This window comes from Streptomyces gardneri (assembly GCF_006539185.1).
Taxonomy (GTDB): Bacteria; Actinomycetota; Actinomycetes; order Streptomycetales; family Streptomycetaceae; genus Streptomyces; species Streptomyces gardneri.
Genome location: NZ_BJMN01000010.1, coordinates 223175 through 280845, shown reverse-complemented (window position 1 = coordinate 280845; position 57671 = coordinate 223175). Strand labels below are relative to the sequence as shown.

The following is a 57671-nucleotide window of genomic DNA, read 5'->3' as shown; positions in this document are numbered from 1 at the left end:
CGCCGCTCCCAGTCGTCGGTGTTGTTGCCCACGACCTCGTTGCCCTCGACCACCAGGCCCTTGATGGAGTCGCCGGTCTTGTAGGCGTTCATGCCGTACTGCCCGTTGCCGCGCAGGCAGCTGGCGCGGACCTGCTGGCGTGCACCGGCCATCAGCCCGGCGCCGGAGTTGTACTGGATCCTCGCGTGCTCGACCACCCACCCGTCGGCCATGTCGTGGTTGACCACGCCCTCGTTGTTCGGCGCGACGAAGCGCTCCACGGTCAGATGGCGGATGGTGACGTCGCGGGCCGTGCCGCCGAACGCGTACTGGTTGGTCTTCCGTCCGTCGAGCACCGCGCCCGGCGCGCCGAGATAGCGGTTCCCCTCCTTGGGCACGACCTGGGCGTAGGCGTCCGGCTCCAGCCTGTGGGTGCCCGGCCGAAGCCAGAACGTGGTGCGCGGGGGGCTGCTCTCGGTCTTCGCGGCCAGATCGCCGACCACCGAGGGGTCCACCGTCACCGCGCCCGCCGGCGCCTTCGCCGGCCCGGCCGGGGGCTCGGCGCAGACCCGGGCCAGGCCGGAGGGGGGCGCCCCGATGGCGGAGGGCGCCCCGGAGGCGGAGGGCGCCCCGGACGCCGAGGACGTACGGGACGGCTTCGCCGGGGCGTCCGACGTGCTCGTGCAGCCGGTCGCCACCAGCAGGAGCAGCACCAGAGGCGCCGTCGGCGCCGCCCGGCGCCGCCGCTTGATCACCACGAGCCCCCCCTAGCCGCGGAACCTGAGCACGGTGGTGAACTCTCCCGCCGACGCGGTGCCGTCGGCGAAGCCGCTGCCGACCAGCGTGGTGGAGGGTTCCTTGCGCCCGAAACCGGGGGAGTACCAGCCCAGCGGCGGCTCGCTCTCGCCGCGATGCGCCCGCCAGGACAGCTGCTCGGGCAGGTCGAGCGCGGCGGAGCGGTCCTCGCCGTCCCGGGTCCAGGTGAGGACGGCCCGGTTCCCCACCAGCTCCGCGGCGATCGCCGGGCCGAGGTGGAACGCCAGACGCACGGCTCCGCTGTCGCCGCGCACCTCGTCGACCACCCGTAACTCCCGGCTCGCGGCCGTCAGCTCCACCCGGCGGCGGTGCGTGACGCGCTCGTAGCCGTCGTGCTCGGCGCACCAGCGGGCCACGCCCTCGGAGGCGGTGTCCGCGACCAGGACACGGCTCCGGGCATGCCGGGTCCACAGGAACGGGCCGCCGGAGACCGACTGGTCACCGCCTTCCCACTGCAGGGTGTTGTGGCCGAGCGTCGACCGGAAGTACTGCCGCCACTCGGGCTGCCCGTGGTAGCAGAACGTCCCCGGGTCGGCGAGGACGTCGACCCCGTCGTGCCGGACCTCCACCGACAGCGCGTCCGCGTGGGCGTGCGCGGCGATGGACAGAAAACCGTGCGGACCTCCGTCGCAGCGGCACCAGATCCCCTCCGGACCACGCAGGATCGTCATGCCCGCGTCGGCGAAGTGGGCCGGTCGGCTCGCCGGCCGGGACACGGCCGGTACGGTGCCCGCCTTCGCGTACGGCCGGACGAGCGCGGCCAGCAGCGGCGTACGCACATCCGTACCGGTCACCTCCGGCCACCAGTCGAGCCGCCCGAACACGGCGTCCCCCGTGGCCAGCAGCGAGCCCCAGCGGTCGGTGCCCGCGCCGTCGACGATCAGACCGTGGCCGTCGTCGGAGTCGCCCTGGCGCGGCGGCCGTAAGCGGTCGTCCACGACGGCGGCGAGCGCGTCGGTCATCCGCAGCAGCACCAGCCGGACCGTCGAGGGGACCGGTACGCCGGCCGCGTCCGCCTCCGCCACGGCGGCCAGGCCCAGCTCCAGGACCAGCCCGTGGTACTCGGTGGCCAGCTCGCGGTTGAGGCCGGAGCCGAAGGTGTTCGCCCGCAGCTGCCGCTCCAGCGACCGCAGGGCGTCGGCCCGCCAGCGCGCCGAGGAGGGGAACCAGCCGAACGCGCAGGCCGCGGCCAACTGCCCGGCGGCCTCGGCGATGACGTGGTTGTTCGCCGACGACCCCCGGCTGGGGAAGGCGGCCAGCCAACGCTGGTGGTGCCAGATCTGGCGCAGCGCCACCGGGTTGCCCTCGAACAGGCCCGCCGCGCCCGGCCAGCCGTCGAGCAGCCGCCGGACCCACACCCAGGAGAGCAGCCGGATCCCCAGCTCGATGCCGCTGGTCCAGTGCACCCCGCGCAGCGGCGCGTTGGCCGCCCACCACGACCGCAGGTGCTCGGCCACCCGCTCGGCGTACCGCTCGTCCCCGGTGATCGCGTAGGCGGCGGCGAGCACGGTGAGGTACTGGTGCCGGGACAGCTCCCAGATCTGCTTGATGTCGCCGACCGCCTCCTCGTCGCGGTACGGCACGTCGAAGGCGTAGCCCCACGGCGCCCGGCGCCCGGTCTTCGGGTCGTGCCACCAGTCCGGGTCCACCAGGTCGTCGCGGTCCACGCCGAAGTACTCCGCGTGCCCGTCCATCAGCCGGTCCGCCTCGGCGACGAGACGCTTCGCGGCGTCCGGCGGCACCGCACCGATCGTCCCCGCGGGCAGCACCGCGGTGAACCGGGCGCCGGTCACGGCCGGGCCGTCCGGCCGCACCGACCGCCACCGCCGCCTGCGCAGGGTGTCGCCCACCCGGCCGCCGACCTCCCGCGGTCCCATCCGGGACAGCCGCCGCAGGTACCAGCCCGTGCTCAGGGTCATCGAGCCCCCGCCAGGGTCACCGGCACACCGGCGGCCAGGCCCGCCGGCACGGCGAGGGTGGCCGCCGTGGTGGCGACGAGCGACTCCAGCGGCACCGGCATCGGCCCGCCGGTCCGCACGGCCTTGACGAACGCGGCCAGCTCCGCGTTCTGGCCCTTGTCCCGGGCCTTCGGCAGCCGCGAACTGACCCAGCGCTTGCCGCCGTGGACCGAGGCACGGACGAAGTCGTCGAGCCGCAGCACCTTCCCGTCGGCGACGAGGTCCAGCGTCTCCTTGGGGAAGCCGGGCGCACCGGTCGTGACGTAGCTGATGGTGGCGGTGGACCCGTCCGGGTAGCGCAGCACGACCTGCAGGTCGTCGGCGCCGGCCGTGGCGACCGCGTACACCGAGACCGGGTCGGCCCCCAGGAGCCAGCTCGCCGTGTCGATGAAGTGGCCGCCCTCGCCGGCGAAGCGCGAGCCCTCGGTGCCCTGCTGGAGGTACCAGCTGCCGTGCTGGAGCCGGCCCGCGTTGACCAGGTAGCGGAGGCTCGCCGGACCGGTCCGGGCGCCGAACCGCTGCCTGGCCTCCTGCAACAGGGGCGCGAACCGACGGTTGAAACCGACCTGCAGCCGGTCGTTGCCGGACTTCTCCACCGCCGCGAGCACGCCGGCCAGCTCGTCCTCGGTGAGCGCCAGCGGCTTCTCCACGAACACCGCCTTGCCCGCGAGCAGCGCCCGCTGGGTCAGCTCGGCGTGCGAGCTGTGGCGGGTGACCACGAACACCGCGTCGATGGACCGGTCGTCGAGCACCGCGTCGAGATCGGTGGTCGCCTCGGTGAAGCCGAACTTCCGCTGCGCGTTGGCCGCGGACAGCGCCGTCGTGGTGACGACGGTCGACAGCTCGACGCCTTCGCGCCCCGCCAGGTGCGGCAGGAGCATCGACGTCGCGTAGTTGCCGGCGCCGACGAACGCCAGCCGCACCGGCTTCCCGGCGGCCCGGGCCTGGGTGGACGTGGCGCCGCCTGTCCGCTTCACCGTGGGCACGGCCACCGCCGGAGCCACCGCTTCCCCCGCGTCCCCTCCGGGGTAACGGAAGAGCACGGCCACGGCCTTCAGGTCGCCGTCCTTCAGACGCCGGTAGGTCTCGACGGCGTCGTCGAAGTCGGCGATGTGGGAGATCAGCGGCTCCACGTCGACGCTGCCGCGCGAGAGGAGATCGAGGAAGCACGCCAGATTGCGGCGCTCGGTCCAGCGCACGTACCCGATCGGGTAGTCCCGCCCTTCGAGTTCGTACGCCGGGTCGTAGCGCCCGGGGCCGTACGAGCGCGAGAACCGGACGTCGAGCTCCTTCTCGTAGTACGCGTTCCACGGCAGGTCCAGGCGGCACTTGCCGATGTCGACGACCCGGCCGCGGTCCCGGGCCAGCCGGGCGGCCAGCTCGACGGGCTGGTTGCTGGCGCCGCCGGCGGCCAGGTACACCTGGTCCACGCCGTGACCGCCGGTGAGCTCGGCGACGGCGGCTTCGACGGCCGCCGACTCGGGATCGCCGCAGGCCTCGGCACCCAGGCGCTCGGCGAGCTCGCAGCGCGCCGGATCGGGGTCGACCCCGACGACGCGGACCCCCGAGGCGGCGAGGAGCTGCACCACCAGCTGCCCGATCAGCCCGAGGCCGATGACCAGCGCCACCTCGCCGAGCTGCGGCTCGCCCTGGCGGACGCCCTGCATGGCGATCGAGCCGACGGTGCCGAAGGCCGCGTGCCGCGCTTCGAGGCCGTCCGGCACCCGGGAGTAGAGGTTCTTCGGCACCCAGTTCAGCTCGGCGTGCAGCGCGTGCTCGTTGCCGGCGCAGGCCACCAGGTCGCCGACCTTCACGTCGTCGATCCCGCTGCCGACCTGCTCGACCACCCCGCACAGCGAGTAGCCGAGCGGCGTGTAGGAGTCCAGCTTGCCCATCACCTTGCTGTAGGTGGCGGGCAGCCCGTTGGTGGCCACGCTCTGCATGACCTTGGCCACCTGGTCCGGCCGGGAGCGGGCCTTGCCCAGCATCGACATGCCGGCCTCGGACACCTTCATGAGCTCGGTACCGGTGGATATCAGCGAGAACGCGCTGCGGACGAGCACACCGCCCGGCTTGCACCCCGGCACCGGCACGTCGAGCACCGTCAGTTCGCCGCTCTTGTAGTTCTGTACGACCTGTTTCACCGAAGTCCTCTTGTCTCTACGCGGTCAGGGAGGAGTTCTGGCCGGACCCGGAGGTCGCGCCGCGATACCAGTACTCGAGCGTCAGCACATGCCAGAGATGCTTGGAGAAGTCCCGTTGCCCGGCGGCGTCCTCGGCGACCATGCGCGCCAGCGCGTCGCGGCGCAGGAGCCCGGAGCGGACGAGCTCGCCCTCGTTCACCACCTCGCGCACCAGCGGTGCCAGATCCCGGCTCATCCAGGCGCGCAGCGGGGCGCTGAAGAGGCCCTTGGGCCGGTACACGATCTCCCGGGGCAGGACCGAGGCGGCCGCCTCCTTGAGGACGGCCTTGCCCTGCCGTCCGACGATCTTGCGGTCACCGGGCACGGCGAACGCCGCCTTGACCACCTCGACGTCCACGTACGGCACGCGCACCTCGGTCGACGCGGCCATGCTCGACCGGTCCGTGTACGCGAGGTTCAGGCCCGGCAGGAACATCCGCGCGTCGCCCAGGCACATGCGGTTGACGAAGTCGTCGAGGTCGTTGTCCTCGTAGACGTCCGCGTGCTCGGTCAGCACGTCATCGACGGTCCCGGCCAGGTCGGGATCGATCAGGTCGAGCAGCTCGCCCCGGTCGTACATGGTGTAGCTGCGCCGGAACGCGGTCTCCTCCGGCAGATCGGCGAAGGAGAGGAACCGCTTCGCGAAGCGCACCGACCGGTACCCTCGGCGGGCCGACGCGACCGGCAGCCGGTCCACGGCGCCGGCCAGGCCGCGCCGCAGCGGCCGGGGGACGCGCTGGTAGCGCAGCGCGATCACATTGGCCAGGTGCTTGCGGTAGCCGGCGAACAGCTCGTCGGCACCCATCCCCGAGAGCAGCACCTTGACCCCGGCCTCCCGGGCGGCCGAGCAGATCAGGAAGGTGTTGATCGCGGCGGGGTCGCCGATCGGCTCGTCCAGGTGGTACGTCATCCGGGGCAGCAGGTCGAGCACGTTCGGCGCGATCTCGATCTCGTGGAGGTTCACGCCGAACCGCTCGGCCACCTGCCGGGCGTAGCGCAGGTCGTCCGGCATCGCCTCGAACTTGGCGTCCTCCGCGCGGAACCCGATCGTGTAGGCGGAGATCCCGGGCCGCTCGCGGGCGGCCAGCGCGGTCAAGTAGCTGGAGTCGAGACCACCGGAGAGGAAGGTCGCCACGGGCGCGTCGGAGAGCAGGTGCCGCCGGGTCGAGTCCTCGACGATCGCGGCCAGGTCCGGGCGCTCGCCGGCCAGGGCCCGCTCCCGGCCCTCGTTCGCGACGTCCTTCAGGTTCCAGAACCGGCCGCGCTCCGTCCGCCCGTCGGGCCGGCACCGGAGCCAGCTGCCCGGGGGCAGCTTCTCCGCCTCGCGGAACGCGCACCGCGAGTCCGGCACCCAGTAGTAGAGGAGCGAGGCCACCAGCGCCGCGTGGTCCACCTCCAGCGATCCGCCGGTCACGGCGGCGAGCGCCTTCAGCTCGGAGGCGAAGACCAGACCCTCGCCGCGCCGGAGCAGGAACAGCGGCTTGATGCCGAGCTGGTCGCGGACGAGCACCAGCTCACCGGTCCGCTCGTCGAAGATCCCGAACGCGAACATGCCGCGCAGCCGGGGCAGACAGTCCGTGCCCCAGCGCCGCCAGGCCTCGAGGAGCACCTCGGTGTCGGACGTACCGCGGAAGCGCACCCCGTGCGCCGCCAGCTCGGCACGCAGGTCGGGCGCGTTGAACAGCTCGCCGTTGTACGTCAGGACGAGGCCGTCCGAGACCATCGGCTGGGCGCCGGTCTCGGTGAGGTCGACGACGGACAGCCGGCGGTGCCCGAGGTGCACTTCGCCGCCACCGACGGGGTGACCGTACCGGCCGGCCCCGTCCGGACCGCGGTGGGCGAGCGTGTCGGTGAGCCGGTCGGTCACGACCTTCCCGTCCGGCCATCGGTAGGTACCCGCGATGCCACACATGTGTTACTGCGCCTCCTGATCGCTGTCGGGGACCCGAGCCGCCCACATCGGCAGCCGCTCCGCCCGTTGTCCGCCCGCCCCCACTGCCTGAACGGCGTGGGAGGTACCCCCACCGTTCCGCCGGGCGAGCACCTCGTTCCTCCCGCGCAGTGCGGTGAACGGCCCGTCCCACAGGGTGCCGTCGGTCCGGTCACGCGGATCCGGGTCGATCAGCACCACACCGATCACCGGAATGTGCTGGTCCGCGAGCTGCCGCGCCACGGTGTGCAGCCACGCGGCGCTGCCGTGCCCGGCCCGTACGACGAGCACGGTCCGGGTGCCGAGGTACCGGAGGTCGGTCCACGCCGTGCCGGGCGCCACCGAGCCGACGCCGACCAGCCGTTCCTGACGGGGCACGGCCGCGGCGCGCTCGCCGCTGACCACGGTCGGGTCTCCCGGCTTCGGCCGCCGGTCGGCGAGCCGCCCGCCGGGCAGACCGTCGACGACGACCACCGGCCCGTCCGCAGCGAGCGCCCCGGCAAGGTCCAGCGCGATCGCGCCCGCGCTGCGCGCACAGCCCAGTTCCAGCAGCGACACCGCTTCCCCGGAGCCGCGCACGGTACGGGCCAGGGACGTGGTGAGCCGTTCGCGTGCCGCCCGGACTCGACGGCGCTGCCACGGCACGGCCGACCGGCGGGGCAGCTCCGCGACGACCGAGGCGCCGAGGTTCGCCGCGATCTCCCGGCGCAGCACGGGGCGGTCCGCCACCACCGCGCCGACCGCGGACACCGCGAGGCCGAGGACGAGCCCGAGAGCGAGCCCGATCGCGGCGTCGGTGGCGGCGGTCCTGGGCAGCGAGTGCCGCACCACGCGCGGGGCGTCCACGATCTGTGTGCCGGCGAGGAGTCGGGGCGTCCCCATGCGTGCCTCGGCGGCGCGCTGGTCGAAGTCGCTGATCCGCGAGGTGAGTTCGGCCCGGCGGGCGAAGAGCGACTCCCTGTCCGCCGAGGCCTTGGGTCCGCTCCCCGGCGATCCGTCCCCGATCGACCTGTTGACCTCGGCCAGTTCGTCCCGCATGCGGTCGCGCTGGTCGAGCAGGGCCTTGGACTCGGCGTCCGCGACTTCCCTTATCCGCCGCACATGGTCCGCGACGAACACGTCGGCCAGCGCCTTGGCGCGGGCCGTCGCCTCCGCGTCGGTGTCCCCCGTCACCTCGATCTGCAGCAGGTTGTTGGTCAGGCCGGCACCCGTGTAGTCCCGCATGAAGTCCTCGGGCTTCACCGGGGACCCGAGGGACCGCAGGGCCTCACCGGCGATCCGCGTGGTCTGCAGCAGCGCGACATCGGTGCGGATGAGCGTTCCGGGGTCGTTCGGCTGGTCCTCCTGATGCGCGACCAGCACCTTGGTCACCGCGGTCGGCGGCGGCGGCAGCAGCACCGCGACCGCGGTCCCGAGGAGCAGCCCGAGGAGCGCCAGGGAGTACCAGACGCGGCGCCGTCTGCGCACCGCCACCACCAGCGCGTGCAGGTCGAGGAGCGGAGCGGCGGCCGGCTGCTCCGCTGTCGTACGTGTCGTCACCCGGGTACTCCCGTCGCGTCGTCGGCCGTCGGGAGCGCCGGCGCGGCAGGCCGAGAACGGCCGGCGGTTCGCGTCGGACCGGCCAGGACCGTGCCGGCGAGCACGACGCCGACGACCTCGTGGCCGGAGTCCGCGCACGCCTCGGCGATGCCGGCGAGCTCCCCCGCCGTCCAGCTGCCCGCGCTGAGCACGACCAGGGCGCCGAACTCCTCGGCGCGGTCCGGCAGCATCGGCTGGGACACCGGGACCTCCACCACGCGCAGCGTGGGGTATCCCGTGCTCGATTCGCCGGGGGAGGGGTCGCTCGCGGCCTCGGCGGCGAGCCGCTCGGCGGCCAGCCGGGCGATCTCGTCGCCGTCCGGGACGACGACCAGCAGCCGGGAGGCCGGCAGCCGGTCCCGGAGGCGGGCGCACACCCGCCGGTAGCGGGTCTGCCGGCTCGCCTCGTCGCCGGACTTCCGGGGGGCCGGCAGGTCCCACCGGACGTCGACACCGAGCAGCCGGCGGGCCAGGGCCCGCGGGCCACGGCCCGCCGGCCGGTGCGCGGGCCGTCCGGCGGGTACGTCGACGGTGCCGAGGAGCGTCGAGCCCAGCGCCGCCGCGATCTCCGGCTCGGTGCGCAGCCGGCGGCTCATCCGTGCCGCGACGAGATGGCCCACGACCGCGACCAGAAGGAACAGCAGCGCCCCGCCGACGATGAGCTGCGTCCTCGTCGGCGGTGCCTCGCCGGCCGGCCGGGCCGCCGGACCCATGACGACCATGTCGGCCTTGACGGCCCTGTCGGAGGCCGGGTCGGCCTGGTCCAGCCTGTCGACGGCCTCCCGCAGCGCGGTGCGCAGCTTCTCGAGGTCGGTGCGGGTCTGCACGCTCTCCACGGTCCGCCCCGGATCGGCCGCGTCGGCCAGCTCCGTGATGCGGCGGTTCGTCTGTACCACCAACTGCCGCAGCGCCTCCTGCCGCGCCGCCGCGTCGGGGTCGGTGTCGCTGCCCAGGATCTGGGCGGCGAACGTGACGAACTCCTGGGCCACCCGGTCGGCGAGTCGCTGCGCCTGCTCCGGGGTGTCGGCCGTGCCCGAGACCGTGATGATGTTCCCGTCGGCGACCTCGGCGGTCACCCGCTCGCGCAGCTCGACGCCGCTGACTTTGGGCCGCCCCAGGGCGGCGGCCACCCGGTCGATGACCACCGAACTGGTCGCGATCTCCGCCTGGGTCCGCAGCTCGCGCTCCTCCCACGCCCCCGGCAGCAGTACCGACGCAGAGGTCGTGTAGCGCGGCGGAAGCAGCATGGAGGTGCCGTAGCCCACGAGCGCTCCCACCACGACGAGAAGGGTGAGAAGCCGCCGGCGCCGACGGACAATCCGCCCGATCGTGACCAGGCGTATCGTGTCATCGCTCAACGGTGCGGCCTCTTCCCCGCGCGGTCCGTGTCGCCCACCGACACCGCGGCGGTGTAGGCGGCGAGCAGCGATCGCTGGGAGTTCCGCCAGGAGAGAGCTCCGTTGATCCGCTCCTGGCCGATCTTGCCCATCCGGGCCCGCTCCTCCGGATCGTCGAGCAGCCGCGCGATGAGCCCGGCGAACTCGCCCTCGTCGTTCGCGGGGGCGTAGAGGGCGGCGTCACCGGCGGAGACGCGCGCCTCCCGGAGGTCGAACGAGACGATCGGCCGGCCCATCACCATGTATTCCAGGACCTTGTTCATGGTCGACACGTCGTTGAGCGGATTGCGCGGGTCGGGGGAGAGGCACACGTCCGCGGTGGACAGGTAGCGCGCCAGATCGGCGTCCGGTACGCGTCCGGTGAACTGCACCTGCTCCGAGAGCCCGAGCCGCCGGGACAGCTCCACCATCGCGTCGAAGGTGTCGCCACCGCCGACGAACACCGCGTGCCAGTCGCTCCGTCCGACCTCGTCGCGCAGCTTCGCGAGGGCACGCAGGGCGTAGTCGACGCCGTCCTGCGGGCCCATGACACCGAGGTAGCACAGCAGATGGGGCTTGCCGCGCTTCAGCTCCGGCTCCGGCGGTACGGGGTGGAAGCGGTCGGTGTCGGGCGCGCTGCGCACCACGAACACGTCCTCCGGCCGACGGCCGCCACGGCGCACCGCGACGTCCCGGTAGCTCTCGTTCGTGGCGAGCACGACGTCCGCGGCCCGGTAGGTCATCCGTTCCAGCGCGCACACGGCGCGGTAGAGCAGGTCCTCGCCGCGGTCGAAGCGGGAGAGGTACAGCTCGGGCACCAGGTCGTGCTGGTCGAAGACGAACCGCGCTCCCTGCCGCTTCAGCCACCGTGCCTGCAGGAACAGAAGGTCCGGCGGATTGCAGGCGTGGACCACGTCGACCGGGCCGATCCTGCGGGCCAGCCGGAAGGTGTGCCACAACGCCGATCCGTACTCCCGCAGATAGCCGGCCGGCCCTCCGGTGGCCGCGCGCAGCGGGTAGCGGTGGATCCGCACCCCGTCGATCACGGCCTCCGGCTCCGTGTCCCGCTTGCTTCCCTGCGGGCAGATGACGTGCACCTCCCAGCCCGCGTCGCGCAGCGTCGTGCACTCCTGCCACACCCGCCGGTCGAACGGCACCGACAGGTTCTCCACCAGGATCAGCGCGCGCCGGTCGGCCCGGTCGCCGCTGGTCGTCTCACCAAGCAAGGCCCACGTACCCAGGTTCGGCCCGGCGCGCGTCGGCGTCGGGAAGGTGGATGAGGTCGATGATCACCGGGCTGTCGCCATGGGGCAGCGCCGACAGCACGGCCGGATCCCTGGTGCCGACCAGGCACACCTCGGCGTGTGCGAGGACCTCGTCGACGGAGTCCGTGAGCAGCTGGCCGAGGTGCGGCAGCCGGGAGTCGATGTACTCGCGGTTCGCGCCGAGGAGCCGGGCGAGGTGCACGTTCGCGTCGTAGATCCGCAGGTCGTAGCCCTTGCCGAAGAGTCTCTCCGCCAGCTCGACGAGCGGGCTCTCGCGGAGGTCGTCGGTGCCGGGTTTGAAGGACAGCCCGAAGAGGCCCACCCGGCGCTTGCCGGTGCGCTCGACCAGGTCCACCGCCCGCTGGAGGTGGTCGGCGTTGGAGGGCAGCACATGGGCGAGGATCGGCACCGAGACGTCGGCCCGCTGCGCCGCGTGGACCAGGCTGCGCAGGTCCTTGGGCAGGCAGGAGCCGCCGAAGGCGAAGCCGGGCCGCAGATAGGCGGGGCTGATGTTCAGCTTGCTGTCGGCCAGGAACACGTCCATGACCTGGTGCGAGTCCACCCCGAGCGCCTGGCACACCGCGCCCAGCTCGTTGGCGAAGCCGATCTTGAGACCGTGGAACGCGTTGTCCGCGTACTTGATGGCCTCGGCCGTCGGGATCGGCACCCGGAACACCTCGCCGGGCAGGCCCTCGTACAGCGCTCGCACCACATCGCCGCTGGCCGGGTCGAGCTCGCCGATGACGGTCTTGGGCGGGTCGAAGAAGTCCCGCACGCTCGTGCCCTCGCGCAGGAACTCCGGGTTGACCGCGACCCCGACGTCCACCCCCGCCGTGCCGCCGACGTACTTCTCCAGGATCGGGAGCAGCAGGTTCAGGCACGTGCCCGGGAGCATGGTGCTGCGGAACACGACGGTGTGCCGGCCCCCCTCCTTGACCCCCTCGGCCAGCGCGGCGCCGATCTGCTCGGTGACCCGCTCCAAGTAGGTCGTGCAGAGGCTGCCGTTGGGCTCCGAGGGCGTACCCACGCAGATCAGGGACACGTCGCTGCCCATGATCGCCTCGCGTACGTCGTCGGTGGCCCGTAAGGCTCCGGTCCGCACGACCTCGGCGACGAGCTCGCCGATCCCCTCCTCCACGACCGGGGCCTTGCCGGCGTTGACCAGGTCGACCTTGACCCGGTTCACGTCGACCCCGATGACCTCGTGCCCCATGTCGGCCAGGCACGCCGCCGATACGCAGCCCACGTAGCCGAGCCCGAAAACGCTGATCCTCATGACCCGTTCCTCCCCCCAGGCAGGCACTCCCCGCCTGCGAACCGCACACCGGCCGTACGTCGCCGCAGCCCCCCGCGCATCAGTAGGCCCCCTGCCCGTGGAACACCGCGCGCAGCGTCTTCCACAAGATCACCGTGTCCAGGGCGAGCGACCAGTCCTCCACATAGCGCAGGTCCAGCCGGACCGCCTCCTCCCACGGCAGGTCGCTCCGCCCGCTGATCTGCCACAGGCCGGTGAGCCCCGGCTTGACCAGCAGCCTCCGCCGGATGTCCGGGCCGTACGCGGCGGACTCCTCCGGCAGCGGAGGCCGCGGACCGACGAGCGACATCGATCCGGTCAGTACGTTGAAGAGCTGCGGGAGCTCGTCGATCGAGTACCGGCGCAGCACCGCCCCCACCCGGGTCACCCGGGGATCCCGGCGGAGCTTGAACAGCGGACCGGCGCCTTCGTTGCTGCTCTCCAGCTCGGCACGTGCCCCGTGAGCCCCGGCGACCATGGTGCGGAACTTGAGAATGGTGAATTCACGGCCGTCCTTGCCGACCCTGCGCTGCCTGTAGACCGCCCCGCCCCGGCTCTCCACCGTCACGAGCATCCCGACGACCAGCATCAGCGGGGCGAGCAGCAGCAGCAGGAGCGCCGCGCCCAGCCGGTCGACGACTCCCTTGATCGCCCGGCGGCCCCCGGTGAAGGTGGGCATGCTGACCCGCAGCAGCGGGATCCCGAGCACCGCGTCGACGTGCAGCCGCGGGCCGGCCACCTCCATCAGCACGGGGGCGACGACCATCTCGGCGTCGCTGCCTTCGAGGTTCCACGCCAGCCGCTGGAGCCGGTGCGGTGACCAGTGCGGGTCCGGTGTGACCGCGAGGACGCGGTAGCCGTCGCGGCGGATGTGGTTGGCGACGTCCGTCAGCCGGCCGACGACCGGCACGCCGTCCAGATGGTCACCGTCGAGCCCGAGACCGTCCGTCGTGCACACCGCGTCCACCCGCCAGCCGAGATGCGGGTGCTTGCGGGTCCGGGTGATCAGGTCGTGCACGGTGTCCGGACTCCCGGCAGCGAGCACCGGTCGCAGGCACCGTCCCTCGTTCCGCTGTTTGTGCAGCCAGAGACGCAGGAGATAGCGCGTCGTCATGGTGATGATCGCGATCGCGGGGATCGCGACGAAGATCCAGAGTTTGATGTTGCGCGAGGTCAGGGCTATTCCGCCGAGCGCCAATACCACGGTCGCCATGAAAAGGGAGCGTCCGAGCCGGCGGAATTCCTCGGCACCCTGGCCGAGATGCGCCGGAGCCCATGCCCGGTTCACCGCGAGCGCACCCAGCACCAGCAACTGGGTGCCGAATGCAAGAATTCCCCACTTCTCGTGCCAGTTGGCCGCGTCCCGCGCCCCGAAGAATTCGCCGATCGACGCCACCACGAAGGCGGTGGCCACCGTATCGCTCATGATCACGGCACGGCGGTAGCGCTGCTCCCAGTCGGTCGCGGACCCGCTGATCGACCCGTTCGCCAGACGCTCGCGCGCTGACGGTAAAGGGCCGACTAGTCCCCCTTGCCGCACAGAACCCCCCAGGTCCCCAGTGGTACGACGTGTTCGCACAACAATCCACCGGGAGACACCGCCCCTCCCCGGAGCAGGACATCCCAGCTGTTTCGGCGTTACGTGAACAACCCACCCCGGCGGCAGCGGACCGGCTTGCCCCGCCAGGCTCTCGAGGTGCGCGGGAACCTGTCGAAACCCTGGGTGCTCCCCGCACCCAAGGCCCCTCTCGGGCCCCGAGAATCGATCATCTCCACATCTTGTGCGGGGATGGGACTGCTTTCCTTCTGAAGCGCCGGATCAATTGATCGTGAGTGGTCGACTCGTGTCCGAACTGCTGAAGCATGGTCAATCTAGAGCATCGGGGCCCGGTATGAAGAGGGAATGTGTGAAATTTGTGGCCAAACTTTGTGGCTGGATCCACAGATGGCCGATCAGCTACGGGCGCGTCAGCGTCACCTCGGGCTGCGTGGGGCCCTGGCCTGGGGTTCTCGACCCGGTCGGGTTCACCGAGTGGCGTGAACTCTTCGGTGTCGTCGGGCGTAGCGGATGTCGACATCGCCGAAGTTGCGGCCTGAACGGGTCGGGCCGCACCCGTCAGGGCCCCTCCGCGACGGCGACACCCGACGACGGAAGCAGCTGCGGAATGCCGTCGACGATCGGATAGTGGCGGCGCAGGCGGGGGTTGTAGAGAGCGCTCCGGGTCTCGTCGAGGATCAGCGGACCCTTGTCGAGCGGGCAGGCGAGGATCTTCAGCAGCGGGCTGTCAGGCTTCATGGCCGGTTCCTTCGGGATCGGGGGTGTTCGTGTCGTGTCGCGGAAGGGTGAGCAGGACCGTCACCGCGAGGACGGTGCCGCCGAGACGCAGTAACAGCCGCAACCAGTCGTCGGGCAGCGGCTCGGCGAACGCGATCGTGCCGCTCGCGATGGTGAACACACAGCTCACCGTGGAGCAGACGGGGACGATCAGCGACGCCCGGCAGCGCTGCAGGGCGGTCTGCGACAGCACCAGCCCGCTGACCCCTGTCAGCAGGAGGAGATACGGGTAGGGGGTGGCGAGCAGGGTCGGTGCGGAGTTCACCAGGTCCGAGGTGTCCAGATGGCCGGAGACGCCCTTGATGGCGAGCGAGCTGACGCCGTAGATCAGACCGACCGCGACCGCGTAGGCCACCCCGGTGGTCGGCTGCCGATGGCGCCGGCGGCCCCGCCGCTCCGCGGCGGCGTAGAGCCCAAGACCGGCCGCGAGGGTCGGCACGCACAGGGCCAGCAGGAGGCCGGTGGGCGCACTGCGGCTGACCTCCTCGGCGGTCCCGTACAGCGAGGACACCACCATCACCAGCGCCAGACCGATGACGGCGACCGCACGCCGCTCGCGGCCGGAGGGGCGCTCACCGAGCACCACCGAGGAGAGGATGAGGAGGAGGACGAGACCGGACAGGAACAGGCCCTGGGCGGCGGCGATCGGCAGGGTGCGGTAGACGGCCAGCTGCGCGGCGAAGCCCAGGCCCAGCGCCAGCGCCCCGCAGATCCACAGGGGTCTGCCGATCAGCAGGAGCAGGGCCCGGCCCGGTCGTGCGGCGCTCAGCGGCGGCATGCCGGCCAGCGCCCGCTTCTCCAGGACGAAGCCGGTGCTGTACAGGACGTTCGCCACCAGCGCGGCGGCCACCCCCCACACCACGGACTACACCTTTCTCGCGTGCACGAGCAGGATGGAGGCGAGGGACGGCAGCCCGCAGGCCAGGCGGTCGAGCGGGCGGAGCGGGCGCGGCACCCCGTGGAACGGCGCGCCGGCCACCTTGACGACCTCGAAGCCGGACGCCGCCACGAACTCGCGCAGCGCGCGCGCCGTGTACAGCCGCAGATGTCCCACGACCTCGCTGCCCGGCCTGCCGTGGATGCGGCGCAGACTCACCTCGGAGAACACCGGCTGGACTCCGGCCAGCAGCAGGGCGCGGTTGTACCAGGCGGCGAGGTTCGGCGTCGAGAGCATCAGGTGTCCGCCGGGTCGCAGCACCCGGCGCAGTTCGTCGAGGGCGCTGTCCGGGTCGACGAGATGCTCGACGACCTCGCTGAACAGCACGGCGTCGGCACTGTCCGAGGCGAACGGCAGCCCGTTCCCGGTCAGTTCGCCGCGGACGACGTGGCTCAGGCGCGGCGCCGCCCGGCGCAGCGCGTCCTGCGACCAGTCGATCCCCACGAGGCGGTGCCCGTCGAGTACGCGGGCGGCGGTCGCGCCCGCCGAGCCGTCCCCGCAGCCCACGTCGAGCACGGTGGCGGCCGGACGGCCGGGCCCCACGGGGCCGAGCGCGGCGGCCAGCATCCGGGCCTGGCGCAGCGTCCGGGCTTCGCCGGAGGCGACGGGGACGGCGGGGTTCTCGTAGAAGTCCCGCAGCCCGGGCACCGGCCGGTCCGGCGAGGTCTCCGCCGGGGACGGCGTCCCGGTCTCGGTCGAGCCGGTGGCTGAGAAGGTCATGACGCCCCCTTGTGGTTGTTCTGGGTGATGCGGGCTCCATCGGCTGTCGGGTCCGCGGCCGCCAGCGACTCCTCGAACAGGCCCGCCAGGTCCGCGCCCGCCGCGTCCCCGAGCAGCGCCCGTGACCAGCGCAGCGTCACGTGCAGGCGACCGCCGGTGGAGGCCGCCGCCACGCTCAGCCCGCGCGGCATCCGCGCCGGTGCGGAGAACCACACGGCCGTCGCCCGGCCGGCGTCGCCGAAGTCCAGCGCGTACGGCACGCGTCCGATGTTGGTGACCAGCGCCGTCGAGGTCCACGGCGCCGCCGCCCACCGTGCGCCACGGGTGAGCACGCCCCGGATGCCGACCGGCAGGAGCGGCGCGGTCAGCAGGTCGGCCCCGGCACCCATGGGGGCGCCGTGGACCGACGTCAGCGCGCGGGTGCGCCCGGCGGTGGTGCGCAGCAGACGGGCCACGGCTGCCGGGTCCGGCCGCTCGCCGAGCAGGAGTTCCGCGTCGCGAGGGTCGTCGGCGGCCATGGCCACCTCGACGAGCCGTGTTCCGTTGCCCATCGGCATCTCCGTGCCGCGCGGGCGGTCGTCGACGGGCATCGTGAGCTGTACCGGACCGGCCGGCCGGCCGTGCGCGACGTTCCAGCGGCCCACCGTCAGTGCCGTGGCGACCAGCAGTTGGTCGTTGACGGTCCAGAGCGGGAGGCCTCCGGCCCTGGCCGCACGCCGTGGAACGGGCAGGTCCAGTTGGAGCATGCCGTTGCCCGCGGCGCGGGCGCGTACCGGCGCGGGGCGGGCGTCCGGCGCGACCCGCACGGGCCGCGTGCGTACCGTGCGGCCGGTCCCGCCCGTGGTCGGCCCCGAGGCGTCGGGCCGGACCCGCCCCGGGACCGGGAGGGCCGCCTCGCCGCCGTACTGCTCGGCGGTCGTGGCGAGCACCCGCAGCCCCGAGGGCGCGTCGAGAGCCGTGTGATGCATCGTCAGCAGCAGGACGGTCCCGGTCCCCGTAGCGGTCCCGGTCTCGTCCAGCTCGACGGCCTCCAGGCGCATCGGCGGCGACAGCGTGAGCGGCGGGCAGGCGTCCAGGGCGCGGGCGCGGGCCCGCGCCAGGGCGTCGGGGCCGCGACCCGCGAAGCTCACCGGTTCGCTGTCCGGCTCGCCCGTCAGCTCCCACGCGAAGGACCGCCGGTGCCGCCGGCCTGGCACTTCTCGCATCAGCGCCCGGGGATGTGTCTGCAGCGCCTGCCGGAAGGCGGCCCGCAGCCGTGCCAGGTCCACCCGACCGGGCAGGTGGACCTCGATGTGCACGCTCTCCGGTTCGTCGTCGCTGAGGCAGTGCCGCGAGACCTCGTCGACGGTCGGAAAGGGAATCAGGGCCCCGCCGGGAGGGGTTGAGGTACCCCTCCCGGCGGCTGCCCGCTGACCGATCACGCGGGGTCGCCGTCGTCCGGCCGCCGACGGGGCTGCTCGGGCAGGTACCAGTCGTCGGCGCTGCCCGGCCCGGTCGAGACCACCCGTCCGACGCCCGGCGCCTCGGACCCCTCGGGGTCCTCCTGCGAGGCGGCCGCATCGGACCCCGGCCTCACCGCCGTCACCAGCGCGGCGGACACGGCCACCAGTGCCAGCACCTGCGCGAGGCCGCTGAACGCGCCCGCCCCGGCGGCGACCGGCTCGCCGGCGCCGACGGCCGCGACGAGACCGGCTCCGGCCATCGCCGCCGCCGCGGTCGGTACGAGCACGGCCGGCCGGAACCGGGCCGCCACGGCGAGCACGGGAACGATCAGGGCCAGCGGCCCCGCCGCCACCGCGACGACCGCGGTCAGCGCCAGCGTTCCGAGGAGCATCCCCGGCGCCGCCGGCTCGGGCAGTTCCTCGCCGGTGCCATCGTCGCCGGCACGCCGGCGGCCGACGAAGGCCAGGGCGATCAGGGCGACGAGCGCGAACGCACCGCCGATCAGGGCTGCCCGGTACGTACCGGAGGGCTCGAACTCCATGGTCACCGTGCCGGATGCACCGGCCGGGACCACCCAGGCCTGCTGCCAGCCGTCGAGCCGTACCGACTCCAGCTCCTTGCCGGCCAGGGTGGCCTTCCAGCCGTCGTTGGCGTTCTCGTAGGTCCGCAGGTAGACGGCCTCGCCGGAGCCCGCCGACACCGAGACGGTCCGGCTGTCGTCGGTCCACCGGGTGACGGTGGCCTCGCGGCCCGCCGCTCCGGACCGTGCCGCCGGAGCACCGTGGGTCAGCGTGACGTCGGTGATCGCCAGCGGGCCCGCGTCACTCGCCTCCACCTCGTGGTCGCCCGAGGGAAGGTCGAGAGTGCCGTCCTTCTCCTCGCCCGCGCAGAGGGTGACGGTGACGGGTCGCCGCTCGGTGAGGTCCCGGACGAACCCGGAGGCCTTCGTCTTGTGCAGGACGCCGCCCACGGCGAGATCCGGGCCCTCACCGCAGGCCAGGGAGAAGCGCGCGTCGGCCTTCGGCCGCGGCACCCGCAGCTCGGCCAGCGCGGGAACGTGCACCTCGCTCAGTCCGACCGGCAGCTGCACCTGCGCGTTCGCCACCGGGTTGTGGATGGTGAGCGGGGCCACCCTGCTGACGGTGATGTCGAGCCGGTCCGTCTCGATCGCGGGGAAGCGGACGCGCCCGTTCTCGTCCACGTCGGCCACCGCCGCACCGTGCGGGGAGCTGATCATCACCTGCTCGGGCCGGGTGGACACCCCGCCCGCCGGAGCGAGGATGATCTCGTCGATCTTCTTCATCCCGGGCCAGTTCAGGTGGACGACCGGCCGGTCGCCCGCGATCCAGGAGGTCGTGAGGTCACCGTCGACCAGGTTGCGGGCGCCGAGCGACGTGCCGTTGACACTGACGGAGTCCACGGACGCCGTCACCCGGTTCTTCGACCCGGGGGCCGCACGGTCGAGCAGCTTGTCCAAGGGGCCCCCGGGCACGGCGACGGCACGCGCCGACACCTGGTACTCGCCCGGTTCCCCGGTGCTGAACCGGCGGTGCAGTCCCACTTCGGCCGACGAGGGCGAAAGGCCACCCGCGTCGGTACCCCGGTGCAGGGAGTACACGGTCGCCGCCGCGTCGGTGCGCTTCGCGTCGGCGGGCAGCGTCAGCAGGCGCGTCACCTGCACGTCCGGGATCGACACCTCGGAGAATCCGGCCCCGGAGAGGCCCGGAGTCGCCTGCTGCGCGGAGAGGACGGTGATCTTCATCCAGGAGGCCTGGCCGGCGGGGGCCTTGACGGTCTGCGGCAGGCCGTTGGTCTGCAGCGGGCTGTCGGCCGAACCGAGGTCGGTCTCGATCCGCACCTGCGTGGGCGCCGCGCGCATGGCGTCGCTCGGCAGGGGGGTCAGCTGGATGGACTCCGGAATGTCGGTCGGCCCGGAGAAGGCCACCCGGAGCCACTGACCGACCGGCTCACCCTGGCTGCCCTCGGCCCACGCCGTGTCCGGGTTGCCGTCGAAGGCGTTCACCGGGTCGTACTGCGGCAGGTGGAACAGCCAGTTGCCGCTGCTGGAGGCCGTCACGGACTCGGCGCCGCGCAGCACCGCCGTCGTCTGGTGCTCGACGCCCTCCGACGGAAGGATCTGCTTGGGCCGCTCGCCCGGGTTCTGCAGGCTGCCGGAGTGATTGCGCTCGTCCGCGGTGTACGTGTACGAGGTGTTGTTGTTGACGAGCCCGAAGCGGGTGTCGGCCCGGCGCAGCCCGTCCGCGACCGCCTTGACCGGCGCGACGACGCCCTTGGGCAGCTTGTCCCCGGCCAGTACGGCCGGCCGTCCCGTGATCGAGGGGTCGGCGGACAGCTGGAGCAGCGACTCGGGTCCGCCGCTGACCACGGCCGTGTCGGCCACGGCCGAGACACCGACCCGGTCGGGCCGCCCGGCATCCTCCTGCGGCTGGTAGATCTCCACGGCCTGGAGCCGCGGATACAGCCCCTGCACCTGGAGCGGGGTGTCGGCGGCGATGCGCCCGCCGGTCACCAGCGGGCCGAAGCCGGTCACCTTGCGGTAGCCGGACGACTCCAGGGTCCGCTTCACCGTCTGCGGCGGGACGTAGCCGATCTGGTCGGGGTCGAGGTCGTTGCGGACGACCACCTCGTGCATACCCGCCCGTGTCAGGTACGCCTGAAGACCCGGCACCTCCGTGCCCGACAGCAGCGCCTGCTCGACGGCGTCCGTCATGCGCCGTGCTCCGGGAGTGCCGAAGGGGACGAAGTCACGCTGCGCCCAGGCGGTCTCGGCCAGCACGTCGAAAGGCTGGTCGATGGGGGAGCCCCAGGTGTAGATGCCGTGCGCCGTCGCGGGCACGACCAGTGCCCGGCTGTTGCGGGCGTTGTCCTTGAGCCAGCCGGCGGCCTTCTCCCAGTGGGTGGGCAGCTTGGTGAACGCCCCCGGCTGCAGGATCGAGCCGTTGACGTACGGAAGCGCCAGACCGGGCAGGACGAGCACCGCCGCGGTCGCGGGCACCCAGCGGCGACCGCGCAGCGCGCGGGACCCCCTGCTCTCGGACAGCACGGCCGTGAGATGGGCCAGTCCGAGGGCGAGCGCGAGGGCCAGTCCCGGCTGGAACTTGTAGATGTTGCGGAACGGCTTCAGCGTCCCGTTCAACCAGTCCTGGACGGCGCCGTGGAACGGACCGCCGAAGGCGCCGCCGTACCCGGCGAGGACGATCAGGACGACGGACAGGACGGTCAGCAGCAGCCAGCGGCGCTCCGGCAGGTCCCGCCGGGCCAGGCCCGCGAGACCCAGCGCCGCGGCGAACGCCGAACCGAGAACGGTGACGACGGAGGTCGCGACGGTCCAGCCCGCCGGCAGCCACGGCTCGCCGAAGTTCAGATACGCCACCCAGTTGCCGGCTCCGCGCAGCAGCTCGGTCGCGGACATGGTGGCGGTGGTGGTGTCGGCCTGCTCGACGTACGGCATGAAGTTCTCGCCGTGCATGCCCAGCAGGAGCAGCGGCACCACCCACCACACGGTGGCCAGCACGACGCCCGGTATCCACCAGCCCAGCAGGGCGCGCCGACGCGGGCCGGCCGGGCGGCTGAGCAGGTAGAGGCCCACGGGCAGCAGCGCGGCCAGTGTCGACGCGGCGTTCACGCCCCCCATGAAGGGGATGAGCAGGGCCGAACGCGCGGCGGCCGTCCGGGGGCTCAGCGTCGCGGAGGTCAGCGGGAGCAGCACCCAGGGCAGCAGGGCACCGGGGAGCGCGGCGGCGGAGGTCGACCCGACGACGATCGTGAAGGTGGGCCAGAGCGCGTAGACGACCGCACCGATGACCCGCGTCGCGGGCGTGCCCACGCGCAGACGCTCGGCGAGCCTGAGCGCTCCCCAGAACGCGGCGGTCACGATCAGCGACAGCCAGAGCCGTTCCGCCAGCCAGACCGGCAGCTGCAGCAGGTCCGCGAGCGCGTAGTAGGGCAGCGCCGGGAAGGCGTAACCGACGTACTGGTTGGCGATGCCGCCGAGACCCACGTTGCCGTTCCACAGCGAACCGAGGTCGCCGATGAAGCGCCAGGGGTCGAGGGCGACCCCCAGTTTGGTCTCGAACGTCATCTTCCCCGGTGACACCGCGAGGAACGCCAGCAGTACGACGGCCCAGAAGCCGAACAGCAGGCGTCGTCCACGCGGCTCGCCCGACGCCGACGGCGTCGGGCCGGGCTGCGGCACCCAGGTGGGTGTCTGGACCGTAGTGGTCATGACCGTTCCTCGCTTCGCATGCTCATGGGCTTCGCCTGAGAATCAGCAGCAGATTCCAGGTGGCGATCTCGCGGAGACCCGGGACCCGGGTGATCGTGCTCGCGAGGAACGGCCAGTAACGTGACCGCGCTGTGACGACCTGGACGTCGTCGCGGCCGCGGACGTGCCGAAGGGTGGGGCCGATGTGGACGGGGAAGAGGTTCTCGCCGATCGTGTGCTTCGCCGCGCGGCCGGTGCGCCGTTCGTAGCGTCGACGGGCCCGGTCGGCACCGAGGTAGTGCCACGGCGCGGTCTCGTGACCACCCCACGGGGAGAGCCAGTTGGTGAACGACAGGTAGATCAGCCCACCGGGGCGGGTGACCCGCGCCATCTCGCTGATGAACGTCTGCGGGTCCGACACGTGCTCCAGGACGTTGGACGAGAAGCACACGTCCGCCGCCCCGTCGGCGAGCGGCAGCAGATAGCCGTCGGCGAGCACCGCGTCCTCGCCGACCGGGCCGCGGGCGCCGAGCTCCCGCGGGTCGGGCTCGAAGAGGTAGCACTCCGCGCCGCGGCGGCGGAACTCCTCGGTGAAGTGGCCGCTGCCTCCGCCGACGTCGACGACGATCTTGCCGGGCAGGTCCACATGACGTGCCACCTGGGCGACCGAGTCACGGGCCAGCAGGGTGTAGCACCGGGCGGGATCGTTCTGTTCGCGCATGAACGCCCGGAAGAGGGCGGTCGAGCGCTTCAACGACGGGTCCTTGAAGGCGCGTTCGGTGATCTCAGGCACGGCCGCTCCTGCCGCCTCCGCGGGCGGCGGCCCGCGCCGTGGCCTCGGCGGCGACCGCTTGGAACTGGCGGACCGTCGCGCTCCAGCGGAAGCGCTTGGCGCGCTGCGCCGCGGCACGGCCCATGGCCGCGCGCCGTTCGGTACTGAGGGACAGGGCGCACCACGCGGCGGCGAACGAACTCTCGCCCCGGGCGAGCACCCCGGTCTCCCCGTCCTCGACGGAGTCGCACAGGCCGGGTATGTCGAAACCGATCGCCGGGGTGCCCCGGGCGGCCGCCTCGGTGACGACCAGCCCCCACCCCTCGACGAGGGAGGGGTGCAGGAGAAGCCACGCCTCGCACATCAGGCGGTGCTTCTCGGCGTCCGAGACCCGGCCGGCGAACGTCACGCCGGGACCGGCCATGGCCTCAAGACGCTCCCGTTCGGGACCGTCGCCGACGATGACGAGTCGGCCTCCGGTGACAGGGCGGACCCGTTCCCACAGTCTGAGGAGCAGGTCGATCCGCTTGTACTCGACGAGCCGGCCGACGGCCAGGAACAGCGGTTCCTTCGCCTCGGGCAGCAGCGGGCCGGGTTCTTCGACACCGTTGTTGACGATCCGGATGCGGTCCGCTGCGACGCCGATGCCGCGCAGCTCGGCGGCGGTCGACTCGGAGACGGCCACCATCAGGTTGTCGCGGTGGGTGCCGGCCAGAGCCCAGTGCTCAAGCCGGCGGCCAAGGCGTGCCGCCGGGCCTGGGTACCGCATCTGCCAGAGATCCGTGTGTACGTGGTTGACCAGGCACAACGTCGGTCCGCGGTGCCACAGCGGTGCCAGGTACGGCATGCCGTTGCACACCTCGACCAGGAGGTCGCAGTCGCCGACCTCGCGGGCGAAGGTCGCCTTGGCGCGCAGGAAGTGCCCCGCGTCACCTCCCGCGGACACCACCCGGTAGTCGCGCACCGCGGGCGGGCCGCCGCATACGAGGGTGACGTCATGGCCGTCGGCGGTCAGTCCGTCGGCGATCCGGTCGATGAGCAGTTCCGAGCCGCCGGCGGCCTGGTTGGCCAGGTCGCGGCGGGCGAGGAAGGTGATCCGGTGGGGCAGGGGCGCCCCGGAGGACGCGAGGTGCGGGTCCGCGGTGAGCGGGTCGGCGACGTGGCCGCCGGTACGGGTGTGAGCGGGGACGGAGAGGGGGTCCTTCTGGCCGGGGGCCAGGGCGGACGCGCGCTGGGGCATAGAGGTGCTCCAACTCGGCGGCTGCGGGAGGCAGGCGGGTGAGGGTCTTGCCGGGCTTCCGGGGATGAAGCGCTGGGCTGGCTCGGTGCTGCGGGTGCTCAGGGTGTGGTGGGTACATCAAGGTCTCCTGGGGTGGGAGACCCGTCCACAGGAAGCACTGACGCCTTACTAAGCGGTAACGTCAGTGTTCGTTCAAGCTTTCGTTCCAGCTACTCACGCTGCTGATAAATTCGGTCGGTTTCGCAGCGGCGTTTGCTCACTCTTCTGAGTGTTGCGGCCGTCGGCCGCCCCGCAGCGTCAGCCCCGCGCCGACGATGATCAGCAGACCGCCCAGGATTCCGCCGCCCACCGGCGCGGTCTGGCCGAGGAGCTTCAGACGGCTGCTGTCGGCCTCCGCCAGCTTCACCTGCTCACGCCGGGTCGCCTCGGTGAACTGCAGCTTCTCGCTGGCCAGCAGGGTGACGGCGTCCTTCTGCGAACCCGGGGCGCGCAGCGTCTTCGTCGGCGCGATCAGCGCGTTCATGATCCGGCCCGTTCGCGGGTCCACGGTCAGCTCGATCCGCGCGTTGGCGTACCACTCCTCGGCCGCCACCTGGCCCGGCTGCGAACTGCCGACCAGTACGGCGGGCACCAGACGGGTGCCGGTCGCGGTGGCCTCGACGGAGCCGACGAAGCGGTAGCCCTGGTGTCCGTCGACCCTGGTGACCTGGTCGAACTTCAGCGGCACGGTGGCGCCCAGGCTGCTGTCCCACCAGGCGTAGGTGCGCTTCTCGACGTCGAACGGGAACTTCAGGTAGGCCTCGCCCTCGAACCCGGGCTTCTCCTCGCAGCAGTGCACGGGGAGGTTCGTCCTGCGGTCGGTCACCCAGCGTTCGGTGGTCCACTGCAGGGACTTCCGCGGGTCGGCCAGCGGCAGCGTCTTCGGCGTGTCGATCTGGGTCGACACGTCCCAGATCGCGTGTCCGCTGCGCTCGCTGCCGGCGACGTCCCCCACCACCCGGCGGGTGATCGTTATCTTCTGGTCGTCCACCGTGGAGACGCTCCCGGTGTCGAAATAGCTGCCCTGACCTTCGAAGACCGTCGTGGAGATCGTGTCGGTGGGCGTCCGTTTGGCGCGCGGCTCCACGTACCAGGCGAGCAGTTGGGTGAGCACCAGCAGGAAGACACCGGTACCCAGCAGAATCAGCGGAAAGGGCGAGATTGAGCGACGCATGCGGGTACTCCGATACGGACGCGATACGTGGGAGGTCGGGGCCGCGCGGAAAGGGCCGCGCGGATCACAGCCGGCCGGGGCGTTGGACGTCTTACCCGGGAGTAACTGCTGTGCACGGCGAAATTAGGTGGCGCTTGACCACCTGTCAATGTGCCTCGCATACTGACCGCGCCGGACCGGGCCGGCGCGCTGGGTGACAGACCTCATCGACTGAGAGGCCGATCATCCTCATGTCCAGACTGCTCGCCGCCTTCCTGACCTGCGTCGCCGCCACCGTGCTGGCCGCCGGCGCCGCCTTCGGGATCGTCACCGCTCTCGAAGCCACACCCGAGCAGCAGAACGTGCCGCTCGTCACATTCCCCGACCCGCCCGCCCAGGGGCCTTCCACCGCCTCGGGCTCGGGCGCGGGCTAGTTTGTGCCTGTCAGGCCGACTGACCGAGCTCATGTGGACAGGACCTCCAGGAGCGGTGCTTTGCAAGCCTCGTCAGCGTGGCACGACGTGCCGAAGGAACGGATCAAGCTGTTCGCCGACCGCGCCCTGGAGGAGGTCCCCGAGCTGGCGCAGGACATCCTCGCCGAGATCCGGAGGGAGCATCCCGGGCTCGTGCTGATCCCCGACGAGTCCGGCGAGCCGAAGGCGCTGGTCGCCATCCGGCACGCCCTGGAGCTCTTCGTGGAGCAGATGACCACGGGCTCGGACCGGCCGCGGGCCCTGCCCGAGCTGTTCCAGGACTTCGGGCGCGGCGAGGTCTCGCAGGGGCGCAGCCTGGACTCCCTGCAGGAGATCTACCGGCTGGGCGTGCGCCTTTCCTGGCGGCGCATGGCGGAGGTCGGCCAGCAGGTCGACATCCCGCCGTCCGCCATGTACGAGCTCGCCGAGTCGGCGTTCGAGTACCTCGACGTGATGGTCGCCCAGTCGGTACGCGGCTACGCCGAGGCCGTCGCCCGCCAGGCCGGGGAGCGGCTGCGTCTGCAACGGCTCCTCGTCGATCTCCTGCTCTCCGAGCACCGCGCCGACCCGTCCGCCCTGCTCGCCGACCGTGCCGCCCACCTGGGCTGGCAGCTGCCGGAGAAGGTGGCGGTGGCGGTGCTGCTCCGTCCTGCCGAGGAGGCCGTCGCCCCTGCCGTGGGCGACGAGGTGCTGCTCGACATGGAGGGCGAGCGGCCGCGTCTGGTCGTACCGGACGTGGATGCCCCCGGACGCGCGGAGTTGCTGCACCGGGCGGTCGCCGGATGGTCCGGTGCGATCGGCCCGTCGGTGCCCGTGGCCGAGGCCGCCACGTCGCTGCGCTGGGCCGAGACCGCCGTCCGGATGATCGAGCAGGGTGTCCTGCCGCGCGGACGGCTCCTGCACTGCGCCGAGCACACCGAAGCCCTGGTGCTGCTGCCCGCGGGCGAGTTGATCGACGATCTGGCGCAGCGGCGGCTGGCAGTGCTCGACGAGACCGGCGGCCCGGCGCACGCCCACCGCCTGGCCGAGACACTGCTGGCCTGGCTGGAGACGCGGGGTGGTGCCCCGGAGGTGGCCGCCCGGCTCGGAGTCCACCCGCAGACCGTGCGCTACCGGCTGCGTCAGCTCCGTGAGTTGTGGGGCGACGACCTGGACGACCCGGACCGCCGCTTCGAACTGGAGCTGGTGCTCCGTGTCCGACGGCTGCGCGGAGATCTCGTCCCGCCGCCCGAATGACGCACCGTCAGCCGAGTTCGGGCTCGCTCTGCCGTACGGCGTCGTGGGCGGCCAGCGCGGCGCGCAGGGTCAGTTGGTCGGCGCCCCGGGCGGCGTCCAGGCCGGTGAGTTTCGTGGCGCTGCGCAGGCGGTAGTCCACCGTGTTGGGGTGGACCTGGAGGCGGGCGGCGGCCTGGCGCCGGTCGATGCCGCAGGCGAGGAACGTGCGCAGCGTGTCGAGCAGTTCCGGGCGCTCCGCCAGCGGGCCGAGCAGGGCGGCGAGCGCCTTGCTGGCCGGGCTCGGGCGGCTCAACTGGTACTCCAGCAGCACGTCGTCGAGCAGATACAGTCCCGGGCCGCGGCCGGACGCCTTCGCCACCTGCCGTACCTCGCCCACGAGTCGGGCCGCGTCCGCGACGCCGTCCGGTGCGGCGGCCGCCGCGGCCACCAGCAGTTCGGCGCCGCACATCCGGCTGAGCTCCTCGACCAGTCGGGTGAGCCGATCCCGGTCCGCGCGGCCCAGGTCGGCGGCCGGTGTCTCGTCCGGGACGAGCGCCAGACCGCCGTCGCCGGACAGCACCGACAGCGGGACGCCCGGCGTCCGGCGCTGCAGTTCGTTGCGCAGCCGCCGGAGTTTGCGGCGTCCGGCCACGGCGTGGTTCACCTCGGGCCGCAGCTCGTCCGGGTGCGGTCCCATGGCGATGCTGAGGACCAGGTAGCGGGGCGGCAGCCGGATGCCGGCGCGGTCGGCCGCGGCCCGCGGGTCGCCGCCCTCGAGCAGTCGGGACAGCAACGACTGCCGGGCGACCTGCTCGTCGCCGAGCGCCGCCTGCCGCTCCTGCACGTACCCGGCGGCGACCGCGCAGCTCACCAGCCGCAGATAGCCCAGCAGTTGGCGCTGGACCAGCAGCACATCGCGCAGGTCCTCCGGCTCGGCGGCCGACAGCACCTGGGCCACGCACGCCTCCGCGCCGAAGTGGTAGGCGCCGACGACAGCCTCCAGCGGGATGCCCTCGTCGGCGCGTCGGGCCGAGGACTCGCGGATGGTCGCCAACTCCGCCTCTTCCGGCGGCTCTCCGGTGCGCAGCACCTCGATGAAGGTCCGGATGCCGCGGTTCACCGCCTGGGTGGTCTCGCCGCGAAGCTGCTCCGACGGGAGCGCTCCGTACGAGGGGAGCTGCTCGACGAGCCGGGCCATCACCGCGGGCGCCAGGTTCGGCGCGGCGTCCAGGAGCCGCTTGTGCACCGGGATGCCGCCCAACTGCGGTGCGGGGCCGGGTTCCGCGGCGTTGGACGCGGTCACAATCCACCTCACGAATCTCTGTGCTACGCCCCGGGGGCAGCGCGCCGTACCGCCGCCATGATGGTTTCCGGGATATTACCTACCAGTTGGTAACACGCCTTCCGGCGCACCGCCAGACGTGTGCGGACCGCGACCGACTGCCCATCGTGAAGTCGCTCCACGAACCGGGGGAATCATGTCCAAGCCAGGAGTCCGGCTGATCGCCGTCACCGCGGCCCTCGCGACGGCGGGCCTGACCGCCGCTCCCGCGGCCACCGCGGCCACCGTCACCGAGACCGCGCCGACGACGACCGCGGCCACGACCGCGCCCGCCGCCGGCGACCCGTTCTACGCCTACGACGGCAGCGAGCCCCTGTCGTCGTTCGCGCCGGGCGCCGTGCTGAAGACGCGGACGCTCCAGTACCACCTCGTCGGCATCCCCACGCCGCTGAAGGCGATCCAGCTGCTCTACCGCAGCACCGACGCCCAGGGCCGCCCGTCGGCCAACGTGACCACGGTGGTGCGCAGCCTCACGGGCGACGGAAGCAAGGCCGTGTCCTACCAGTCGTTCTACGACTCGCTGAACCCGGAGGACGGGCCGTCGCGCGCGATCGCCGGCAACCTCACCCTCGGCGGCGTGATCCCGAACGCCGAGGCGCTTTTCATGGCGCCGCTGCTCGCGAAGGGCTACACCCTCGTCATCCCGGACACCCAGGGACAGCGAGCGAACTTCGCCGCGGGGCCCGAGTACGGGACCAACACCCTGGACTCGATCCGTGCCGCGACCCGGTCCGCGGAGACGGGCCTGAGCACCGGCACCCGGTTCGGTCTCATGGGCTACTCGGGCGGCGCCATCGCCACGAACTGGGCGGCCGCGATGGCACCGGCCTACGCGCCGGACGTGAACCGGCAGCTGGTCGGCTTCGCCGAGGGCGGCCTCCTCGTGGCCCCGGCGCACAACCTGAAGTACGTCGACGGCTCCCTCGTGTGGTCGGGCGTCATCCCCATGGCGGTCATCGGCGTCTCCCGCTCCTACGACATCGACCTCAAGCAGTACCTGAACGACTACGGCAGGCAGGTGTACGGGGAGCTGGAGCACGGCTCGATCGTGGACGCGCTCGGCCACTATCCCGGGCTGACCTGGAAGAAGATGGCGAAGCCGCAGTACGCCGACGCGAACTCGGTGCCCGAGTTCGTCGACGCGGTGAACAGGATCAACCTCGGCTCGGCCGCCACCCCGACCGTCCCCGGGTTCATCGCCCAGGGCAACGGCGGCGTTCTCGAGGGAACCTTCGCCAACCCGCCGGGCATCGGCACCGGTGACGCGGTCATGGTCGCCGGGGACGTACGCGCCCTGGCACGCCAGTACTGCGCCACCGGCAACGGCTCGATCGCGTACCGGCAGTTCAACCTCCTCAGCCACAACGGCGTGCCCGTCGTCTGGGCACCGCTCGCGATCGACTGGCTCGACGACCGCTTCGCCGGCAGGACCGCTCCGTCCGACTGCGGCGACATCCCCGCGGGCAACTCGCTCGCACCGGAGCAGCCGGTGCCGGCGTCCTGACGGCAGCACCTGCGCCGCCCTGACCGGGGACCGGGCCCGGCCCCCGGCCCCCGGCAGGGAGGACGTAGAGTGGGCGCGGGCCGTGACTGGCGCTTGAGGTGGATCACCACCGGGGAGCGGCCCGGGCGGAGCGCACCCGAGCGGTGCGACCGCGCCGATGCCGTGCGCCTGGGCGAACCACCCGTCAGACACGACGCCCAGGAGTTGCCATGTCCACCAGCACCGCCACCCTCATGGACGGCACCGCCCTCGCCCGCCGTACGGTCGAGGAGACCGCCGCGCGCGCCGCCGAGGTTACCCGCCGCACCGGTGTCACGCCCTGTCTCGCGACCGTCCTGGTCGGGGCCGACCCGGCCTCCGTGACGTACGTGAAGATGAAGCAGAACCGCTGTGCGAAGGCCGGAATCCGCTCCCGGCACGTCGAGCTGCCCGCCGAGACGACGACCGAGGAGCTGGTCGCCGCGATCACCGCGCTGTCGGAGGACCCCGAGGTCCACGGCATCCTGCTCCAGCACCCGGTCGGCCCGCACATCGACGAGCGCGCCGCCTTCGAGGCCATCGCCCCGGAGAAGGACGTCGACGGGGTCACGATGGCCTCCTTCGCCGCCATGGGCTTCGGGCTGCCCGGCTTCGTCTCCTGCACGCCCGGCGGCATCATGCGTCTCCTCGACGCGTACGACGTCGACCCGAGCGGCAAGCGGGCCGTCGTCGTGGGGCGCAGCGCCATCCTCGGCAAGCCGGCCGGTCTGCTCCTCCTCGGTCGCGATGCCACCGTCACCTACTGCCACTCCCGCACCAAGGACCTCTCCTCCGTCATACGGGAGGCCGACATCCTGGTGGCGGCCGTCGGCAAGCCGAACTTCATCAAGGGCGAGGACATCAAGCCCGGCGCCGTCGTCATCGACGCCGGCTACAACCCGGGCAACATCGGCGACGTCGACTTCGCGTCCGCCGCCGAGCGCGCCTCCCTCATCACCCCGGTCCCCGGTGGCGTCGGCCCCATGACCATCGCCGTGCTCCTCGCCCAGACCGTCGAGGGCGCGGAGCGCCAGCTCGGTCTGTAGGACGCGGGCCGGGGCGCCGCCGTGGCGCCCCGGGACGGAGGACCGGCGGAGGAAGGGTGCTTTCCGTCGATCACCGGACAAGACGCCCCCAGGGGCACTCGACGATGGTCACGATTCTGTACAGGCCGTACTCGACGCCCCCGGATCACTCGCCTCACGGCCGTCGACAGGCAACCCTTGTGTACGTGCCGCACCAGCCGACCACCCCTCCACCGCCGGACCGCCGACCCACCGAGTCCGTGTCAGCCGAGCCCCGCTCCACCGAGCCCGACTCCACCGAGTCCGACTACACCGAGCGGCTCACCGCTCCGGCGTGGTCGCGTGTCGTACGCCTGGGGTCACCTCGGCCGGGGCCGGCCGCGCGGCACGCACGCTGGCTCGGCGTGCCGCTCGTCCCGCTGTTCCTGGCCGCACTGGTCGTGGGCGGGGTCATGGCCGTCGGCGGCGGGGACGAGTTCGAAGGACCGGCCGACGGCCGGTCGGGGGGCGGCCCGGTGGCCGGACCGTCCCCGGTCGTCACCACCACCGACGGCGCCGTCGTCGAACCGTCCACCCCGGGGGCCGGTACGCCGTCGACCGGTACGCCGTCGACCGGCGCGCCCGCGACACGCGGCCCCGTGACCGACACGCCGACGCACACGGCGCCCGGCCTGCGCCCGGACCCGCAGTCGAGCAGCGCCTCGCCGCAGTCCTCCCGTACCGCGAGCACCGCTCCCGCCGCGACCGGGTCGTCCCCTACCACGGCCCCGACGTCGACGCGTCCCCCCGCCAAGCCCGTCTCCTTCGAAGCACTGCGCGTCGGCGACTGCTTCGACATCGACCGCGCCACGCCGGGCACCGCCCTCCGGCGCGACTGCGACACGCCGCACGACGCCGAGCTCGTCACCCGGCTTCGCCTGACCGGGACGTACGCCGACGACCAGCTGGTACGGGAAGCGGCCACGGAACTCTGCCGCGCACCGCTCCGCGACAAGGCCGCCCGGCAGCCGCTCGGCACCCGCTGGACGACCTTCGTCCAGTACCCCTACCGCACGAGCTATCTGCTCGGCTCCGACGCCGTCGCCTGCAGCCTGGCCGCCCCGTCCGCCACCGGCCGGAAGCTCACCGGCCTCCTCCGGTAGCACCGGCGGCGGCACCCGTGCCCTAACCGCCCGTGCCCTGGCCGCCCGCTCCCGCGGGGCCCGCCGCGAGGGCCGTGGCCAGCACCGACGCCGGATCGCGGTCCGCCGGACCCGCGGGGGACCAGCGGCCCGCGGCCTTGAGGTACGGCCACCAGCGGCCGTCCGCACCGAGCCGCAACTGCGCCTCCGCGCCCACCACCGTCCAGCGCGCGCCGGCCGTCCGCCGCAGCACCGGCCGCTCACCGTCCTCCCAGGACTCGGCGAGCCGCGCCTCGGCCCGGGCGAGGGTCTCGGCGTCCGGCGCCCACTCCTCCTCCAGTACGGCGAGAGCGGGGCCGCCGCCGAACCGCCACGCGCGCGTGGCCGCGGCCAGCTCCACCCGCGACCTGCCCGAACCGTCGGCGAGCCGCGCCGTGATCCAGGAGGCGGGAGAGCCCGCGGCGAGGCGCGCGGCGTCCTGCGCGACGGTCAGCGCGGGCACCGGCGGCTCCGGCTCGCCGCCCCCGAGGGCTGCGATGAGCATCCGGTGCGCGCGGGCCGCCGTGTCCGTCGCGAGGAACTCGAGAGCCGTCGGGTCGACCCCCGGCTCCGGATCCGTCTCCGTGTCGAGCGAGGGCGGTTCGCCCGGCGCCGGGAGGGCCTTCGGAGGGGCCGGCAGCGGCGGCAGGATGTCCCTCGCCGCGTACGCCTCGGCCGCCGACACGCCCGGCATGCCTCCGCCGCCCTCCACAGCGGCGCCGTCCCCGTCCCCGGAGCCGCGCCCGTCCTTCGCGCCGCGCACCGAAGGCGCCGCGGCCCGCCGCGCGCTGCGCGCCTGCAGCTGGTCGAGGAGGGTCCGCTCCCCGCGCCCCCGCATCAGCAGCAGGACGAACGGGTCCTCGTCGAGCAGCCGCGCCACCTGGTAGCAGAGCGCCGAGGTGTGCCGGCAGTGGTCCCACGCCTCGCAGCCGCACTCCGGATCGAGATCGCCGATCCCCGGGAGCAGGTCCAGCCCCGCCACCGCCGCGTCCTCCACCAGGTGCGGCGGCATCTCGCGGTCGAGGAGCGCCGCGATGTGACCCGCACTGTCCACGGCCAGGTCGAGCAGCCGCTCCCACTCCTCCTCCGTGAACTCCCGCACCAGCACGTCGCTGCGGTGCGAGGTGCCGTCACTGTCCTTGACGAGAGCCGTGATCCGGCCCGGGCGCACCGACACGGCGCCCACCGCGCCCGCGCGCGCGTGCCGGCGCCCGGCCTTGAGCTGCTGTCCGTCGAGCGCCGTGTCCTCCAGCGCCTTGAGCCATGTCAGGCCCCACCAGGTCCTCGCGAAGGCCGAGCCCTTCGCGGGCGGCAGCGCCTCGAAGGTCCGCTCGTCGCCGTCGTGCCCGTGCCCGTTCTCGTATCCGCTCATCGTCCGTCCCCTCGCAGTCGTACGAGCTCCGCCAGCTCCGCGTCGGTCAGTTCGGTCAGCTCCGGCGGGGTGTCCCCGCCCGTCCCGAGGACGGCGTCCGCCAGTTCCCGTTTGCGGTCGAGCATGGCGGCGATCCGGTCCTCGATCGTGCCCTCGGCGATCAGCCGGTGCACCTGCACCGGCCGGTCCTGCCCGATCCGGTACGCGCGGTCGGTGGCCTGTGCCTCCACGGCGGGGTTCCACCAGCGGTCGTAGTGCACGACGTGTTCGGCCCGGGTGAGGTTGAGCCCGGTCCCGGCGGCCTTGAGGGACAGGAGGAAGACGGGCACCTCCCCGTCCTGGAAACGCGCCACCATCGCCTCGCGTTCGGCGACGGGCGTGCCGCCGTGCAGGAACTGCGTCCGTATGCCCCGCGCCGCGAGGTGCGTCTCCAGGAGCCGGGCCATCCCCACGTACTGGGTGAAGACCAGGGTGCTCGCGCCCTCGGCGAGGATCGTGTCGAGGAGTTCGTCGAGCAGTTCCAGCTTGCCCGAGCGGCCCTCGATCCTCGGCCGGTCCTCCTTGAGGTACTGGGCGGGGTGGTTGCAGATCTGCTTGAGGGCGGTCAGCAGCTTCACGACGAGCCCGCGGCGCGCCATGCCCTCGGCGACGGCGATCGACTCCAGGGTCTCGCGCACCACCGCCTCGTACAGACCGGCCTGTTCCGGCGTCAGGGAGACGGTCCGGTCGGTCTCCGTCTTCGGCGGCAGTTCGGGCGCGATGCCCGGGTCCGACTTCCGGCGGCGCAGCAGGAACGGGCGGACGAGCGCGCCGAGCCGTTCGGCGGCGGCCGGGTCCCCGCCGCCCTCGACGGCGGCGGCGAAGCGCGTACGAAACGCCCCGAGGCTGCCGAGCAGGCCCGGGGTCGTCCAGTCGAGGATCGCCCACAGCTCGGAGAGGTTGTTCTCCACCGGGGTGCCGGACAGCGCCACGCGCGCGCGTGCCCCGATCGTTCGCAGCGCACGCGCGGTCGCCGAGTACGGGTTCTTGACGTGCTGTGCCTCGTCCGCGACGAGGAGTCCCCAGCTCCGCGCGGCGAGCCGCTCGGTGTCGAGGCGCATCGTGCCGTACGTGGTGAGGACGAAGTCGCCGTCGGCGACGCCGTCCAGGTCGCGCGTGGCGCCGTGGAAGCGGCGGACCGGCGTGCCGGGCGCGAACTTCTCGATCTCCCGCTGCCAGTTGCCCATGAGCGAGGTCGGGCAGACCACCAGCGTGGGCCCGGCGGAGGCCGGGTCGGACTGCCGGTGCAGATGGAGCGCGATGACCGTGATCGTCTTGCCGAGGCCCATGTCGTCGGCGAGACAGCCGCCGAGGCCGAGGGAGGTCATCCGGTGGAGCCAGTCGAGCCCGCGCAGCTGGTAGTCGCGCAGGGTCGCGGCGAGCGCGGCGGGCTGCGCGACCTCTGGGCGGCCGCCCTCGGGATCGGCGAGGCGCTCCCGCAGGCGCTCCAGCCAGCCGGACGCCGCCACCTCGACGGGGCGCCCGTCCACCTCGGTCGTGCCGGTGAGGACGGCCGAGAGGGCGTCGACCGGAGTGACCTTGCGGTCCTGCTGGGCGCGGGCGCGGAGCACCTCGGCCGGGTCGACGAGGACCCAGCGGTCCCGCAGGCGGACGAGGGGACGCCCGGCCTCGGCGAGCCGGTCGAGCTCGGCCCGCGTCAGCTCGTGCCCGCCCACCGCGAAGCGCCAGTTGAAGGCGAGCAGGGCGTCGGCGGAGAGGAAGGAGGGGAGCGAACCGCCGACGGGACCCTGCGCGCCGGCCGGCGTGTCGGGGCGGCCTTCGTCCGGTACGCCGTGGCCTGCGTCCGGCGTGTCGCCGATTCCGTACCCCGTACCGCTCTGCTCGTCCCCCGTCGCCGGGGGGCCGATCACCGCGTGGGCGGTGAGCCGGTCGGTGAGCTCGCGCGGCCAGTGCACCTGGACGCCGGTCGCCGCGAGGGCCCGGGCCGCCGGACCCAGGAGCTCCGCGACCTCCTCGTCGTCGAGTCCGACGGTGTCGGGCACGGCCGCGGTGAGGAGCGGGGCCAGGGGCGGCCAGGCACGGGAGGCGCGCCGCAGCGCGAGGAGTGCGTCCATCCGGGCCCGGGGGCCGAAGGCGCCGGCCGTCGCGCCGGATCCCGACCAGACCTCCGCGGCGTCCGCGACCAGCGTCGGGTCGGCGACACCGTGCAGCTGGAGGACCGCGCGGAAGGCGGGTGCCTCGCTCGCCTCGGCGGTGAAGCCGGGGAGTTCGAGGCGGAGCGACAGCCGTACGCCCGCGTCGTGACCCGCCGCCACGTCGGCGGCCCAGGCCCGCTGTTCGGGGATCGACTGCGGCGCGTCGGCCGCGAAAGCGGTCCCGCCCGCCGCGAGGGAGGCGGCCGGGGTGCGCGGCAGCGTGTCGGCGACCGCGTCGGCGAACGCGCGGAGCAGCGCTTCGGGCTCGGGCAGCAGCAGCGGCTCGCCGGCCAGGGGCACGGCGTGGGCGCTGGGCGGCATCGAGGCGGCGAGGGTGCGCAGGCGCGCCAGTTCCTCGGGGCCGAGCGGCCCGGCCCGCCACGCGTCGTGCTCGCCGGGAGTCAGACCGGGCAGCAGCAGGCCGCGCGCGACGAGGTCCAGGGCGAACAGGGACGCGGCGCCCCAGAACGCGGCGGCCTGTGAGGCGGAGTCCGTGAACCGGGCACGGGTGAGCAGCGGCAGGGCGTCCCGTACGGAGAGGGCGTGCGCGGGGACGGTCACGGGGCGGAGGCTCTCGCCGTCCACGACCGTGAGCTCGGCGTTCGCCGGGACGCTCTCCGGCAGCGCCTCGTCATCCGGGGACCAGAAGGCGATCCGTCCCGCGCGGGGTGGATCGGCGGGAAGGAAGACGGCGGAGAAAAGGGTGAGTTCGCGGGCGGAATCCTCGGATCCGTACGACAGCGACAATGCATTCCTCAAATTTGACTACCTGGCGACCGAGCGGCCGAGATTACCTCAAGCCCCATCTCGACGGGCGCATCCCGCGCGTGACGTACACCACAAATACCCCGGCGCTGTCCAAGGGTGGGGTTCCCCCCACCCCCGACCCCCTGCGCGCCCCCTGACCTGGACGGGTGGTGACGCCATGGCCCGGCACGATCACGGATCCGTAGTTTCGGTGGAGGCGCCCCACCGATCCGCTCGCACCCCGACGCACAGAAACAGGAGCCCGCCATGTCCCAGGCCACCTTCCTGCCCCCGGCGCTCGCCCCCGCCGAGGCACCCGCCGAGGCGCCCGTCCGCGCCAGGGGCGGCAGCGAGTTCACCCCGCTCCTGCGGACGGTCAGGGAACAGGGCCTCCTGGAGCACCGCCCCGGCTGGTACGCCCGAGGAATCGTCGTCAACCTCCTCGGCATCGCCGCCGTCGTGGCCGGACTCGCCCTGATCGGCCCCTCCTGGTGGGCCCTCCTGCTCGCCGTCCCCCTCGCACTGCTCTCCGCCCGCGCCGCCTTCGTCGGCCACGACGCCGGCCACGCCCAGATCACCACCGACCGGAAGGCGAGCCGGATCATCCAGCTCGTCCACGCCAACCTGCTCCTCGGCATGAGCCGGGAGTGGTGGAACGACAAGCACAACCGCCACCACGCGAACCCCAACCATCTCGACAAGGACCCGGACGTCGCCGCGGACATCCTCGTCTTCGCCGAGCACCAGACCACGGGCCGCACGGGCCTGCGCGGCTTCCTCACCCGCCACCAGGCCTGGCTGTTCTTCCCCCTGACCACCCTGGAGGGCATCGCCCTCAAGGTGTACGGAGTCCAGTCCCTGCTCGCCGAGGACGGCCCCTGCCGCACCCGGCGCGAGCGGCTCGTCGAGGGCGCCCTGCTCCTCACCCACTTCGCCGGCTACGCGGCGCTGCTCCTCACCCTCCTCGACCCCCTCCAGGCCCTGGTCTTCGCCCTCCTCCACCAGATGCTGCTCGGCGTCCACCTGGGCATGGCCTTCGCCCCCAACCACAAGGGCATGGAGCGCCCGGACGAGCACGCCGACGGCGACAGCTGGGGCCACCTCCGCCGCCAGGTGCTCACCTCGCGCAACATCCGGGGCGGCGCCCTCACCGACTGGTTCCTCGGCGGACTCAACTACCAGGTCGAGCACCACCTCTTCCCGAGCATGCCGCGCCCCAACCTCCGACTGGCCCAGCCCGCCGTACGCGCCCACTGTGCCGCGCTGGGCGTGCCGTACACCGAGACCGGCTTCGTGGAGTCGTACCGCCAGGCCCTCGGGCACCTGCACGAGGTGGGCGAGCCCCTGCGCGCGGAGCGGACGGAAGGCGCCGAGTAGGGTCGGAGCCGGTCACGCGCGGCGTGATCATCGGTTCGGGGGCGGGCGAGGTGTATCCAGCGCCCGTGACGACCGGTCAGCAGCGGAGAAGGGGAGCTCCTCGGCATGAGCAGCGGCACCGTCCAGACCGTCAGCAGCAACGGCACGTACACGTTCACCAAGCCCAACCGCGAGGCCATCACGCTCCTCGCGGGCCTGGGAGTGGAGGGTGACGTCCACGCGGGAGTGACGGTCAAGCACCGGTCGCGCGTCGCCCAGGACCCGACCCAGCCGAACCTCCGTCAGGTGCACCTGATCCACGCCGAGCTCTTCGAGGACGTGGCGGGCGCAGGATTCGAGGTCACCCCCGGCGACCTCGGAGAGAACGTCACGACCCGCGGGATCGACCTCCTCGGCCTGCCCACCGGCACCCGTCTCCACCTGGGCGCCGAGGCCGTCGTCGAGGTCACGGGGCTGCGCAACCCCTGCGCGCAGATCGACACCTTCCGGCACGGCCTGCTCAAGCAGGTCCTCGGCCGCGACGAGAACGGCGAGATCGTCCGCAAGGCGGGCATCATGGGCATCGTGCTGACCGGTGGGGAGGTGCGCCCCGGCGACACGATCCGCGCCGAACTCCCGGAGGGCCCGCACCGCCCCCTGGAGCGCGTCTGACGGCGTACGTCCTCGATCCTCCCCCGGGTCAAGGGGGAGGAGTGTTCAGGACGTGCGGACGGCCATCCGGTCGAGAGCGTCGAGGAGCGCGGGCAGCCTCGGGCCCCGGGCCACCGGCAGCACCTCGCGCGGCAGGTCGTCGAGGAGCACGAAGGCCATGTCGTCGGTCCGGGCCACGAACGACCAGCCCGGACCGTCCGCGCGCAGCACACGAGCACCGCCCTCCGGTGCCGACGCGGACCGCACCCGCCCCACCGGGGGTGCTTCCTCCAGATAGCCGCGGAGCTCGCTCAGGGCCTTGCGCACGCCGTCGTACGGATCGGATACGGAGGGGACGACCGCGTCGGAGACAGCTTCCGGACCGGACCTCGCCGTACCCGCCTCTGCGGTACCCGCCTCCGGTGCGGCGCCACCCTGGGCGTCGTCGCTCACCTGCGCACGCCAGTCCGCCCACCGGAGCGCCACCTCGTCCGCGCCGAGCCGGCGCTGCGCCGCGCCCCACACGTCCCCCGACGGCGGGGTCAGCGGGGCCGGATCGCCCTCCTCCGGCTCCGGGTCGTGGGGCGCGGGGACGTCGGGCGCGGCGGTGACCACCGCGAGCGGCCAGCCGGGCAGCCCCGCCACCACCGAGCTCTCGTCGGGGGAGAGGTCATAGGCCATGCCGCAGTCCCAGGACGAGATGGCCACCGCGACGAGCGACACGTCGTCGACGACGACCGTCCACCGCGCCCCGAGCCCGTCCTGGCCGAACACGAGCCCGTACCCCTCCGCGTAGGGCTGGAGCCCCAGCGCGGCGCAGGCCGCCGGGTAGTCGTCACCGAGCACGCTCGGGAAGCGCGCGGGCGTCAGCAGCGCCGCGGTCAGCACAAACAGCGCGTCGGCGTCGGCGTCGGCTTCGGCGCCGCCGGCGCGCGCCTCGGCGATCGGGTCCGTCCCGGCCACGGCAGCCTCCCCATCTGGTCGTCGGCGCACCTTAACCAGTGAGTAACCCGCGCGTCGAGGGTGTGCGGACGAGAGATGTCCCGTGGAGTGCCCCCCTCAGGCACCGCCCGTCAGCCGTCAGCCGTCAGCCGTCGGTCGGCAGTCGTCGGTCGTCCGCCGTCCCGAAGGCCGAGCAGCGAGCGGGCCACGGTGGTCGGTGACTCGTCGCGCTCCCGGGCGAGGGCGATGAGCGCCCGGCAGGCCAGTTCGTTGACACCGAAGGAGAGCGCACCGGGGGAGACCCGGCTCGCCGCCTCCTCCGCCCGGGCCGGGTCGTCCTCGGCGCACGCGGCCACGTACTCGGCGGCCGCCTCGAAGAGGTTGTGGCCCTGCCGGGCGCGCGGTGGCGCGGGCGCGGTCGCCTCGGGCTCCCGCCGGGCGGAGGGGAGGAGTCTGCGCAGTCGTTCCGTTACCCGTGTCATCGCCCACCGCCTTCCCCGGGCACGACTGCCCGGTACCTCCACCGTAGACAGCGAAGTGCCGGGACAGAAGGGCGCGTTGGGACAGTTCCGGTCAGGACAGGTCATGACCCGTCCCGATCGGGAGGCGGCGGGAGGGGCGCGCGCTACGCGCGGGCGAACACCGCCGTCAGGGTGTGCCCCTCCTCTTCGAAGCCGACCGCCGTCTCCCCGAGGGCACGCTCCTCGTCGCCGCCGTACGGCTCCCTGTCGAGCAGCCGGTCCACGAACAGGTGCCCCGGGTCGGGCACCGCCGTGGCCAGGACGGTGTCGCCGTCCGAGTGCGGTCCGTCCTACGAGAGCGAGACGTTTCCGCGGCCGCCCGCGCACTCCACCTTCAGCGCGTACCGCTTCCGCTCGAAGACCGCGGTGAGCTCCATGTCCTAGGTGCCGACGTCGACGGTGTCGTCATCACCCGCGTACGAGCCGTCGAGCCGCCGGCCCGCGAAGTCCCAACCGGCGGCGGGGACGGCCTGGTGGAGCAGGTCGGCGCCCTCCCGTTCGGCCCGCTTCGCGGGGGCCTTCGTCACCGTGCCGCTGCCGCTGGTCTTCGTGGTGACGGTCGACTGTGGTGTGGCGCCCTTCTTGAACCGGGCCACCAGGCTGTGGTCGCCGGCCGGCATGCGTCACCCTGGACGACGGCGTGTCCGGGCCGTCTGGCCTCCGCGCGGTGGCTCAGCCTTCGCGGACGGCCAGAGCCAGGTAGCGCGCGTCCTCGTCCACGTAACTGACGAGCCGCCAGCCGGCCTCGGCGAGCACGGGGCGCAGGCGGGGCTCGGCGCGCAGGTCGTCCGGTGTGATCTGCCGGCCGTGCCGGGCCGCGAGTGCGGCGCGGCCGATCGGGTGGAACAGCGCGAGGCGGCCGCCCGGACGCACGACCCGGGCGAGTTCCCGCAGGCCGGAGACGGGGTCGGCGAGATGGGAGATGAGCCCCGCCCCGAAGACGGCGTCGAGCGCCCCGTCGCGCACCGGGAGCCGGCCGACATCGGCGAGCAGGAGGGTCCCGGCACCGGGCGCATCCTGCTCCGGGGCGCCGCGTCCCGCCCGTACGGCCGCGGTCAGCATCTCGGGGGTCAGGTCGGCGCCGAGTACGGTGCCGGTCGGGCCGACGGCCGCGCGGAGCGGCGGCAGGGCGCGGCCCGTCCCGCAGCCGGCGTCCAGCACCGCGTCACCGGGGCGCAGGCCGATCTCGCTCACGGCGGCGGCGTACGCGGGACCGTCGTCGGGGAACCGGCTGTCCCAGTCGGCGGCGCGGACGCCGAAGAACTCTCGGACACGCGTGGGGTCATCGCTCATGTGCTCATGATTCACCACCCGGAGGTGTGAACGTTCTGTGTGCACGTTCGAACTCGGCGTGATCGTTCGGGATCATCTCTCTGTCATATTCCATCAGCTTTCGAAATGCGCCCCTGGTGCGCCCCCGGGTGCGCACTAGCGTCCCTGAGCCATGGGACACCTGGACCACGCCACCTTCGGCTGGCTGACACCCGCGCTGTCGTACGCGATGGCCTGCATCGGCGCCGCCCTCGGGCTGCGCTGCACCGTACGGGCTCTCGACGCGACCGGCCGATCGCGGCGGAACTGGCTGCTCACCGCCGCCTCCGCGATCGGCACCGGCATCTGGACGATGCACTTCGTCGCGATGCTCGGCTTCGGCGTGACCGGAACCGACATCCGCTACAACGTTCCCCTCACCATCCTCAGCCTGCTCATCGCCATGGCCGTCGTCGGCCTCGGAGTGTTCGCCGTCGGCTACGGCCGCGACCGGGTCCGTTCGCTCCTGATCGGCGGACTGACCACGGGCGTCGGCGTGGCGAGCATGCACTACATGGGCATGGCCGCGCTCCGGCTGCACGGACAGGTCCGGTTCGACCCCCTGCTCGTCGCCCTCTCGGTCGTGATCGCGGTCGTGGCCGCCACCGCGGCGCTCTGGGCGGCACTCAACATCCACGCTCCGGCAGCCGTCGCCGTCGCCTCGCTCGTCATGGGCGCGGCCGTCAGCAGCATGCACTACACGGGGATGTTCGCCGTTCGGGTCGAGGTCGTTCCCTCCGCCACCGCTCTCCCGGGCGCCACGGTCATGCAGTTCATCTTCCCGCTCGCCGTCGGACTCGGCTCGTACCTGTTCATCACCTCCGCCTTCGTCGCCCTCTCGCCGACGGCGAAGGAGCGGGCCGCGTACGCCTCGGCCGAGCGCCTCACCGAACCGGACGAGCGGGCGGTGGACGTCGCACCCCCCGGCTTCCGCACCGCCGAACCCGCCCGTCACCGCTGATCGGACCCGACCTGACCTGACCGGCCGGCCCTTCATTCCGTACTCCCGCCCCCGTACCTCCGCACACCGCTCACGCACAGCCACCGCACCAGAGACAGACGCAGCCGGAACGAGGAGCCCATGCGAACTCCCCGCAAGACCAAGGACGCCGAGGCGACGGCTCCGCCGCCGGCGCCCGCGCGCGGGCGACGCGCACACGCCGGGCCCCCCGCCGAGGAACAGGGGCCGCACCACACCCCCGAGGCCTTCCCCACCGCCGGCCGCACGGACGACCCCCACGCGCCGGGCACCCCGGACGCGTACGCCTCGGACACCCCCGCCGCGGGGTCCGGTTCTCCGGTCCGCACCCGCCCGACGGGACACGGACTGCGTCCCCGGACCGTCCGGGCCAAGATCGTCTCGCTCCTGATGGTCCCGGTCGTCTCGCTCCTCGCCCTGTGGGGATTCGCCACCGTCACCACCGCCCAGGACATCGCCCGGCTCCGACAGCTCCAGCGCGTCGACGCCGAGATCCGCGAGCCGGTGACGGCCGCGATCGACGCGCTCCAGGCCGAACGGCGCGCCGCCGTACGCCAGGTGGCCGCGCCCGGCACCGCCCGGTCGGCCGAGCTCAAGGACCGGATGCGCCGCACGGACACCGCCATCGACCGCCTCCGCCTCGACGGCGACCACACCGTCGGCGACACCGGGGACCTGCCCGGAGACGTTCCCGCACGGGTGAGCGCCTTCGTCGGCACCGTCGAGGGCCTCGCACGGCTCCGCACCGCCGCCGTCGACGGCCGCGCCGACTGGGACCAGGTGTACGAGGAGTACACCGCCGCCGTCTCCGCGGGCTTCGCCGTCGGCGGCGCCCTCACCGGCATCCAGGACACCCAGCAGGGGTCCGACGCGCGCGTGCTCCTCGAATTCGGCCGCGCGGGCGAGATGCTGGCCCGGGAGGACGCCCTCCTCGGCTCCGCCCACCTCACCGGGCGGCTCACCTCGGAACGGCTCCGCGCCTTCGCCGGAGCCGTCGAGACCCGCCGTACCCTCACCGCCTCCGCCACGGCCGACCTGCCCGCCGCGACACGTGCGGAGTGGGCCCGGATCGAGGCGGGCCGCGACCACACCCGGCTCGTCAAGGCCGAGGACAGCGTCCTGACCGCCGAGGCCGGGCGTCCCGCGGCCCAGGCGGTCACGTCCGCCGACTGGGACGACACCCTGACCGCCGTACGGAGCGGACTCACCGCGATCGAGACCGAGGCGCGCACGGCCGCGGCCGACCGCGCCGACCCCTTCGCGGGCGGCGTCCTGAGCATGGGCGGCGCGGCGGTCCTGCTCGGCCTCGCCGCCGTCGCCGCCTCCCTCGTCATCTCCGTCCGCATCGGCCGGGGCCTCGTCGTCGAACTCGTCAGCCTCCGCAACACCGCCCTCGGGATCGCCCGCCGCAAACTCCCCGCCGCCATGCGGCGACTGCGTGCCGGAGAGGAGATCGACGTACGGGCCGAGACACCGCCCGGGCCCGTCTCCCAGGACGAGATCGGCCAGGTCGGCGAGGCGCTCATCACCGTGCACCGCGCGGCGCTCTCCGCGGCCGTCGAGCGCGCCGAGCTCGCCAGCGGGATCTCCGGGGTCTTCGTCAACCTCGCCCGCCGCAGCCAGGTCCTCGTCCACCGCCAGCTCAACCTCCTGGACAGCATGGAGCGGCGAGCCGACGACCCCAACGAGCTCGGGGACCTCTTCCGCCTCGACCACCTCACCACCCGCATGCGCCGCCACGCCGAGAGCCTGATCATCCTCTCCGGCGCCGCCCCCGGCCGCGCGTGGCGCATGCCCGTCCCCCTCACCAACGTCGTCCGCGCCGCCGTCTCCGAAATCGAGGACTACGCGCGCGTGGAGGTGCGCCGACTGCCCGAGACGGCCGTCGTCGGCGGCGCCGTCGCCGACCTGACCCACCTCCTCGCCGAGCTCATCGAGAACGCCGCCCAGTTCTCCCCGCCCCACACCAAGGTGCGGGTCAGCGGAGAACCCGTCGGCAACGGCTACGCCCTGGAGATCGAGGACCGCGGACTCGGCATGGGCAAGGAGACCCTCGCCGAGGCCAACGCCCGCATCGCCCAGTCCGAGGCCCTCGACCTCTTCGACAGCGACCGCCTCGGACTCTTCGTCGTCAGCCGGCTCTCCTCCCGCCACGACATCAAGGTCCATCTGCGGACCTCCCCGTACGGCGGGACGACGGCCGTCGTGCTGCTCCCGACCGACCTCCTCCAGGGCGCGCTGCCGCCCGGGCGCGGCGCCCCGGCGACCACCGGGCCGGACGCCGAGGGCACGGTGGCCGCTTCCCGGGCCGGGAGCCCCGGGGTCCGGCGAACTCCGGCCGAGCCGCCCCGCGGTGGCGACCCCCGTACCGGCGTCTCCCGAGGCACGGACCCGCGTGCGGGCGGCTCCGCCGGGGACGCCTCGCGCGCCGCGCGGGAACACGAGGAGGCGCAGCGCGCGGAGGCCCGCCGCTTCGGCCGCCCCCAGGGCCCCCGTACGCCGACGCCGACCCTCCCCCTCGGCCCCGCCACGCCCTCCCGGGCCCCGCAGCCGCCGACCGTCCCGCAGTCCCGCCCGCAGCCCCTGTCGCGCCCGACGGCGGTTCCCGCCCTGTCGGCGCGACCGGAGGAGGGCCCCCCGCCCGCCGGGGTCACCGCCCTCCGCCCGCGTGGCCAGTCCGCACCGACACAGGCCGCACCGGCACGGGTCGTTCCGACGCCGGCCGGACCGACACAGCCCGGACCGACACAGCCCAGGCCGACACAGTCCGGACCGACACGGGCCGTTCCGACACCGAGCGGACCGGTACAGCCCGGACCGTCACGGGCCGTTCCGACACCGACCGCGCCAGTGCAGGCCGGACCGACACAGGCCCCGCCGACACGAGCCGTTCCGACGCCCGCCGCACCGGCCTCCTCGTCGGTTCCGGCGACGCCTCCGCCGCCGCGGGGCCCGGCTCCCGTGCAGCCGCCCACGACGCCGTTCGGCCCGGGCGCGTACGGCCCGCAAGGAGACCCGGCCGGCCTCGGCGGCGGCGACCACGGCGACCCCGACGGCGATCTGCCGCGCCGCGTGCGGCAGGCGAACCTCGTCCCGCAGCTCCGCGAGGCACCCGCTCCCGCCCCGGTCTCCGTACCCGCGGCTCCCGGTGCGGACGGGCGTACCCCCGAGCAGGTCCGTGACCGGATGGCGGCCTACCGGGACGGCTGGCAGCGCGGCGGCGGCCCCGCCCCCGGCAGCAGGCGGCCCCTCGGGACCGGCTTCGGCGGAGAGTTCCCCGCCGAGCCGCACCACGACCTCATCGACCCCATGACCACCCCCCGCTTCGAAGGAGACGACGCATGATCGACCACGAGAGGATCTCCCATCACCGGTCCGGTGAACTCGACTGGCTCCTCGACGACCTCGTCATGCGGGTCCGCGAGGTCCGCCACACCGTGGTGCTCTCCAACGACGGCCTGGCCGTCGGCTCCTCCAGCGGACTGAGCCGGGAGGACGCCGAGCACCTCGCCGCCATCGCCTCCGGCTTCCACAGCCTCGCCAAGGGCGCGGGAAGGCAGTTCCACACCGGGGGCGTCCGCCAGACGATGGTCGAGATGGACGACGGGTTCCTGTTCGTCGCCGCGGCGGGCGACGGCTCCTGCCTCGCGGTCCTCAGCTCGGTCAGCGCCGACATCGGCCTCATCGCCTACGAGATGGCCCGTCTCGTCAAGCGGGTCGGCGAGCATCTGCACACCCCGCCGCGGCTCACGGTGACCCCGCCGGCCGCCGGCTGACCCGGAGACCTCCATGAACGAGGACAGCACCGGCGGCGGCCCGGCCGTACCGGGCGGTCAGTGGTACGACGCCGACGCCGGGCCGCTGGTACGCCCGTACGCGATGACCGGCGGCCGGACCCGGCCGGGGCCCAGCAACGTACGGTTCGACCTCATCGCCCTCGTCGTCGTCGACGACGACCCGCCGGGAGCGGCCGAGGAAGGCCTCCTGGGCCCCGAACACCGCTCCCTGCTCGCCCTGTGCCGCGCCGAGACGCAGTCCGTGGCCGAGCTCGCCGCCGACGCCGACCTGCCCGTCGGAGTCGTCCGGGTCCTCCTCGGCGACCTCCTCGAATCGGGCTTCGTCCGCGTCAGCAGACCCGTACCCCCCGCACAGCTCCCCGACGAAAGAATCCTGAGGGAAGTCATCGATGGCCTACGAGCGCTCTGAGAGCACCGGCACCGGCGCGGGAGACGGCGTGGACACCACCGCCCTCGCCCTGAAGATCCTGGTCGCCGGCGGATTCGGGGTCGGCAAGACCACCCTGGTCGGCTCCGTCAGCGAGATCCGACCCCTGCGGACGGAGGAACGGCTCAGCCGCGCCGGCGAACTCGTCGACGACACCGGGGGAGTCGACCAGAAGACCACCACGACCGTCGCCATGGACTTCGGCCGCATCACGATCCGCTCCGGACTCTCCCTCTACCTCTTCGGCACTCCGGGTCAGGACCGCTTCTGGTTTCTGTGGGACGAGCTGTCGCAGGGCGCCCTGGGGGCCGTCGTGCTCGCCGACACCCGGCGGCTCGAGGACTGCTTCCCGGCCGTCGACTACTTCGAGCACCGCAAGATCCCCTTCGTCGTCGCCGTCAACTGCTTCACGGGCGCCCGGACGTACGGCGCGCACGAGGTCTCCCGTGCGCTCGACCTGGACCGCGGCACACCTGTCGTGCTGTGCGACGCGCGCGACCGCGACTCGGGGAAGGAGGTGCTCATCCGGCTCGTCGAGTACGCCGGGCGGATGCACACCGCCCGACTCCTCGACAGCGTCGGCTGAATGACCGCGCGCAGTGCCTCAGCCGAAGGCGCCGCCCTGGCCGTCACGTTGTCGATCCTCACCCGGATCCTCGGTCGTCCTCGTCATGCCCCCATACTGCCTCCCGCCTCGGACATCGGGCGGGACGCGCGGGCGCGGCTCGGTGCTTGCCCTGTCCACGACAGTGCGTAAGGCTTGCCACGACACGCGGAGCCGGACGACCAGCGGGTCGACGGGGAAGCAACACCAAGGGGGAGTACGCATGGCGCTGGACAAGGGACTGGACTGGCTTCTCGACGATCTGACCCAACGGGTCGGGTTCATACGGCACGCGCTGGTGCTGTCGAACGACGGTCTGGTCACGGGCGCGAGCAGTGGTCTCGCGCGGGAGGACGCCGAGCACCTGGCCGCCGTCTCCTCGGGCCTGCACAGCCTGGCCCGGGGCTCGGGACGGCACTTCCGGGCCGGCCGGGCCCGGCAGACGATGGTGGAGTTCGACGAGGCGCTGCTCTTCGTGACGGCGGCGGGCGAGGGCAGCTGCCTGTGCGTCCTCAGCGCGGCCGAGGCCGACGTCGGCCAGGTGGCCTACGAGATGACGCTGCTGGTCAACCGGGTCGGCGAGCACCTCGGCGTGGCGGCACGCCAGCCGGGCCGCCCGGGTGACACCGCGTACTGACGCGGGTTGTCCACAGCAGGTTTTCCACAGGCCACACGCGTGTCGTCACTCTGCGTTACGTTCTCTCTTGTCGGAGTACGAGAGGCATGAACGTACGGGGGAGGGCCACGCGATGACGGTGGACGAAGGCACGCGCACGCTGACACCGGGGCAGGCGGCGGAGGAACTGGAGCTGAGGCGCGGCGAGTTCCGGCTCGCGACGCAGCTGGGGCTGGTGAGGACCGTGCCCGTGGGTGAAAGGGAGCGGCGGCGGGTCGAGCGGGCGGAGATCGACCGGCTCAGGGCCGCGCCGGACTTCCCCGAGGGCCTGCGTGAACGAGTGCGGGCGGTGGGCACCCGGGAGGCGGCGGCGCTGCTGTCCGTGCCCCAGGACCGGTTCACCCGGCTGGCCAGGACAGGGCATCTGAGCCCGGTGCGGTTCTATCTGAACCGCTACCGGGCGGTGGTGTGGATGTACCTCGCGGCGGAGGTGGCCGAGTTCGCCCTCTCGCACCCGGCTCTCCTCAGCGGGCGGCTGCCCCAGGACGTGCGCGAGCGTCTCGACGGGCACGAGGACTCCAGGCCGAGGAACTGGCGGGCGCGCCGGCTCACCCTGCTGCTCCGGGCCACGGACGACCCTTGGGCTCGCGCGGCGGCCATCGCCTCCGTGCTGCCTCCCGTCCATCTGGCCGAGGTCGTCGGCGATCCGTACGAGCGCGCCCACCTCGACCGGTTGCGCCCGCCACCGCAGCCCGGCCACCCCGTGTCGTCGGCGGCCCGCGAGGTCGCCGAGCGGCTCGCGCTGGCCGACGAGCCGGACGAGGTCCTCTGGCATCGGATGAGTCTGACCCTGGCCCTGGAAGAAGCGCGCGCGGACCGCCCCGCCCCGCACCCGGGCGAGGCTCAGGAGCAGGCCCACGTGGCGCGGCAGCGGTCGCTGCCACCCCCGCCCTTGGAGCCACCACCGCCCAGGGCGTCGCTGCCCGCTTCCGATCCGCTGCCGACTGCGCGGGGCGCGGAAGCGCCGACCGTCGGGCGGCTTCCCCCGCTCCCACCGGGGGCGGACCCGGACCCGCCGTCGCGGACCGGCTCCCCACGCCCCCGACTGCTCGACCGGCTCCTTCGGAGGACGGCCGCGCATGCCGCGCGCGGCCGGAGAAGGAAGCGGTCGGTGGGCTGGCCCTGACGCGGAAGCGGACCGGTGCCGGCGTGCGGTGGGCACGCGGTGTGGGGAGGATGGGCCCATGCTTCTCGCCCGTGTCGCGGAGGTGTCCCGGGAGGTCGCCGCCACCTCCGCGCGCTCGCGCAAGATCGGCCTGCTGGCCGAGCTCTTCGCGGAGGCCGTGCCCGAGGAGAGCCCGCTCGTCATCGCCTACCTCGCGGGCCGACTCCCGCAGGGGCGGATCGGCGTGGGGTGGAGCGTCCTCAAGAACGTCGTTCCGCCCGCCGTCCCACCCGCCGAGGCGCCAGGCCTCACGCTCGCGCGCGTCGACACCGCGCTCGCGGAGCTCGCCGCGGTCTCGGGGGCGGGTGCCCGGGCGGAGCGGGACCGGCTCGTCCGCTCGCTGTTCACCGCCGCCACCCAAGACGAACAGGAGCTTCTGCTCCGGCTCCTCTCCGGGGACGTACGGCAGGGGGCGCTCGACGCCATCGCCCTGGAAGGCGTCGCCAAGGCCGCCACCGTGCCCGCCGCCGAGCTGCGCCGCGCCGTCATGCTCGAAGGCTCCCTGCCGCCGGTCGCCCAGGCCGTGCTGGCCGAAGGGGCCACCGCCCTCGACCGGTTCACGCTGCGGGTCGGGAGCCCGGTGCAGCCCATGCTCGCGCACACCGCCGCCTCCGTCACCGAGGCGATCGCCGCCCTGGGAGCCTGCGCCGTGGAGGAGAAGCTCGACGGCATCCGCGTCCAGGTGCACCGCATCGGCGACGACGTGCGTGTCCACACCCGCTCCCTCGACGACATCACCGACCGGCTCCCCGAGGTCGTCGCCACCGCCCGCGCCGTGCCCTCGGACGCGTTCATCCTCGACGGGGAGGTCATCGCGCTCGACCCCGGCACCGGGCGCCCCGTGTCCTTCCAGTCCATCGCGGCCCGGGTGGGCTCCCGCACCGACGTGGCCGGGGCACGGGCCGCGCTGCCCCTGACACCCGTCTTCTTCGACGTCCTCGCCGCCGACGCCGAGAGCCTGATCGACCGGCCGGGCCGGGACCGGCACGCCGTGCTCGCCCGGCTGCTCCCCGAACCCCACCGGGTGCGCCGCCTCGTCGTCACGGACCCGGCCGATCCCGCACGGGTCGAGGAGGCCGAGCGCTTCTTCACCGAGACGCTGGAGCGCGGCCACGAGGGAGTGCTCGTCAAGGCCTTGGACGCGCCTTACGTGGCCGGCCGCCGGGGCCGCACCTGGCTGAAGGTGAAGCCCGTCCACACCGTCGACCTCGTCGTCCTCGCCGTCGAGCGGGGCCACGGGCGCAGGACCGGACTGCTGTCCAACCTTCACCTCGGGGCGCGTACGGAGGACGGCGGCTTCGTCATGCTGGGAAAGACCTTCAAAGGGCTCACCGACGAGATGCTCCGCTGGCAGACCGAGCGCCTCGGGGAACTCGCCGTGGCGGACGACGGGTTCACCGTGCGGGTGCGACCGGAGCTCGTCGTCGAGATCGCCTACGACGGGCTCCAGGCCTCGACCCGCTATCCGGCCGGCATCACCCTCCGCTTCGCCCGCGTCCTGCGCCACCGCCCCGACAAACCCGCCTCGGAGGCCGACACCGTCGGGGCGATCACCGGACAGCGCTGAACGCGCACCCGCGGGACCCAGCGGGACCTCGCAGAACCTCGCAGAACCTCGCAGAACCTCGCAGAAGCTCGCGGGACCTGGCGGGACCTCGCGGGAGTCCTCTCCGCGAGGGATGCTGGAGACGTGGCACGAGGAGCCGCGAGGAGATGAGCGCCGTGTACGACTTGCACATCGACACCGACGTCACCGTGCAGCTGAGCGACTGCTGCCGGGAGGACGCCCAGGCCGTGTTCGACGTCCTCGACCGTGTCTACCAGCTGGAGGACATGGAGACCCCGGGCCCGCGGACCGCGGAGGGCCCGGCCACGACCGTCTGGGTCGCCACGTTCGACACGGCCGGCGGACGCCGCGAGGACGTGGGCCCCACGCATCTGACCGCGTTGGTCGGCGCCACGCTCACCGGCGGTTACCACGCCGTCGACGAGGTCGAGCGCGTGCTCGCCACCGGCTTCGACGTCCGGTCCCTGCAGTCGGTCTCGGGTGACCAGGAGACCGAGGCCCGCCTGCTGCTCGCCTCCCGCTGAGCGACAAGGCGACGAACCCCCCCCGGGCGGAGCGGACGGGCGCCGTCCGGGGCTTACGTATGCCCGCACGCCGTAGTGGAACCCCTAGCAGCACCCCCCCTGTGAGCACCGGTATACACCGTGTGTAGAGTCCTCCGACGTCGCATGATCCGCCCTGACCAAGCGGTGGCGACCCATCGAAGACTTCACAGGGGAAAGCGGGTTCCACCATGTTCCGATCCAGGCTGGGCCGCCGCAGGGGGACGGCGGCCGTCGTACTCGCCGCCGCGTCGCTGATGCTGACGCTCGGTGGGTGCGGGGTCGACCGGATCACTCCGCAGGACGCCCGGGACGAGGCCGGGACGGACGACAAGGCGGGTGCGGGCGGGAGTGCCCGCCGCGTCGACTGCGCCGAGGTGAAGTGCATAGCGCTGACCTTCGACGCCGGGCCGGCCAAGGACACGCCCCGGCTCCTCGACATCCTCAAGGAGAAGCAGGTCCCCGCCACCTTCTTCCTGCTCGGCAAGAAGCACGTCGACCGTTACCCCCAGGTGGTCAAGCGCATCGCCGACGAGGGGCACGAGGTCGCCAACCACACCTGGAGCCACCGGATCCTCACCGGCCTCGACAAGGCCGAGGTGCGCGAGGAGCTGGCCCTCACCCAGACCGCCGTCGAGAAGATAACCGGCACCAAGCCCACGCTGATGCGCCCGCCGCAGGGCCGTACCGACGGCACCGTCTCCGAGGTCAGCAAGGAACTCGGCCTCGCTCAGATCCTGTGGAGCGTCACGGCCAAGGACTACTCCACCAACGACTCCGCGCTGATACGCCAGCGCGTGCTCGACCAGGCGGGGCGCGACGGCATCATCCTGCTCCACGACATATACGACGGCACGGTGCCTGCCGTCCCCTCGATCATCGACGAGCTGAAGAACCGGGGCTTCACCTTCGTGACGGTGCCCGAACTCCTCGCCCCCGGAAAGGCCGAGCCCGGGGCTGTCTACGCTCCCCAGGCGGAGTGACGAGACCTGCGGAAACCGGGTGATCTGACTCACATCGCCCACATGTGAGTACACGGAACATTCGGGCAAGGTTTACCGTTCATACGTATGTGACTGCGAAGGGGTCCGGTCCCCATGGTCCCCCCCTAGAGGTGACCGCTCTTCGCCGTCACGGCTACAGGCCCCGGTTGGAACCCCCCGTCCAACCGGGGCTTTGTCGTTCCCCGGAGCTCCCCGGCGTTCCCTGGTCAGTCCCCGCGCGACGGCGCCCGAAGGGCGCGCGACCCGGCGCGTTCGACCCGTTCGAGTGAGCCTCGGCATGGCCGGCGCGACTACGGGCAGTGATCTTCCCGGGCCCTCCGGACGATCACCCGGACCCCGCCGAACCGGGACGTCCGAAGGGGACCCATGCTCCGCAGCACACCTCGCGCCCGCCGCGCCCTCGTCACCGCGGCCGCCTCCCTGCTCATCTCCGGCTGTACCGTCGTCGGCCCGGACGGGGCAGGTCAGCCGGGCGTTCCGGCCGATCGGGCGGCCCAGGACAGGCTCCTGAAGGCGGCCGAGCACCGGCTCGTCGTCGACTGCCTGGCGGACCAGGGCCTCACCCTCACGGCGCGGGCCCGCGCCCCGGACGAGGACCGGACCCTCCAGGCGGCGCTCTTCGGAGCGGGGCCCCGCGAACTCTCCGTCACGCTCGCCACCGGCGCCACCGTCACCGCCCACGAGGACGGCTGCCTCGCCGCCGCGCGAGCCCGGCTCTACGGCGACGCCCGCCGCTGGTTCCGGGCCCAGGTGACCGTCGGCAACCTGCGCGCCGAGGCCCAGGCCCGCATGCGCGACGACCCAGCCCATCAGGAGGCGCTCGCCCGCTGGACCCGGTGCGCGACCCCGACCGATCGCCCCCGACCCGCCGGTCCCGACCCCACCGTCGCCGCCCGCTGTGCCCAGGAGAGCGGACTCGACGACGTCCGCGCCCGGCTGGAGGCCGTCGAGCTGCTCGTGGTGCGGACCCTGCACCGGGACCAGCTCACCGCATACCGGCAGCTGCGCGACCGCGCACTGCTGCGGGCAGCCGAACTGCCCGCGCCCACCCCACCGCAGAAAGGCCACGACCCCTCGTGAAGCGCATCCTCGCCCTCTCCGCAGCGGCCCTGTTCGCCGTCACCGCAGGCCTCGCCCTCTCCACCTCCGCCGGCGCCGCCGAATGTCCCAGCGGGGAGTTCTGCGTCTGGCAGGACTCGAACTTCGGCGGTCAGCGCGCCAACTGGAGCGGAGACGACGGCTGGTGGGAGAGCTGGATCTCCGACACCGACTCCTCCTGGGCCAACCACGGCATCTCGGGCCCCGGCATCAAGGACCACGTCAAGGTCTACGAGAGCGCCTGGCAGGGAGGCGACATGACCATCTGTCTCGCCCCAGGTCAGGAGGTCGGCTACAACGGCGCCGCGAACGACCGTGGCGACTCCCACATCTGGTCGACCGGCTGTTGACCTTCGGCAGGGTCGATCGCGGCTCAGACAGACCCTAGGCGGCCGCCCGGGTGGCGAAGGGCGGAGGTCAGCATCAGTCCCGCGCCGCGGACGACGCTCGTCGACGGGTCGCTCGCCAGCCGCAGGCGGGCCCGGAGGAGGTGCGCCAGGCGTCCCGTCACGTCCATGCGGAGCGCACCTCCGCCGGTCACGAGGACTCCGCGGCGCAGCGCGCCGCGGACGGCGCCCGTGCTGTCGTGCCGCCACAGGTCACTGACCAGATCGGCGGCAGTCCCGGCGATCGTGTCGGGCATCCGTCCCGACTCCTGCACGTCGTCGACGCCCACCTCGGCGAGCCGGGCGTCCTCGACCAGGCCGTCGACGACGAGCGTCACCTCGGTCAGCTGGGCGCCGAGGTCGACCACGAGCAGGGGCCCGCCGCCGGGCGGGGCGGCGTAGGCCGCGGCGGCACGGGCGCTGTCCACGGCGATGACCCGCACCGGGCCGAGCCCGTCCACCACCCGGCGGGCGGCCTCGCGCTCGGCCGGGGCGGCGAGCACCGGGTGGGTCAGCATCACGACCGTGTCGTGCCCGCCGTCACCGGGAGCGGCGGCCGTCAGCCGCCGCAGCAGTCGGAGTTGGGAGTCCGCGTCGGTCACCCGGCCGCGCCGTACGGGACCGCTCGGCACGTCCGCGAAGACACCCGCCCCCGGGGCCCATGCCCGGGTCCGCGAGCTACCGATGTCGAGCGCGATCCCGCGCACCGGGCGCCGCCCCGTGCCCCGGCCGCCGCCGACCGATCCGAACGATCCCATCGCTTCCGTCCATTCGCTCCGTACCCGCTGATTGCGAGGCCGATACGGGCCCTCACTATGCAGTATCCGCAGCGTGAATGCCATGCCGCTTGGCTATCGAAGGCCGAGGTGCCGATGAAGGCCTCCGGGGAGGAGGCCTTCAGGAGGGGGTGTCAGTTCTCGGCGCCGAGCCACAGGTCCGGGCCGAAGACCTCGTAGTGGATGTCGGCCGCGGCCGTCCCGCGGGTGAGGAGGTCGCCGCGCACGGTGCGGAGGAACGGCAGCGGTCCGCAGAGGTACGCCGTCGTGCCCTCGGGGAGGTCGAGCGCGGTGACGTCGGCTCGACCGCGCAGTGCCACGGAGTCCTCGCCCGGCTCCTCGTACCAGACGTGGAGGGCCGCGCCCGGCAGCGCCTCGACGAGGCGGTGCAGCTCGGCGGCGTGCGCGTGGGACGAGGGGGAGCGGTCCGCGTGCGCGACCACGACCGGGCGGGTCGATCCGCTGGCCGCGAGGTGGTCGAGCATCGCCAGCATCGGGGTGCTGCCGATGCCGGCGGAGGCGAGCAGCAGGGGGCCGTCGCCCTCGGGCAGGACCAGATCGCCGAAGGGGGCCGACACCTCCACGGTGTCGCCCACGCGGGCGTTGCCGTGCAGCCAGGAGGAGACCTCGCCCGCCGGGTCGCCGTCGACCCGCTTGACCGTGATCCGCCACTGCGGGTGTCCGGGAGCGGCGGAGAGGCTGTACTGGCGGATCTGCCGGGCACCGTCGGGCAGGGCGACCTGGACGCTCACGTACTGCCCCGGCCGGAACACGGAGGTCGGGGTCCCGTCGGTGTGACGCAGGACGAAGGACACGGTGTCGGCCGTCTCCTCGCGGCGCTCGGCGATCTCCATCGTCCGCCAGACCTCGCCCTCGGGGACGCCGGCCTCCTGGTACAGCCGGGCCTCCACGGCGATGAGCGCGTTGGCCATCAGCCAGTACACCTCGTCCCAGGCCTGGGCGACCTCGGGGGTGACCGCGTCGCCGAGGACCTCGACGATCGCGGCGAACAGGTGCTCGTGCACCGTCTTGTACTGCTCGGCGGTGACGCCGAGCGAGGCGTGCTTGTGCGCGATGCGGGAGAGCATGACGTCCGGGCGGCTGTCCGGGTGGTCGAGGAGCGCGACCGCGAAGGCGGCTATGGACCCGGCCAGTGCCTTCCGCTGCTCGCCGTTCACCTGGTTCCCCCGGTTGAACAGGTCGCGGAGCAGCTCGGGGTGGGCGGCGAAGAGCCGCGCGTAGAAGCGCTCGGTGATCTGGTCGAGCGCGCCGCCGACGGCGGGCAGAGTGGCGCGGATGACCGGGGCGGCCTGCTCGGACAGCATGGGAACTCTCAATCTGGTAGATGATCTGCGTATTAAAAGCTGTGCGTGCTCCGAGGGGGAGCATGCGTGGTTCTCAGGTGGAAGGGCGTGGCGTGAGGGAGAGGAGCAGCGGCCCCGTCGGCGAGGCGACGAGCTCCGCCACGGTCAGCGGGTCGAGTACGCGATAGAACGCCTCCTGCGCCTCGCGCAGCGCACCCCGCAGTCGGCACGCCGTGCGCAGCGGGCACGGAGGATCGCCCTCGCAAGCGACGACCTCTTCCTCGCCCTCCAGGGTGCGGGTCAGCCAGCCCACCGAAGAGCGCCGGCCCAGCTCCGTCAGGACCAGACCGCCGCCACGGCCGCGTCGCGCCTCGACCACGCCGAGGTGCTGGAGCCGGGTGACGACCTTCGCCATGTGGGCGTAGGGCACGTCCATCGACTCCGCCACCTCGCGCGTGGTGACGGACTCGTCCTGCGCGATGACCGCCAGGCGCATCACGGCACGGAGCGCCAGGTCGGTGAACTTCGTCAACCTCACGATCCGACCCTACCAAAGCGGTATGTGGCATACGCATTAAGGGGGCGGCGTGCGAGCCCTTGGCCCGCACGCCGCCCTTTCCGGCCCGGCCTTGTCCGGCCGCCCGGACCTGCCCTCAGGCCAGAACCTTGGCTTTCGCCTTCTCGAACTCCTCGGCCGTGATGGCGCCCTTCTCCTTCAGGTCCGCGAGCCGCGCCAGCTCGTCGGTGGCGCCGCCGCCCGGCGCCGTCGCCGCCGTCTTGCGGATGTAGTCCTGGAACGCCGCCTCGGAGTCCTTGGCCTGCTTGACGTCACGCCGGCTCATGCCCTTGCCGCGGGCGATGACGTACACGAGGACGCCGAGATAGGGGAGCACGATGCAGAAGATCAGCCAGCCGGCCTTGGCCCAGCCGTTGAGGTCGTGGTCACGGAAGATGTCGGTGATCACCTTGAAGAGCAGGAAGAGCCACATGATCCAGAGGAAGAACCACAGCATGGTCCAGAAGATGTCGAGGAGGGGGTAGTCGTCCATTCCTGCGCACTCCGTTCCCGCACGGGCCGTGGAGGCCCGGCGTACGAGTGAGTCTCATGCAGGCACCGCGTCCCCGCATGTCGTGGCGGTCCGGCGTGCGGCCCGCCCCTCACCGTGCTCGGATGGTGGCCGAGGACCGTGAGAGGAACGGAGCGTCATGGGGCCGATGGAATGTGTCGTGCTCGCCTTCCCGGGGGAGCGGCTGAAAGTGGCGGCGGTGACGGCCGTCGCGGATCTGCGCAGAGCGGGTCAGGTGCGCCTGATCGATTCGCTCGTCGTCGTCAAGTCCCTCACGGGGGAGGTGTCCACCTCCGAGCTGATCGAGTACGAGGAGTACGACGAGGCCACTGCCGAGATCGGGCCCGAGGCCAATCTGCTCGGCCCCGAGGACGCGGCCGAGGCGGCCGAGACCCTCGAACCGGGCTCCTGCGCGCTGATGCTGCTCGTCGAACACGTCTGGGCCGCCCGTGCGGCGGAGGCGATCCGCGAGGCGGGCGGTCGGATCTCCGGGAACGTGCGCATCCCGCACGACCACGTCGAACAGGCGCGGGATGCCCACCGCCAGGCCGTGGCCGCCGTGGCCGGAAGGAGTTGACCGATGTTCATGCGACGCCGTCCCCTCGTCCGTCCGGTCGTCCGGCCCCGGGGAGCACCCTTGCTGCGCGGCGCCCTCGTGGGAGGCGCGGCCTACGTCGCCGGTAAGAGCTCCGCCCGCGCCGCGCGCCGCGAACAGGACCAGGAGGAGGCCATCGCCGACCTCCAGGCGCAGCAGCAACCACAGCCACAGGCCCCCGCGCCCCCACCCGCTCAGGCCCCCGTGCAGAGCCCGCTCCCGCCTGCCGGGGCGCCTGTCGCAGGGGCGGCGCCCACGGTCACCGACCAGCTGATCCGGCTCGGTGAACTCGCCCAGCAAGGCCTGCTCACCCCCGAGGAGTTCGCGGCGGCCAAGGCGAAGCTCCTCGGCGTCTGAGGCGCCTCAGGCTGTTCGAGCCGTTCGAGCCGTTCGAGCCGTTCGAGCCGTCCGAGCCGTCCGAGCCGTCCGAGGCGTCCGAGACGCTCGGCAGGGAGCGGTCGACGTCAGCCGCGCCGCAGCGCGGCCAGGGCGCGGTCCGCGTGCGCGCTCATGCGGAGTTCGCTGCGCACGACTTCCCGTACGCGCCGGTCCTGGCCGATCACGAACGTGATCCGCTTCGTCGGCGCGAGCGAGAAGCCACGCTTCACG

General features: G+C 73.1%; 51 protein-coding genes and 1 riboswitch (2 of these 52 running past the window's edge). Of the genes, 21 read left to right on the top strand and 30 right to left on the bottom strand.

All coding sequences use genetic code 11. The features are described from left to right. The 17 genes from SGA01_RS07960 to pgfA all read right to left on the bottom strand — a co-directional run. A protein-coding gene (locus SGA01_RS07960; protein ID WP_141294676.1) for a right-handed parallel beta-helix repeat-containing protein crosses the window boundary here: on the bottom strand, positions 1 to 737 show its start. It extends 838 nt beyond the left edge of the window; 737 of the gene's 1575 nt are visible here — the first part of the coding sequence; its start codon is at positions 735 to 737; its stop codon lies beyond the left edge, outside the window. Between the two features lie 9 nt (positions 738 to 746). Continuing rightward, positions 747 to 2714 (bottom strand): heparinase II/III family protein, encoded by a 1968-nt coding sequence (locus tag SGA01_RS07955; RefSeq protein WP_141294674.1) that lies wholly within the window; start codon positions 2712 to 2714, stop codon positions 747 to 749. Next, a complete protein-coding gene (locus SGA01_RS07950) occupies positions 2711 to 4897 on the bottom strand; it encodes a bi-domain-containing oxidoreductase (protein WP_141294672.1) in 2187 nt (728 codons plus the stop codon). The genes SGA01_RS07955 and SGA01_RS07950 overlap by 4 nt, the downstream gene beginning before the upstream one ends. A 16-nt stretch (positions 4898 to 4913) precedes the next feature. Continuing rightward, the gene (gene asnB / locus SGA01_RS07945) at positions 4914 to 6848 is read right to left on the bottom strand and encodes an asparagine synthase (glutamine-hydrolyzing) (protein ID WP_141294670.1); all 1935 of its coding nucleotides are present in this window, start codon (positions 6846 to 6848) and stop codon (positions 4914 to 4916) included. Between the two features lie 3 nt (positions 6849 to 6851). Then, positions 6852 to 8405, bottom strand: coding sequence for a Wzz/FepE/Etk N-terminal domain-containing protein (locus tag SGA01_RS07940; RefSeq protein WP_141294668.1), 1554 nt, complete (start codon positions 8403 to 8405; stop codon positions 6852 to 6854). Further along, positions 8402 to 9802, bottom strand: a complete 1401-nt coding sequence (locus SGA01_RS07935) for a Wzz/FepE/Etk N-terminal domain-containing protein (protein ID WP_141294666.1) — start codon at positions 9800 to 9802, stop codon at positions 8402 to 8404. The genes SGA01_RS07940 and SGA01_RS07935 overlap by 4 nt, the downstream gene beginning before the upstream one ends. After that, entirely contained in the window at positions 9799 to 11046 is a 1248-nt protein-coding gene (locus tag SGA01_RS07930; protein ID WP_141294664.1) for a glycosyltransferase family 4 protein, read from the bottom strand. Before SGA01_RS07930 ends, SGA01_RS07935 begins: the two co-directional genes overlap by 4 nt. After that, positions 11036 to 12361, bottom strand: a complete 1326-nt coding sequence (locus SGA01_RS07925; RefSeq protein WP_141294662.1) for a nucleotide sugar dehydrogenase — start codon at positions 12359 to 12361, stop codon at positions 11036 to 11038. The genes SGA01_RS07930 and SGA01_RS07925 overlap by 11 nt, the downstream gene beginning before the upstream one ends. 79 nt (positions 12362 to 12440) lie before the next feature. Beyond that, complete coding sequence (locus tag SGA01_RS07920) at positions 12441 to 13919, bottom strand: sugar transferase (RefSeq protein WP_141294661.1); 1479 nt, start codon at positions 13917 to 13919, stop codon at positions 12441 to 12443. Positions 13920 to 14495: 576 nt separating this feature from the next. After that, positions 14496 to 14675: a Trm112 family protein gene (locus SGA01_RS07915; RefSeq protein WP_141294659.1), complete on the bottom strand. Its 180-nt coding sequence runs from the start codon at positions 14673 to 14675 to the stop codon at positions 14496 to 14498. Further along, a complete protein-coding gene (locus SGA01_RS07910; protein ID WP_141294657.1) occupies positions 14665 to 15576 on the bottom strand; it encodes a DMT family transporter in 912 nt (303 codons plus the stop codon). The genes SGA01_RS07915 and SGA01_RS07910 overlap by 11 nt, the downstream gene beginning before the upstream one ends. Before the next feature lie 3 nt (positions 15577 to 15579). Then, complete coding sequence (locus tag SGA01_RS07905; protein ID WP_141294655.1) at positions 15580 to 16371, bottom strand: class I SAM-dependent methyltransferase; 792 nt, start codon at positions 16369 to 16371, stop codon at positions 15580 to 15582. Beyond that, positions 16368 to 17792: a condensation protein gene (locus tag SGA01_RS07900; RefSeq protein WP_229918287.1), complete on the bottom strand. Its 1425-nt coding sequence runs from the start codon at positions 17790 to 17792 to the stop codon at positions 16368 to 16370. Before SGA01_RS07900 ends, SGA01_RS07905 begins: the two co-directional genes overlap by 4 nt. Beyond that, a complete protein-coding gene (locus tag SGA01_RS07895) occupies positions 17789 to 22060 on the bottom strand; it encodes an alpha-(1->3)-arabinofuranosyltransferase domain-containing protein (protein ID WP_141294653.1) in 4272 nt (1423 codons plus the stop codon). The genes SGA01_RS07900 and SGA01_RS07895 overlap by 4 nt, the downstream gene beginning before the upstream one ends. A 22-nt stretch (positions 22061 to 22082) precedes the next feature. Beyond that, positions 22083 to 22760, bottom strand: coding sequence for a class I SAM-dependent methyltransferase (locus tag SGA01_RS07890; protein ID WP_141294775.1), 678 nt, complete (start codon positions 22758 to 22760; stop codon positions 22083 to 22085). A gap of 64 nt (positions 22761 to 22824) precedes the next feature. Further along, the gene (locus tag SGA01_RS07885) at positions 22825 to 24051 is read right to left on the bottom strand and encodes a glycosyltransferase family 4 protein (protein WP_141294651.1); all 1227 of its coding nucleotides are present in this window, start codon (positions 24049 to 24051) and stop codon (positions 22825 to 22827) included. Between the two features lie 256 nt (positions 24052 to 24307). Beyond that, complete coding sequence (gene pgfA, locus SGA01_RS07880; protein ID WP_141294649.1) at positions 24308 to 25264, bottom strand: cell envelope lipid trafficking protein PgfA; 957 nt, start codon at positions 25262 to 25264, stop codon at positions 24308 to 24310. 230 nt (positions 25265 to 25494) lie between these two features. On the opposite strand from pgfA, the gene SGA01_RS07875 reads away from it, so the two are divergent. After that, the gene (locus tag SGA01_RS07875) at positions 25495 to 25677 is read left to right on the top strand and encodes a hypothetical protein (protein ID WP_055639668.1); all 183 of its coding nucleotides are present in this window, start codon (positions 25495 to 25497) and stop codon (positions 25675 to 25677) included. Positions 25678 to 25764: 87 nt separating this feature from the next. After that, a complete protein-coding gene (locus SGA01_RS07870; RefSeq protein WP_174867226.1) occupies positions 25765 to 26952 on the top strand; it encodes a PucR family transcriptional regulator in 1188 nt (395 codons plus the stop codon). 7 nt (positions 26953 to 26959) lie between these two features. Here SGA01_RS07870 and SGA01_RS07865 read toward each other — a convergent pair whose 3' ends face one another. Further along, entirely contained in the window at positions 26960 to 28246 is a 1287-nt protein-coding gene (locus SGA01_RS07865; RefSeq protein ID WP_255325162.1) for a PucR family transcriptional regulator, read from the bottom strand. Between the two features lie 163 nt (positions 28247 to 28409). Between SGA01_RS07865 and SGA01_RS07860 the strand changes: the two genes are divergently transcribed. From SGA01_RS07860 to SGA01_RS07850, 3 genes are all read left to right on the top strand, one after another. Beyond that, complete coding sequence (locus SGA01_RS07860; RefSeq protein WP_141294644.1) at positions 28410 to 29777, top strand: lipase family protein; 1368 nt, start codon at positions 28410 to 28412, stop codon at positions 29775 to 29777. A gap of 72 nt (positions 29778 to 29849) precedes the next feature. Continuing rightward, positions 29850 to 29958: riboswitch (ZMP/ZTP riboswitch) on the top strand. A gap of 28 nt (positions 29959 to 29986) precedes the next feature. Further along, complete coding sequence (locus SGA01_RS07855) at positions 29987 to 30841, top strand: bifunctional 5,10-methylenetetrahydrofolate dehydrogenase/5,10-methenyltetrahydrofolate cyclohydrolase (protein WP_141294643.1); 855 nt, start codon at positions 29987 to 29989, stop codon at positions 30839 to 30841. A gap of 239 nt (positions 30842 to 31080) precedes the next feature. Next, entirely contained in the window at positions 31081 to 31962 is an 882-nt protein-coding gene (locus SGA01_RS07850) for a hypothetical protein (protein WP_141294641.1), read from the top strand. A 22-nt stretch (positions 31963 to 31984) separates the two neighbouring features. On the opposite strand, the gene SGA01_RS07845 is transcribed toward SGA01_RS07850, so the two are convergent. Both SGA01_RS07845 and SGA01_RS07840 read right to left on the bottom strand, forming a co-directional pair. Beyond that, entirely contained in the window at positions 31985 to 33352 is a 1368-nt protein-coding gene (locus SGA01_RS07845) for an SWIM zinc finger family protein (protein WP_141294639.1), read from the bottom strand. Further along, on the bottom strand, positions 33349 to 36306 hold the full coding sequence (locus SGA01_RS07840) for an SCO1167/SCO6262 family helicase (RefSeq protein WP_141294637.1): 2958 nt from the start codon (positions 36304 to 36306) through the stop codon (positions 33349 to 33351). Before SGA01_RS07840 ends, SGA01_RS07845 begins: the two co-directional genes overlap by 4 nt. 255 nt (positions 36307 to 36561) lie before the next feature. Between SGA01_RS07840 and SGA01_RS07835 the strand changes: the two genes are divergently transcribed. Together SGA01_RS07835 and SGA01_RS07830 are read left to right on the top strand one after the other, a co-directional pair. Next, complete coding sequence (locus tag SGA01_RS07835) at positions 36562 to 37671, top strand: fatty acid desaturase family protein (RefSeq protein WP_174867225.1); 1110 nt, start codon at positions 36562 to 36564, stop codon at positions 37669 to 37671. A gap of 105 nt (positions 37672 to 37776) precedes the next feature. Continuing rightward, positions 37777 to 38322: an MOSC domain-containing protein gene (locus SGA01_RS07830; RefSeq protein ID WP_141294636.1), complete on the top strand. Its 546-nt coding sequence runs from the start codon at positions 37777 to 37779 to the stop codon at positions 38320 to 38322. A gap of 45 nt (positions 38323 to 38367) precedes the next feature. On the opposite strand, the gene SGA01_RS07825 is transcribed toward SGA01_RS07830, so the two are convergent. The 5 genes from SGA01_RS07825 to SGA01_RS07810 form a co-directional block, all read right to left on the bottom strand. Then, complete coding sequence (locus SGA01_RS07825) at positions 38368 to 39264, bottom strand: hypothetical protein (RefSeq protein WP_229918286.1); 897 nt, start codon at positions 39262 to 39264, stop codon at positions 38368 to 38370. A 110-nt stretch (positions 39265 to 39374) separates the two neighbouring features. Then, the gene (locus tag SGA01_RS07820) at positions 39375 to 39725 is read right to left on the bottom strand and encodes a hypothetical protein (RefSeq protein ID WP_141294634.1); all 351 of its coding nucleotides are present in this window, start codon (positions 39723 to 39725) and stop codon (positions 39375 to 39377) included. Between the two features lie 143 nt (positions 39726 to 39868). Continuing rightward, on the bottom strand, positions 39869 to 40012 hold the full coding sequence (locus SGA01_RS40940; RefSeq protein ID WP_167534040.1) for a hypothetical protein: 144 nt from the start codon (positions 40010 to 40012) through the stop codon (positions 39869 to 39871). Between the two features lie 132 nt (positions 40013 to 40144). Then, positions 40145 to 40384 carry an InlB B-repeat-containing protein gene (locus tag SGA01_RS07815; protein ID WP_141294632.1) on the bottom strand — a complete coding sequence of 80 codons (240 nt, stop codon included), beginning with the start codon at positions 40382 to 40384 and terminating at the stop codon, positions 40145 to 40147. A 52-nt stretch (positions 40385 to 40436) separates the two neighbouring features. Beyond that, positions 40437 to 41057, bottom strand: coding sequence for a class I SAM-dependent methyltransferase (locus SGA01_RS07810; RefSeq protein WP_141294630.1), 621 nt, complete (start codon positions 41055 to 41057; stop codon positions 40437 to 40439). Positions 41058 to 41208: 151 nt separating this feature from the next. On the opposite strand from SGA01_RS07810, the gene SGA01_RS07805 reads away from it, so the two are divergent. From SGA01_RS07805 to SGA01_RS07750, 12 genes are all read left to right on the top strand, one after another. Then, positions 41209 to 42036 carry an MHYT domain-containing protein gene (locus SGA01_RS07805; protein WP_055639657.1) on the top strand — a complete coding sequence of 276 codons (828 nt, stop codon included), beginning with the start codon at positions 41209 to 41211 and terminating at the stop codon, positions 42034 to 42036. 120 nt (positions 42037 to 42156) lie between these two features. Next, complete coding sequence (locus SGA01_RS07800; RefSeq protein WP_141294628.1) at positions 42157 to 45399, top strand: sensor histidine kinase; 3243 nt, start codon at positions 42157 to 42159, stop codon at positions 45397 to 45399. After that, a complete protein-coding gene (locus tag SGA01_RS07795) occupies positions 45396 to 45830 on the top strand; it encodes a roadblock/LC7 domain-containing protein (protein ID WP_024756831.1) in 435 nt (144 codons plus the stop codon). Before SGA01_RS07800 ends, SGA01_RS07795 begins: the two co-directional genes overlap by 4 nt. A gap of 13 nt (positions 45831 to 45843) precedes the next feature. Next, positions 45844 to 46260 (top strand): DUF742 domain-containing protein, encoded by a 417-nt coding sequence (locus SGA01_RS07790; RefSeq protein WP_141294626.1) that lies wholly within the window; start codon positions 45844 to 45846, stop codon positions 46258 to 46260. Continuing rightward, on the top strand, positions 46241 to 46864 hold the full coding sequence (locus SGA01_RS07785; protein ID WP_141294624.1) for a GTP-binding protein: 624 nt from the start codon (positions 46241 to 46243) through the stop codon (positions 46862 to 46864). Before SGA01_RS07790 ends, SGA01_RS07785 begins: the two co-directional genes overlap by 20 nt. 241 nt (positions 46865 to 47105) lie before the next feature. Continuing rightward, positions 47106 to 47519, top strand: coding sequence for a roadblock/LC7 domain-containing protein (locus tag SGA01_RS07780; RefSeq protein WP_141294623.1), 414 nt, complete (start codon positions 47106 to 47108; stop codon positions 47517 to 47519). A 112-nt stretch (positions 47520 to 47631) separates the two neighbouring features. Then, entirely contained in the window at positions 47632 to 48684 is a 1053-nt protein-coding gene (locus SGA01_RS07775; protein ID WP_174867224.1) for a DUF6397 family protein, read from the top strand. Positions 48685 to 48742: 58 nt separating this feature from the next. Next, positions 48743 to 50290 (top strand): ATP-dependent DNA ligase, encoded by a 1548-nt coding sequence (locus SGA01_RS07770; RefSeq protein ID WP_141294621.1) that lies wholly within the window; start codon positions 48743 to 48745, stop codon positions 50288 to 50290. Positions 50291 to 50436: 146 nt separating this feature from the next. Continuing rightward, entirely contained in the window at positions 50437 to 50814 is a 378-nt protein-coding gene (locus SGA01_RS07765; protein ID WP_141294619.1) for a hypothetical protein, read from the top strand. 209 nt (positions 50815 to 51023) lie between these two features. Beyond that, positions 51024 to 51815 carry a polysaccharide deacetylase family protein gene (locus SGA01_RS07760; protein WP_141294617.1) on the top strand — a complete coding sequence of 264 codons (792 nt, stop codon included), beginning with the start codon at positions 51024 to 51026 and terminating at the stop codon, positions 51813 to 51815. 387 nt (positions 51816 to 52202) lie between these two features. Beyond that, the gene (locus SGA01_RS07755) at positions 52203 to 52916 is read left to right on the top strand and encodes a hypothetical protein (protein ID WP_174867223.1); all 714 of its coding nucleotides are present in this window, start codon (positions 52203 to 52205) and stop codon (positions 52914 to 52916) included. After that, a complete protein-coding gene (locus SGA01_RS07750) occupies positions 52913 to 53284 on the top strand; it encodes a peptidase inhibitor family I36 protein (protein ID WP_141294615.1) in 372 nt (123 codons plus the stop codon). Before SGA01_RS07755 ends, SGA01_RS07750 begins: the two co-directional genes overlap by 4 nt. A 23-nt stretch (positions 53285 to 53307) precedes the next feature. Here SGA01_RS07750 and SGA01_RS07745 read toward each other — a convergent pair whose 3' ends face one another. From SGA01_RS07745 to SGA01_RS07730, 4 genes are all read right to left on the bottom strand, one after another. Next, complete coding sequence (locus SGA01_RS07745; RefSeq protein ID WP_141294613.1) at positions 53308 to 54078, bottom strand: rod shape-determining protein; 771 nt, start codon at positions 54076 to 54078, stop codon at positions 53308 to 53310. A 152-nt stretch (positions 54079 to 54230) separates the two neighbouring features. Next, positions 54231 to 55421 (bottom strand): globin domain-containing protein, encoded by a 1191-nt coding sequence (locus SGA01_RS07740; protein WP_141294611.1) that lies wholly within the window; start codon positions 55419 to 55421, stop codon positions 54231 to 54233. Between the two features lie 73 nt (positions 55422 to 55494). Continuing rightward, positions 55495 to 55938 carry an RrF2 family transcriptional regulator gene (locus SGA01_RS07735; RefSeq protein WP_141294609.1) on the bottom strand — a complete coding sequence of 148 codons (444 nt, stop codon included), beginning with the start codon at positions 55936 to 55938 and terminating at the stop codon, positions 55495 to 55497. Positions 55939 to 56053: 115 nt separating this feature from the next. Beyond that, positions 56054 to 56449 (bottom strand): SHOCT domain-containing protein, encoded by a 396-nt coding sequence (locus SGA01_RS07730; RefSeq protein ID WP_141294607.1) that lies wholly within the window; start codon positions 56447 to 56449, stop codon positions 56054 to 56056. Positions 56450 to 56606: 157 nt separating this feature from the next. On the opposite strand from SGA01_RS07730, the gene SGA01_RS07725 reads away from it, so the two are divergent. Together SGA01_RS07725 and SGA01_RS07720 are read left to right on the top strand one after the other, a co-directional pair. Then, the gene (locus SGA01_RS07725; protein WP_141294605.1) at positions 56607 to 57044 is read left to right on the top strand and encodes a DUF6325 family protein; all 438 of its coding nucleotides are present in this window, start codon (positions 56607 to 56609) and stop codon (positions 57042 to 57044) included. Between the two features lie 9 nt (positions 57045 to 57053). Beyond that, positions 57054 to 57419, top strand: a complete 366-nt coding sequence (locus SGA01_RS07720; RefSeq protein WP_167534039.1) for an SHOCT domain-containing protein — start codon at positions 57054 to 57056, stop codon at positions 57417 to 57419. 107 nt (positions 57420 to 57526) lie between these two features. Here SGA01_RS07720 and SGA01_RS07710 read toward each other — a convergent pair whose 3' ends face one another. Continuing rightward, positions 57527 to 57671: the end of a peroxiredoxin gene (locus tag SGA01_RS07710; RefSeq protein WP_141294601.1), read on the bottom strand. Its footprint extends 305 nt past the window's final position; only the last 145 of its 450 coding nucleotides appear in the window; its start codon lies beyond the right edge, outside the window; it ends in the stop codon at positions 57527 to 57529.

Coding starts and splice junctions, on each gene's coding strand:
- SGA01_RS07790 (WP_141294626.1), top strand. CDS start 45,844: ATGAACGAGGACAGCACCGGCGGCGGCCCGGCCGTACCGGGCGGTCAG.
- SGA01_RS07725 (WP_141294605.1), top strand. CDS start 56,607: ATGGGGCCGATGGAATGTGTCGTGCTCGCCTTCCCGGGGGAGCGGCTG.
- SGA01_RS07860 (WP_141294644.1), top strand. CDS start 28,410: ATGTCCAAGCCAGGAGTCCGGCTGATCGCCGTCACCGCGGCCCTCGCG.
- SGA01_RS07915 (WP_141294659.1), bottom strand. CDS start 14,675: ATGAAGCCTGACAGCCCGCTGCTGAAGATCCTCGCCTGCCCGCTCGAC.
- SGA01_RS07885 (WP_141294651.1), bottom strand. CDS start 24,051: ATGCCCCAGCGCGCGTCCGCCCTGGCCCCCGGCCAGAAGGACCCCCTC.
- SGA01_RS07730 (WP_141294607.1), bottom strand. CDS start 56,449: ATGGACGACTACCCCCTCCTCGACATCTTCTGGACCATGCTGTGGTTC.
- SGA01_RS07810 (WP_141294630.1), bottom strand. CDS start 41,057: ATGAGCGATGACCCCACGCGTGTCCGAGAGTTCTTCGGCGTCCGCGCC.
- SGA01_RS07855 (WP_141294643.1), top strand. CDS start 29,987: ATGTCCACCAGCACCGCCACCCTCATGGACGGCACCGCCCTCGCCCGC.
- SGA01_RS07830 (WP_141294636.1), top strand. CDS start 37,777: ATGAGCAGCGGCACCGTCCAGACCGTCAGCAGCAACGGCACGTACACG.
- SGA01_RS07905 (WP_141294655.1), bottom strand. CDS start 16,371: ATGACCTTCTCAGCCACCGGCTCGACCGAGACCGGGACGCCGTCCCCG.
- SGA01_RS07775 (WP_174867224.1), top strand. CDS start 47,632: ATGACGGTGGACGAAGGCACGCGCACGCTGACACCGGGGCAGGCGGCG.
- SGA01_RS07720 (WP_167534039.1), top strand. CDS start 57,054: ATGCGACGCCGTCCCCTCGTCCGTCCGGTCGTCCGGCCCCGGGGAGCA.
- SGA01_RS07785 (WP_141294624.1), top strand. CDS start 46,241: ATGGCCTACGAGCGCTCTGAGAGCACCGGCACCGGCGCGGGAGACGGC.
- SGA01_RS07740 (WP_141294611.1), bottom strand. CDS start 55,421: ATGCTGTCCGAGCAGGCCGCCCCGGTCATCCGCGCCACTCTGCCCGCC.
- SGA01_RS07745 (WP_141294613.1), bottom strand. CDS start 54,078: ATGGGATCGTTCGGATCGGTCGGCGGCGGCCGGGGCACGGGGCGGCGC.
- SGA01_RS07890 (WP_141294775.1), bottom strand. CDS start 22,760: ATGCGCGAACAGAACGATCCCGCCCGGTGCTACACCCTGCTGGCCCGT.
- SGA01_RS07780 (WP_141294623.1), top strand. CDS start 47,106: ATGGCGCTGGACAAGGGACTGGACTGGCTTCTCGACGATCTGACCCAA.
- asnB (WP_141294670.1), bottom strand. CDS start 6,848: ATGTGTGGCATCGCGGGTACCTACCGATGGCCGGACGGGAAGGTCGTG.
- SGA01_RS07755 (WP_174867223.1), top strand. CDS start 52,203: ATGCTCCGCAGCACACCTCGCGCCCGCCGCGCCCTCGTCACCGCGGCC.
- SGA01_RS07875 (WP_055639668.1), top strand. CDS start 25,495: ATGTCCAGACTGCTCGCCGCCTTCCTGACCTGCGTCGCCGCCACCGTG.
- SGA01_RS07895 (WP_141294653.1), bottom strand. CDS start 22,060: ATGACCACTACGGTCCAGACACCCACCTGGGTGCCGCAGCCCGGCCCG.
- SGA01_RS07820 (WP_141294634.1), bottom strand. CDS start 39,725: ATGACACGGGTAACGGAACGACTGCGCAGACTCCTCCCCTCCGCCCGG.
- SGA01_RS07800 (WP_141294628.1), top strand. CDS start 42,157: ATGCGAACTCCCCGCAAGACCAAGGACGCCGAGGCGACGGCTCCGCCG.
- SGA01_RS07835 (WP_174867225.1), top strand. CDS start 36,562: ATGTCCCAGGCCACCTTCCTGCCCCCGGCGCTCGCCCCCGCCGAGGCA.
- SGA01_RS07955 (WP_141294674.1), bottom strand. CDS start 2,714: ATGACCCTGAGCACGGGCTGGTACCTGCGGCGGCTGTCCCGGATGGGA.
- SGA01_RS07925 (WP_141294662.1), bottom strand. CDS start 12,361: ATGAGGATCAGCGTTTTCGGGCTCGGCTACGTGGGCTGCGTATCGGCG.
- SGA01_RS07760 (WP_141294617.1), top strand. CDS start 51,024: ATGTTCCGATCCAGGCTGGGCCGCCGCAGGGGGACGGCGGCCGTCGTA.
- SGA01_RS07770 (WP_141294621.1), top strand. CDS start 48,743: ATGCTTCTCGCCCGTGTCGCGGAGGTGTCCCGGGAGGTCGCCGCCACC.
- SGA01_RS07765 (WP_141294619.1), top strand. CDS start 50,437: ATGAGCGCCGTGTACGACTTGCACATCGACACCGACGTCACCGTGCAG.
- SGA01_RS07845 (WP_141294639.1), bottom strand. CDS start 33,352: ATGAGCGGATACGAGAACGGGCACGGGCACGACGGCGACGAGCGGACC.
- SGA01_RS07815 (WP_141294632.1), bottom strand. CDS start 40,384: ATGCCGGCCGGCGACCACAGCCTGGTGGCCCGGTTCAAGAAGGGCGCC.
- SGA01_RS07795 (WP_024756831.1), top strand. CDS start 45,396: ATGATCGACCACGAGAGGATCTCCCATCACCGGTCCGGTGAACTCGAC.
- pgfA (WP_141294649.1), bottom strand. CDS start 25,264: ATGCGTCGCTCAATCTCGCCCTTTCCGCTGATTCTGCTGGGTACCGGT.
- SGA01_RS07805 (WP_055639657.1), top strand. CDS start 41,209: ATGGGACACCTGGACCACGCCACCTTCGGCTGGCTGACACCCGCGCTG.